This window comes from Nonomuraea sp. 3-1Str, from assembly GCF_031570565.1.
In the GTDB taxonomy this organism is placed as follows: Bacteria; Actinomycetota; Actinomycetes; order Streptosporangiales; family Streptosporangiaceae; genus Nonomuraea.
Genome location: NZ_JALHBK010000010.1, coordinates 1 through 56,616, shown reverse-complemented (window position 1 = coordinate 56,616; position 56,616 = coordinate 1). Strand labels below are relative to the sequence as shown.

51 protein-coding genes (1 of these 51 only partly in view) are annotated in these 56,616 nt (G+C 71.7%); 17 read left to right on the top strand and 34 right to left on the bottom strand.

Annotation, left to right across the window (positions count from 1 at the left end):
- Positions 1–544: the 5' portion of an ATP-binding cassette domain-containing protein gene (locus MTP10_RS17855; RefSeq protein ID WP_310710594.1), read on the bottom strand. The gene continues 371 nt to the left of window position 1, outside the view; 544 of the gene's 915 nt are visible here — the first part of the coding sequence; the start codon lies at positions 542–544; the stop codon falls past the left edge of the window.
- Between the two features lie 127 nt (positions 545–671).
- Here MTP10_RS17855 and MTP10_RS17850 point away from each other — a divergent pair, with 127 nt between their 5' ends.
- Positions 672–1,262 carry a cob(I)yrinic acid a,c-diamide adenosyltransferase gene (locus tag MTP10_RS17850; RefSeq protein ID WP_310710593.1) on the top strand — a complete coding sequence of 197 codons (591 nt, stop codon included), beginning with the start codon at positions 672–674 and terminating at the stop codon, positions 1,260–1,262.
- A gap of 154 nt (positions 1,263–1,416) precedes the next feature.
- Here MTP10_RS17850 and MTP10_RS17845 read toward each other — a convergent pair whose 3' ends face one another.
- From MTP10_RS17845 to rpmE, 19 genes are all read right to left on the bottom strand, one after another.
- Positions 1,417–1,794, bottom strand: coding sequence for a DUF2550 domain-containing protein (locus tag MTP10_RS17845; protein ID WP_310710592.1), 378 nt, complete (start codon positions 1,792–1,794; stop codon positions 1,417–1,419).
- A 27-nt stretch (positions 1,795–1,821) separates the two neighbouring features.
- A complete protein-coding gene (locus MTP10_RS17840; protein WP_310710591.1) occupies positions 1,822–2,220 on the bottom strand; it encodes a F0F1 ATP synthase subunit epsilon in 399 nt (132 codons plus the stop codon).
- Positions 2,221–2,316: 96 nt separating this feature from the next.
- Positions 2,317–3,762 carry a F0F1 ATP synthase subunit beta gene (gene atpD, locus MTP10_RS17835; protein WP_310710590.1) on the bottom strand — a complete coding sequence of 482 codons (1,446 nt, stop codon included), beginning with the start codon at positions 3,760–3,762 and terminating at the stop codon, positions 2,317–2,319.
- Position 3,763: 1 nt separating this feature from the next.
- The gene (locus MTP10_RS17830; RefSeq protein ID WP_310710589.1) at positions 3,764–4,666 is read right to left on the bottom strand and encodes a F0F1 ATP synthase subunit gamma; all 903 of its coding nucleotides are present in this window, start codon (positions 4,664–4,666) and stop codon (positions 3,764–3,766) included.
- A gap of 3 nt (positions 4,667–4,669) precedes the next feature.
- The gene (gene atpA / locus MTP10_RS17825; protein WP_310710588.1) at positions 4,670–6,319 is read right to left on the bottom strand and encodes a F0F1 ATP synthase subunit alpha; all 1,650 of its coding nucleotides are present in this window, start codon (positions 6,317–6,319) and stop codon (positions 4,670–4,672) included.
- A 23-nt stretch (positions 6,320–6,342) separates the two neighbouring features.
- Complete coding sequence (locus tag MTP10_RS17820; protein WP_310710587.1) at positions 6,343–7,152, bottom strand: F0F1 ATP synthase subunit delta; 810 nt, start codon at positions 7,150–7,152, stop codon at positions 6,343–6,345.
- The gene (locus MTP10_RS17815) at positions 7,152–7,703 is read right to left on the bottom strand and encodes a F0F1 ATP synthase subunit B (protein WP_310710586.1); all 552 of its coding nucleotides are present in this window, start codon (positions 7,701–7,703) and stop codon (positions 7,152–7,154) included. Before MTP10_RS17815 ends, MTP10_RS17820 begins: the two co-directional genes overlap by 1 nt.
- A 34-nt stretch (positions 7,704–7,737) precedes the next feature.
- Complete coding sequence (gene atpE, locus MTP10_RS17810) at positions 7,738–7,968, bottom strand: ATP synthase F0 subunit C (RefSeq protein WP_189126107.1); 231 nt, start codon at positions 7,966–7,968, stop codon at positions 7,738–7,740.
- A gap of 71 nt (positions 7,969–8,039) precedes the next feature.
- Positions 8,040–8,837 (bottom strand): F0F1 ATP synthase subunit A, encoded by a 798-nt coding sequence (gene atpB / locus MTP10_RS17805; RefSeq protein WP_310710585.1) that lies wholly within the window; start codon positions 8,835–8,837, stop codon positions 8,040–8,042.
- A 67-nt stretch (positions 8,838–8,904) separates the two neighbouring features.
- Positions 8,905–9,120 carry an AtpZ/AtpI family protein gene (locus MTP10_RS17800; protein WP_310710584.1) on the bottom strand — a complete coding sequence of 72 codons (216 nt, stop codon included), beginning with the start codon at positions 9,118–9,120 and terminating at the stop codon, positions 8,905–8,907.
- A gap of 67 nt (positions 9,121–9,187) precedes the next feature.
- On the bottom strand, positions 9,188–9,607 hold the full coding sequence (locus tag MTP10_RS17795; protein WP_310710583.1) for a hypothetical protein: 420 nt from the start codon (positions 9,605–9,607) through the stop codon (positions 9,188–9,190).
- Between the two features lie 132 nt (positions 9,608–9,739).
- Complete coding sequence (locus MTP10_RS17790) at positions 9,740–11,077, bottom strand: MraY family glycosyltransferase (RefSeq protein WP_310710582.1); 1,338 nt, start codon at positions 11,075–11,077, stop codon at positions 9,740–9,742.
- A gap of 57 nt (positions 11,078–11,134) precedes the next feature.
- The gene (gene glyA, locus MTP10_RS17785; RefSeq protein WP_310710581.1) at positions 11,135–12,400 is read right to left on the bottom strand and encodes a serine hydroxymethyltransferase; all 1,266 of its coding nucleotides are present in this window, start codon (positions 12,398–12,400) and stop codon (positions 11,135–11,137) included.
- A gap of 122 nt (positions 12,401–12,522) precedes the next feature.
- Complete coding sequence (locus MTP10_RS17780; RefSeq protein WP_310710580.1) at positions 12,523–12,906, bottom strand: hypothetical protein; 384 nt, start codon at positions 12,904–12,906, stop codon at positions 12,523–12,525.
- Entirely contained in the window at positions 12,903–14,786 is a 1,884-nt protein-coding gene (locus tag MTP10_RS17775; RefSeq protein WP_310710579.1) for a hypothetical protein, read from the bottom strand. The genes MTP10_RS17780 and MTP10_RS17775 overlap by 4 nt, the downstream gene beginning before the upstream one ends.
- 89 nt (positions 14,787–14,875) lie before the next feature.
- Positions 14,876–15,523 (bottom strand): L-threonylcarbamoyladenylate synthase, encoded by a 648-nt coding sequence (locus MTP10_RS17770; protein ID WP_310710578.1) that lies wholly within the window; start codon positions 15,521–15,523, stop codon positions 14,876–14,878.
- Between the two features lie 31 nt (positions 15,524–15,554).
- Positions 15,555–16,418 carry a peptide chain release factor N(5)-glutamine methyltransferase gene (gene prmC / locus MTP10_RS17765; protein ID WP_310710577.1) on the bottom strand — a complete coding sequence of 288 codons (864 nt, stop codon included), beginning with the start codon at positions 16,416–16,418 and terminating at the stop codon, positions 15,555–15,557.
- On the bottom strand, positions 16,415–17,467 hold the full coding sequence (prfA, locus tag MTP10_RS17760) for a peptide chain release factor 1 (protein ID WP_310710576.1): 1,053 nt from the start codon (positions 17,465–17,467) through the stop codon (positions 16,415–16,417). Before prfA ends, prmC begins: the two co-directional genes overlap by 4 nt.
- Before the next feature lie 89 nt (positions 17,468–17,556).
- Positions 17,557–17,775 (bottom strand): 50S ribosomal protein L31, encoded by a 219-nt coding sequence (rpmE, locus tag MTP10_RS17755; RefSeq protein WP_310710575.1) that lies wholly within the window; start codon positions 17,773–17,775, stop codon positions 17,557–17,559.
- A gap of 228 nt (positions 17,776–18,003) precedes the next feature.
- Between rpmE and MTP10_RS17750 the strand changes: the two genes are divergently transcribed.
- The gene (locus MTP10_RS17750; RefSeq protein WP_310710574.1) at positions 18,004–19,032 is read left to right on the top strand and encodes a hypothetical protein; all 1,029 of its coding nucleotides are present in this window, start codon (positions 18,004–18,006) and stop codon (positions 19,030–19,032) included.
- Between the two features lie 21 nt (positions 19,033–19,053).
- Here the strand turns inward: MTP10_RS17750 and MTP10_RS17745 are convergent, their stop codons facing one another.
- The 5 genes from MTP10_RS17745 to thrC form a co-directional block, all read right to left on the bottom strand.
- Entirely contained in the window at positions 19,054–19,689 is a 636-nt protein-coding gene (locus MTP10_RS17745) for a response regulator transcription factor (RefSeq protein WP_310710573.1), read from the bottom strand.
- A gap of 10 nt (positions 19,690–19,699) precedes the next feature.
- Positions 19,700–20,977, bottom strand: coding sequence for a sensor domain-containing protein (locus MTP10_RS17740; RefSeq protein ID WP_310710572.1), 1,278 nt, complete (start codon positions 20,975–20,977; stop codon positions 19,700–19,702).
- 141 nt (positions 20,978–21,118) lie between these two features.
- Positions 21,119–23,215: a transcription termination factor Rho gene (gene rho, locus MTP10_RS17735; protein WP_310710571.1), complete on the bottom strand. Its 2,097-nt coding sequence runs from the start codon at positions 23,213–23,215 to the stop codon at positions 21,119–21,121.
- Positions 23,216–23,672: 457 nt separating this feature from the next.
- Positions 23,673–24,671, bottom strand: coding sequence for a homoserine kinase (locus MTP10_RS17730; protein ID WP_397334473.1), 999 nt, complete (start codon positions 24,669–24,671; stop codon positions 23,673–23,675).
- Positions 24,672–24,702: 31 nt separating this feature from the next.
- Complete coding sequence (gene thrC / locus MTP10_RS17725) at positions 24,703–25,761, bottom strand: threonine synthase (protein ID WP_310710569.1); 1,059 nt, start codon at positions 25,759–25,761, stop codon at positions 24,703–24,705.
- 199 nt (positions 25,762–25,960) lie between these two features.
- Here thrC and MTP10_RS17720 point away from each other — a divergent pair, with 199 nt between their 5' ends.
- Entirely contained in the window at positions 25,961–27,451 is a 1,491-nt protein-coding gene (locus MTP10_RS17720; RefSeq protein ID WP_310710568.1) for a glycosyltransferase, read from the top strand.
- A gap of 34 nt (positions 27,452–27,485) precedes the next feature.
- Here the strand turns inward: MTP10_RS17720 and MTP10_RS17715 are convergent, their stop codons facing one another.
- Together MTP10_RS17715 and MTP10_RS17710 are read right to left on the bottom strand one after the other, a co-directional pair.
- Positions 27,486–29,105 carry a glycosyltransferase gene (locus tag MTP10_RS17715; RefSeq protein WP_310710567.1) on the bottom strand — a complete coding sequence of 540 codons (1,620 nt, stop codon included), beginning with the start codon at positions 29,103–29,105 and terminating at the stop codon, positions 27,486–27,488.
- Positions 29,102–30,259, bottom strand: coding sequence for a glycosyltransferase (locus tag MTP10_RS17710; RefSeq protein ID WP_310710566.1), 1,158 nt, complete (start codon positions 30,257–30,259; stop codon positions 29,102–29,104). Before MTP10_RS17710 ends, MTP10_RS17715 begins: the two co-directional genes overlap by 4 nt.
- A 260-nt stretch (positions 30,260–30,519) precedes the next feature.
- Between MTP10_RS17710 and MTP10_RS17705 the strand changes: the two genes are divergently transcribed.
- From MTP10_RS17705 to MTP10_RS17680, 6 genes are all read left to right on the top strand, one after another.
- Positions 30,520–30,957 (top strand): hypothetical protein, encoded by a 438-nt coding sequence (locus MTP10_RS17705; RefSeq protein WP_310710565.1) that lies wholly within the window; start codon positions 30,520–30,522, stop codon positions 30,955–30,957.
- Positions 30,954–32,462, top strand: coding sequence for a glycosyltransferase (locus tag MTP10_RS17700; protein ID WP_310710564.1), 1,509 nt, complete (start codon positions 30,954–30,956; stop codon positions 32,460–32,462). The genes MTP10_RS17705 and MTP10_RS17700 overlap by 4 nt, the downstream gene beginning before the upstream one ends.
- Entirely contained in the window at positions 32,459–34,420 is a 1,962-nt protein-coding gene (locus MTP10_RS17695) for a glycosyltransferase (protein ID WP_310710563.1), read from the top strand. Before MTP10_RS17700 ends, MTP10_RS17695 begins: the two co-directional genes overlap by 4 nt.
- Positions 34,421–34,451: 31 nt before the next feature.
- On the top strand, positions 34,452–36,269 hold the full coding sequence (locus tag MTP10_RS17690; protein WP_310710562.1) for a glycosyltransferase: 1,818 nt from the start codon (positions 34,452–34,454) through the stop codon (positions 36,267–36,269).
- Positions 36,270–36,342: 73 nt separating this feature from the next.
- A complete protein-coding gene (locus MTP10_RS17685; protein ID WP_310710561.1) occupies positions 36,343–37,182 on the top strand; it encodes a helix-turn-helix domain-containing protein in 840 nt (279 codons plus the stop codon).
- A 94-nt stretch (positions 37,183–37,276) separates the two neighbouring features.
- Positions 37,277–37,624: a VOC family protein gene (locus MTP10_RS17680; protein WP_310710560.1), complete on the top strand. Its 348-nt coding sequence runs from the start codon at positions 37,277–37,279 to the stop codon at positions 37,622–37,624.
- A gap of 67 nt (positions 37,625–37,691) precedes the next feature.
- Here MTP10_RS17680 and MTP10_RS17675 read toward each other — a convergent pair whose 3' ends face one another.
- The 4 genes from MTP10_RS17675 to MTP10_RS17660 form a co-directional block, all read right to left on the bottom strand.
- On the bottom strand, positions 37,692–38,981 hold the full coding sequence (locus tag MTP10_RS17675) for a homoserine dehydrogenase (protein WP_310710559.1): 1,290 nt from the start codon (positions 38,979–38,981) through the stop codon (positions 37,692–37,694).
- A complete protein-coding gene (gene lysA / locus MTP10_RS17670; protein WP_310710558.1) occupies positions 38,978–40,360 on the bottom strand; it encodes a diaminopimelate decarboxylase in 1,383 nt (460 codons plus the stop codon). Before lysA ends, MTP10_RS17675 begins: the two co-directional genes overlap by 4 nt.
- A 121-nt stretch (positions 40,361–40,481) precedes the next feature.
- A complete protein-coding gene (locus MTP10_RS17665; RefSeq protein WP_310710557.1) occupies positions 40,482–41,114 on the bottom strand; it encodes a DALR anticodon-binding domain-containing protein in 633 nt (210 codons plus the stop codon).
- Positions 41,115–41,147: 33 nt separating this feature from the next.
- Positions 41,148–42,995 carry a hypothetical protein gene (locus MTP10_RS17660; RefSeq protein ID WP_310710556.1) on the bottom strand — a complete coding sequence of 616 codons (1,848 nt, stop codon included), beginning with the start codon at positions 42,993–42,995 and terminating at the stop codon, positions 41,148–41,150.
- 68 nt (positions 42,996–43,063) lie between these two features.
- Between MTP10_RS17660 and MTP10_RS17655 the strand changes: the two genes are divergently transcribed.
- Together MTP10_RS17655 and treS are read left to right on the top strand one after the other, a co-directional pair.
- Entirely contained in the window at positions 43,064–44,704 is a 1,641-nt protein-coding gene (locus MTP10_RS17655) for an asparagine synthetase B family protein (RefSeq protein ID WP_310710555.1), read from the top strand.
- A 262-nt stretch (positions 44,705–44,966) separates the two neighbouring features.
- Complete coding sequence (treS, locus tag MTP10_RS17650) at positions 44,967–46,655, top strand: maltose alpha-D-glucosyltransferase (RefSeq protein WP_310710554.1); 1,689 nt, start codon at positions 44,967–44,969, stop codon at positions 46,653–46,655.
- A gap of 66 nt (positions 46,656–46,721) precedes the next feature.
- Here treS and MTP10_RS17645 read toward each other — a convergent pair whose 3' ends face one another.
- From MTP10_RS17645 to MTP10_RS17635, 3 genes are read right to left on the bottom strand one after another with little or no spacing between them, the layout of a single operon-like run.
- Positions 46,722–49,025, bottom strand: coding sequence for an FtsX-like permease family protein (locus MTP10_RS17645; protein WP_310710553.1), 2,304 nt, complete (start codon positions 49,023–49,025; stop codon positions 46,722–46,724).
- Positions 49,022–49,750 (bottom strand): ABC transporter ATP-binding protein, encoded by a 729-nt coding sequence (locus tag MTP10_RS17640; protein ID WP_310710552.1) that lies wholly within the window; start codon positions 49,748–49,750, stop codon positions 49,022–49,024. The genes MTP10_RS17645 and MTP10_RS17640 overlap by 4 nt, the downstream gene beginning before the upstream one ends.
- The gene (locus MTP10_RS17635; RefSeq protein WP_175594099.1) at positions 49,747–50,253 is read right to left on the bottom strand and encodes a PadR family transcriptional regulator; all 507 of its coding nucleotides are present in this window, start codon (positions 50,251–50,253) and stop codon (positions 49,747–49,749) included. Before MTP10_RS17635 ends, MTP10_RS17640 begins: the two co-directional genes overlap by 4 nt.
- A 130-nt stretch (positions 50,254–50,383) precedes the next feature.
- Between MTP10_RS17635 and MTP10_RS17630 the strand changes: the two genes are divergently transcribed.
- The 6 genes from MTP10_RS17630 (at position 50,384) to MTP10_RS17605 (ending at position 56,388) form a co-directional block, all read left to right on the top strand.
- Positions 50,384–51,631 (top strand): ABC transporter substrate-binding protein, encoded by a 1,248-nt coding sequence (locus MTP10_RS17630; protein ID WP_310710551.1) that lies wholly within the window; start codon positions 50,384–50,386, stop codon positions 51,629–51,631.
- An 8-nt stretch (positions 51,632–51,639) separates the two neighbouring features.
- A complete protein-coding gene (locus MTP10_RS17625) occupies positions 51,640–52,962 on the top strand; it encodes an ABC transporter substrate-binding protein (RefSeq protein WP_310710550.1) in 1,323 nt (440 codons plus the stop codon).
- A gap of 12 nt (positions 52,963–52,974) precedes the next feature.
- Positions 52,975–54,354: an ABC transporter permease subunit gene (locus MTP10_RS17620; protein WP_310710549.1), complete on the top strand. Its 1,380-nt coding sequence runs from the start codon at positions 52,975–52,977 to the stop codon at positions 54,352–54,354.
- Complete coding sequence (locus tag MTP10_RS17615; protein ID WP_310710548.1) at positions 54,351–55,253, top strand: carbohydrate ABC transporter permease; 903 nt, start codon at positions 54,351–54,353, stop codon at positions 55,251–55,253. Before MTP10_RS17620 ends, MTP10_RS17615 begins: the two co-directional genes overlap by 4 nt.
- A 123-nt stretch (positions 55,254–55,376) precedes the next feature.
- Complete coding sequence (locus MTP10_RS17610; protein ID WP_310710547.1) at positions 55,377–56,054, top strand: uracil-DNA glycosylase; 678 nt, start codon at positions 55,377–55,379, stop codon at positions 56,052–56,054.
- Between the two features lie 10 nt (positions 56,055–56,064).
- The gene (locus MTP10_RS17605; RefSeq protein WP_310710546.1) at positions 56,065–56,388 is read left to right on the top strand and encodes a hypothetical protein; all 324 of its coding nucleotides are present in this window, start codon (positions 56,065–56,067) and stop codon (positions 56,386–56,388) included.
- Positions 56,389–56,616: the final 228 nt, after the last annotated feature.

Here is a 56,616-nt window from a genome sequence, read left to right as displayed (position 1 = left end):
GCTCCTGCAGCGCCGTGGCCAGCGTGTCGACCGCCAGCGGGTCAAGCCCGGAGAACGGCTCGTCCAGGATCAGCACCTCGGGGTCGTGCACCAGCGCGACCGCGAGCTGCACGCGCTGCTGGTTGCCCAGAGACAGGCCCTCCACGGCGTCGTCGCGCCGCTCGCCCAGGCCCAGCCGCTCGATCAGCGCGGCCGTGGCCTCGGCGGCCCGCGCGCCGCTCAGGCCGTGCAGGCGGCCGAAGTACTCGATCTGCTCGGCCACGCGCATCTTCTGGTACAGCCCGCGCTCCTCCGGCATGTAGCCGAACCGGCGCCGGTCCTCGTACGCCAGCGGGCGGCCCTGCCAGCTCACCGAGCCGGCGTCGGCCTGGAGCACGCCCATGACGATCCGCATCGTCGTCGTCTTGCCGGCGCCGTTCGCGCCGACGAACCCGAACATCTCACCCGGCCGCACGGCGAAACCGATCCCGTCCAGCGCCAGCTTGCCCTCCGGCGAGCCGGGCCCGCCCGCGAAGCGCTTACGCAGCTCGCTGATCTCGAGCATCAGGTCCTCTCCTTCGTCATGAGGCAATAGTGCCGTCAGCGGCATTCGCCCTGGTAGTCGGAGAAATCATGGCTCCGACATGCGCCCCGCGTCCCTTCTCGATGACATTTGTCATTACGCTGACCCCATGACGCGCTCGGACAAGGACAAGCCGGTCGTCCTCTCCCGCATCTACACCCGCACCGGCGACGACGGGACCACGGCGCTCACCGACATGAGCCGCGTCCCCAAGACGGACTCGCGGCTGGCCGCCTACGCCGACGTCGAGGAGGCCAACGCCCACCTCGGAGTGGCGCTCTCCCACGGCACGCTCCCGGCCGAGGTGGCGGACGTGCTGTCACGCGTGCAGAACGAGCTGTTCGACCTGGGTGCCGACCTCGCCACGCCGGTCGTCGCCGAACCGGAGTTCCCGCCGCTGCGGGTCGAGCAGGCGTACGTGGACCGGCTGGAGGAGCTCTGCGACCACTTCAACGAGCCGCTGAAGGCGCTGCGCAGCTTCATCCTGCCCGGCGGCGACCCGGCGACGGCCGCGCTGCACGTGGCCCGCGTGACGGTACGCCGCGCCGAGCGCACCACCTGGGCCGCGCTGGAGGCGCACGACGACATGAACCCGCTCACGGCGGCCTACCTGAACCGCCTGTCGGACCTGCTGTTCATCCTCTGCCGCGTCGCCCACGGGGGCGAGGAGATCCTCTGGAAGCCGGGCGCCACCCGCTAGGCCACCTACGTGGTCAGGGGGCGAACCGCTCGGACGGGTGCGGCGGGCCGTGACGGCGGCCGGCCCCGTGCGGGTCAGAGGGCGTCCCCCTGGAGGCCCTCGGCCCCGTACGCGGGGTGGCGGTCAGCTCGGCCGTGCCGTGACAGAGAGAGATCTAAGCAACGTCGAGATAGGCGCTGGGCGGAGCGGACTCCAGCCAGGCGAGAAAGCCGGTCAGGGCATCGGCGCTCATCGCCAGTGAGATGTTCTTCGCGGAGCCGCCGCAGTCGATCGCGTACAGCCCGTTGTCCAGCTCGCGACGGGACGAAACGACGAGGCCGCGCCTCGCGATCGCGTGGCGCGGCCTCAGTCGCAGACCTATGAGCGGGATCCAGTGGAGCTCCCCGTCGGCGTAGCGGGCTACCCCGCCGCGCCAGCCGTGGCCGGCTGCCCGCAGCCGACAGGGGACGCTGCCGCGCGAGCGGGCCAGCGTGAAGCCGCGCAGGACCACCAGGGCGGCGACCAGTAGCACGCAGATGAATACCGTTGCCACCAATGCCGCCCCCTAGCTTGTTGTTCCTCAGACCTCTTCGCCTGCGGCGCGCAGCCGGGCCTTGGCACGCTGGGCCTCGACCGCCGCGTCGGCGTCCTCCTGGTTGGCCTCGATCGAGGCCTGCGCACGCTCCAGCGCGTCACGCGCGGCCGCGACGTCGACCTCGGAACCGAGCTCGGCCACCTCGGCGAGCACGGACACCTCGTCGTCGGCCACGGAGATGAACCCGCCGTGGACGGCCGCGACCAGCTCGCCTTCCGCACGCTTGACGCGCAGCACGCCGCCCTCGACGAGAACACCGAGCACGGGTGCGTGTTGCGGCATAATACCGATCTCGCCGTCCACGGTCTTGGCAATCACCATGTCGGCCTCGCCCGACCAGATCTCACGCTCGGGTGAGACAACCCCTACGCGTAGCTTGGCCACTTGTGCAGGTTCCTTTCCGATCAGGTGGTGGCGCGGCCTCGGCCGCACCACCACCGTATCTCCGGACGGGCCGCGCCCGCCCTATGGCCGGGGCGACTAGCGCTCGAGTTCCTTCGCCTTGGCGATGGCCTGGTCGATGCCACCGACCATGAAGAAGGCCTGCTCGGGCAGGTGGTCGTACTCGCCGGCGCACAGGCCCTTGAACGAGGCGATCGTCTCGTCCAGCGGCACGGTCTCGCCCGGCTGGCCGGTGAAGGCCTCGGCCGCGTACATCGGGTGCGACAGGAAGCGCTCGATGCGGCGGGCCCGCTGGACGGTGACCTTGTCCTCCTCGGAGAGCTCGTCGATACCGAGGATGGCGATGATGTCCTGCAGCTCGCGGTACTTCTGCAGGATCCGCTTGGTCTCCTGGGCCACCCGGTAGTGCTCCTCGCCCACGATCTGCGGGTCGAGGATCCGGGAGGAGGAGTCCAGCGGGTCCACCGCCGGGTAGATGCCCTTCTCCGAGATCGGCCGCGACAGCACGGTCTGCGCGTCGAGGTGCGCGAACGCGTTGTGCGGGGCCGGGTCGGTGATGTCGTCGGCGGGCACGTAGATCGCCTGCATGGAGGTGATCGAGTGACCGCGCGTCGAGGTGATGCGCTCCTGGAGGACACCCATCTCGTCGGCCAGCGTCGGCTGGTAACCCACGGCGGACGGCATACGGCCGAGCAGCGTGGAGACCTCGGAACCGGCCTGCGTGAAGCGGAAGATGTTGTCGATGAAGAGCAGCACGTCCTGCTTCTGGACGTCGCGGAAGTACTCGGCCATCGTCAGCGCCGTCAGGGCGACCCGCAGACGGGTGCCCGGCGGCTCGTCCATCTGGCCGAACACCAGCGCGGTGTCCTTGAGGACGTCGGCCTCCTCCATCTCCAGCCAGAGGTCGTTGCCCTCACGGGTGCGCTCGCCCACACCGGCGAAGCACGAGGTGCCACCGAAGTTACGGGCGACGCGGCGGATCATCTCCTGGATCAGAACGGTCTTGCCGACACCGGCGCCACCGAACAGACCGATCTTGCCACCCTGCACGTACGGGGTGAGCAGGTCGATGACCTTGATGCCGGTGACGAGCAGCTCGGTACGGGACTCGAGCTGGTCGAAGGCCGGCGACGGACGGTGGATGCCCCAACGCTCAGTGATCTTGAGCGAGGAGGTCGGCACGTCGAGCGTCTCGCCCAGCGCGTTCCACACGTGGCCCTTGACGACGTCGCCGACGGGCACCGAGATGGGCGCGCCGGTGTCGGTCACGGCGTGGCCGCGGACCAGACCGTCGGTGGGCTGCATGGAGATGGCCCGGACGACGTTGTCGCCCAGGTGCTGGGCGACCTCGAGGGTGAGGGTCTTGGTCTCGCCGCCGAGGGTCACCTCGACCTTGAGCGCGTTGTACATCTCGGGCATCGCCTCGACGGGGAACTCCACATCGACGACGGCGCCGGTGACACGGGCCACCCGGCCGGTGCCGCCCGCGGCACTCTCTACAGTCTCAACAGCCTCTGCAGTCATTTCACTCTTTCCCGGCTGCGGCGTCAGCCAGCGCGTTGGCGCCACCGACGATCTCGCTGATTTCCTGGGTGATCTCGGCCTGGCGAGCCTGGTTCATCTGCTGGGTCAGCACCCGCATCAGCTCGTTGGCGTTGTCGGTCGCGGACTTCATGGCGCGCCGCCGCGCGGCCTCCTCGGAGGCCGCCGACTGCAGCAGCGCCGTGAAGATACGGGACTCCACGTAGCGCGGCAGCAGCGACTCCAGCACGTCGCCCGCGGTCGGCTCGAACTCGAAGTACGGCGGGATCGTGGTGGACTCGGTCGCCTCGGTCTCCTCGACCTCCAGCGGCAGGACCCGCTTGACCACGACGTTCTGCGCCAGCATCGAGACGAACTCGGTCGACACGATGTGGATCTCGTCGATGCCGTTCTCGTCCTTGAACGAGTCGATCAGCATCTCGGCGATCTCCTTGGCGTCGGCGTAGGCCGGCTTACGGGAGAAGCCGACCCAGCTGCCGCCCATCTCCCGGTTGCGGAAGGTGTGCCAGGTGACACCCTTGCGCCCGGTGACGAACGGCGTCACGGTCAGCCCGCGGCTCTCCAACAGACCGCGCAGGGCCTCGGCCTCGCGCAGCACGTTGGCGTTGAAGCCGCCGCAGAACCCGCTGTCGCTGGTGACGATGAGGACGCCCGCCCTGGCGGGGTTCTCCTTCGCCACGGTCAGCGGATGGTCGACGCTCGCCGCGTTGCTGACGACGCCGGTGACGGCGCGAGTGATCTCACGCTCGTACGGGATCGCCGCCTGCATCCGCTGCTGCGCCCTCACGATCCGTGAAGAGGCGATGAGCTCCTGGGCGCGCGTGATCTTGGCGGTCGACTTGACCGACGTGATCCGCCGCCTCAGCAGCCTTAGCTGGGCACCCATGGCCTACTTCTTCTCCGCCGGGCGGACGACCTTCTGGATCTTCTCCTGGCCGACCTCGTGGGCGCCGAGCGGCGTCACCGGCTCGTCCTTGACCAGCAGCTCACCGGAGGAGGTGGTGAAGCCCTTCTTGAACTCCGTGATGGCGTCCTTCAGAGCGGTCACCGTGTCGTCCGACAGCTCCTTGGTCTCGCGGATGGCGTCGAAGACGCCCTTGCGCGAGCTCTGGAGGTAGTCCAGGAACTCGGCCTCGAAGCGGCGCACGTCCTCGGCCGGCACCTCGTCGAGCTCACCGGTGGTGCCGGACCACACCGACACGACCTGCTTCTCGACGGGGAACGGGGAGTACTGCGGCTGCTTGAGCAGCTCGACCAGCCGCTGACCGCGGTCCAGCTGGGCGCGGGAGGCGGCGTCGAGGTCGGAGGCGAACGCGGCGAACGCCTCCAGGTCGCGGTACTGCGACAGCGACAGCTTCAGCGTGCCCGCGACCTTCCGCATGGCCTTGATCTGCGCCGAGCCACCGACTCGGGAGACCGAGATGCCGACGTTGATGGCGGGGCGGACACCGGCGTTGAACAGGTCCGTCTCAAGGAAGCACTGACCGTCGGTGATGGAGATGACGTTGGTCGGGATGAACGCCGAGACGTCGTTGCCCTTCGTCTCGATGATCGGCAGACCGGTCATCGAGCCGCCGCCCATGTCGGCGGAGAGCTTGGCGCAGCGCTCCAGCAGACGGGAGTGGAGGTAGAACACGTCGCCCGGGAAGGCCTCACGGCCCGGCGGGCGGCGCAGCAGCAGGGAGACGGCGCGGTAGGCGTCGGCCTGCTTGGTCAGGTCGTCGAAGACGATCAGGACGTGCTTGCCCTGGTACATCCAGTGCTGGCCGATGGCCGAGCCGGTGTAGGGGGCGAGGTACTTGTAACCCGCCGGGTCGGAGGCCGGGGAGGCGACGATGGTGGTGTACTCCATCGCGCCCGCCTCCTCCAGGCGGGCCTTGACCTGCGCGATCGTCGAGCCCTTCTGGCCGACCGCGACGTAGACGCAGCGGACCTGCTTCGTCGGGTCGCCGGTCGCCCAGTTCTCGCGCTGGTTGAGGATGGTGTCCACGGCGATCGCGGTCTTGCCCGTGCCGCGGTCGCCGATGATGAGCTGGCGCTGGCCGCGGCCGATCGGCGTCATGGCGTCGATCGCCTTGATGCCGGTCTGCAGCGGCTCCTTCACCGGCTGCCGCTGGACGACGGACGGGGCCTGCAGCTCGAGGGCGCGAACGCCCTCGGCCTCGATGGCGCCCTTGCCGTCGAGCGGGTTGCCCAGCGGGTCGACCACGCGGCCGAGGAAGCCGTCGCCGACCGGCACGGACAGGACCTCGCCCGTCCGGCGGACCGTCTGGCCCTCCTCGATCTTGCTGAAGTCGCCCAGGATGACGACACCGATCTCACGGGTGTCGAGGTTCAGGGCCAGACCGCGCGTGCCGTCCTCGAACTCCAGCAGTTCGTTCGCCATCGCCGAGGGAAGGCCGGAGACATGGGCGATTCCGTCGCCACAGTCGACGACGGTCCCGATCTCCTCGCGCGCGGCGCCTTCCGGTTCGTACGCCTGGACGAAGCGCTCAAGCGCGTCCCGGATCTCGTCCGGCCGGATCGTAAGCTCCGCCATCTCTACTCTGTCTCCCTCTTCGCCTAGCCGGCCAACCGGCGGCGGACTTCTTCGATTCGTCCCACAATGGTGGTGTCGATGATCTCGTCGCCGATGCGGACCGAGAAGCCACCGAGCACTCGCGGATCCACCTCGACGTTCAGGTGCACGTCGCGGCCGTAGGAGGTGCGCAACCACGTCGCCAGGCGCTGCTTCTGCTCGTCGGTCAGCTCGACGGCGCTGCGCACCACCGCGACATAGCGCTGGCGCTGCTGCGCGACGAGCTGGCCGAACTCCTCCAAGCCTGCTTCCAGGCTACGTCCTCGCGGGTGAACTGCCACCTGCGTGATGAGGCGCCGGCTCGCCATCGCCGCCTTGCCGCCGAGCAGGTCGCTCAGCAGCTGCCGCTTGCCCTCCTCCGGGGCGTCGCCGGCGGCGAGCGCGCGGCGCAGTGCGGGGTTGGCGGCGACCACGCGGCCGAAGCGGAAGAGCTCGTCCTCCACCTCGTCGAGCGTCCCCTGGCTCTCGGCCTCCGCGGCGGCGGCGACGACGCCGAGCCGTTCGAGGACGTCGGCGAGGTCACTCGCGCGCGACCACCTGGCCGACACGGCGGCCTCGGTGGTGGCGAGCGCGGCCTCGCCGACCTTGCCCGCGAGCAGGGCCCGCACGGAGCCGGCCTTGATCTCCGCCGACCTGGAGGGGTCGGACAAGGCGCGGCGCAGGCCGTGCTCGCGGTCGAGCAGATCGGCGATCGCGAACAGCTCGTCGGAGAGCGCGCCGAGGTCGGCGCTGCCGGCGACCGCGTTGAAGCGCTCCTCGACCTCTGCCAGCGAGCTTCTGCTCAGGCCTCTCATTAGCGCACCGCCTGCGCGCTGGAGCTCTCGAGCTCGTCGAGGAACCGGTCGACGGTGCGACGCTGCCGGGCCTCGTCCTCGAGGGACTCGCCCACGATGCGGCCGGCCAGGTCGGTGGACAGGCGGCCGATCTCGGCGCGGAGCTGGGCGAACGCCTGCTGGCGGTCGGCCTCGATCTGCGCGTGCGCAGCCTCGATGAGGCGGCGGGCCTCGGCCTGCGCCTCCTCACGGAGCTCCGTCTTGATCTGGGCGGCCTGCTCGCGAGCCTCCTCGCGCAGCCGGGCCGCCTCCTGCCTGGCCTCGGCCAGCTGGTCGCGGTACTGCTGCTGCAGTGCCTGCGCCTCGGCCTGGGCCTCCTCCGCCTTCTTGATGCCGCCTTCGATCGCGTCGGTGCGCTCGGCCAGCGTCTTCTGAATACGCGGGACAAGCATCCGTCCGACGACGAAGAAGACGACGGCGAAGGAGAAGATACCGACGACGAGCTCATAGGGATGCGGGATGAGGGGGTTGCCGCCCTCCTCCGCCGCGAGGAGCGTAGCTGCGAGTGTCATGGATGCAGCCTTTCGTCAGGGATTCTTCTGGTCTTTAGATGTTCGCGAAGATGAACGGCGCGACCAGACCGATCAGGGCGAGGGCCTCGGTGAGGACGAAGCCAAGGAGCATGTTCTGGCGGATCAGGCCGTAAGCCTCGGGCTGGCGCGCGATGGCCTGCACGCCCTGACCGAAGATGATGCCGACGCCGATGCCGGGGCCGATGGCGGCGAGACCGTAACCGATGGCGGTGACGTTGCCGGAGACCTCAGCGAGAACGCTCATTGCTGTTTTCCTTTACTGGACGGCCGGTGAAGCGGAGTCTCACCGGTCATGGATATTCCGGTTGGTGGTTCTCAGTGCTCTGCGTGCAGCGCGCCGCCGATGTACATCGCGGCCAGCATGGCGAAGAGGAACGCCTGCAGGAACTGGATGAACATCTCGAAGCCGGTGAGGATGATCGTCATGACCACGCCGACGACACCGACCGGAGCGCCCAGGGGGGTCAGCTTCTCGAACAGGAACCAGAAGCCCACCATGCTGAAGAACGCCAGCAGCATGTGACCGGCGAACATGTTGGCGAACAGTCGCACCGCGTGCGTGAAGGGCGCGATGATCATGTTCGACAGGAACTCGATCGGGGCGAGCAGCACGTAGATCGGCTTGGGCAGACCCGGCGGGAACATCATGTTCTTGAAGTAGCCGATGCCGCCCTGGTGCTTCATGCCCAGGTAGACCTTGAGCACGTAGATCGAGATCGCGAGGACGGCCGGGAAGGCGATGTGCGAGGCGACCGGGAACTGGAGCACGGGGACGACGCCCATGAGGTTCCAGACCAGCACCAGGAAGAACACGCTGACCAGCAGGCCCATCCAGCGGTCGGCGTCCTTGCCCAGGAAGGGCCGCGCGACCTGGTCGCGGACGAACATGTAGCCGTACTCGGCGACGTTCTGGACGCCCCTCGGTACGATCTTGGGGCTGGCGAAGGCAGCCCAGCAGAAGCCGATCACAAGGATCGAGCTGAGGATGGCGAGCAGGACCGGCTTGGTGAACCAGTCGACCCCGGGAATGATGGGGGGCAGATCGAACAGCTCGCCAGGCGTAGGCGCTCCGAACTCGTCGCCCGGTGATGCCAGGACCGTCAGCGCACTCACGCGGCGTTCCCTTCAACGTCGTAATGGATCACAGGAGTTTCCTCGGCGAGTCGGTCGCCGTACAGAGTCAGCGACTGTGTCGCCGGTAGACCGCGTAGCCGGCGAGCACCAACCCAAGGACGATGCCTATGGGGAAGAACGCGGACATGCCGAGCCAGCGGTCCAGCAACCACCCGATGCCCCCGTAGATAGCCATCCCGGCGAGAAGATAGCTGGGGACCGCCCACATGGCGTCGGCGAAGTCGCGACCGTCTGACTCCGGCCGGCGTTCCTTTTCGCTCATCGCGCGCCCGACGATAGCAGGCGCAGAGAGGACTAGTCATATCGGACCCGCCCGGTTGCCGGCTCCATCAGTCGCCCTTCCCGGGGACCTTGGCCTCGGGGTCCACGTACAGCATCTTGGTCTTCATGAAGGCGCGCACCTCGAAACCCGTCCAGACGATCGTGCAGACCACCACGGACCAGGCGAACGCCTTGGGATTCCACGCGCCGGTGTCGCCGAAGGCGGAGAGCATCGCCATGACGGCGACCACCTTGACGAGATAGCTGACCATCGCGGCGATGGCCATGATCTGGGGGGAGACCTTTGCGGCATAGCTCACGGCTACCACGCTGATACTGAAGAAAACCCCGACCAGCAGAGCGCCGACGACCGCGCCGAACATCCCTTTGCCGCCGGCGACCACGAGGGCCACGACCGCGACGATCGCTCCCGCCCCGAGGGTGGGAAGCGCGGCGCTTTTGAGGACGCGCACGTCGTTGGCCTGCATCGGTGCTCCATAAGGCAAATTGTCAAGCGAGCGTTTGCTACCTCCAGAGCCTACGCAATGGAGGTTCCCTGCTCGTGAAAGATATCACAAGCTCACGGAAGACCGCTTTTACCTGCCGTTTCTAGTTCGCGATCATGAACTGCCCGGAACGGCGTGGATGACCGATTCGCCGACAGCCTGCGCGCGCCCGTGCGGAGGCTCCTCCATCGGCCGGACGGGCGGCGTGGCCTGGGTGTTCACCGGATTGTCGACCGGGTTGGCGGCCGGACGGCGCACCGGGCCCTGCACCGGCGGGACCGGCGGCATGGGGCCGGTGGGCGGGCCGTCGTCGTCGGAGGGCGCGCCGCCGCGGGTGCGCGCTCCGCCCCTGCCGCGCCAGCGCGGCGCCGCCATCAGCACCACCAGGAGGCCGACGGCGAGCAGGATCACGACGGGGAACATGAGGACCGGCACACCCCACTTCGACATCGCGACCAGGCCGAACGCGAACAGGAAGGCCCAGGCGTACATGATGAGGACCGAACGGCGGTGCGAGTGGCCGATGTCCATCAACCGGTGGTGCAGGTGGCCGCGGTCGGGCGCGAACGGCGACATGCCGTAGGACGTGCGGCGCACGACGGCGGTGATCAGGTCGATGAGCGGCAGGACCAGCACGGCCGCCGGCACCAGCAGCGGGAGCAGCACCCCGAACCGGTTGATGCCCTCGATGACCGACGGGTCGACCGGGGTCACGGTGACGATCGAGGAGGCGAGCACCAGGCCGATCAGCATGGCCCCGGTGTCGCCCATGAAGATCTTGGCCGGATGGAAGTTGTGCGGCAGGAAGCCGAGGCAGGTGCCGATGAGGATGGCCGCGATGCCGGCCGTGGTGGTGATGTTGTCGCCGCTGATGCTCTGCGACAGGAAGATCGAGTATGTCCAGGTGGCCATGGCGGCGATGCAGACGATGCCCGCGGCCAGGCCGTCGAGGCCGTCGACGAAGTTGACCGCGTTGATCGTGACGACCACCACCAGGATGGTGATGATGGTGCTCAACGTGTAGTCGAGGCTGGTGGAGCCGCCCCAGTCCTTGGGCAGCGGGATGTAGACCAGGCGCAGGTCGAAGAAGACGAGGACGCCCGCGGCGGCGATCTGGCCGGCCAGCTTGATGAAGGGGTCCATCCCCCACCAGTCGTCCAGGAAGCCGGTGACCGTGATGAGGCCGCCCGCGATGATCAGGGCCATCACCGGATTGCCGTCGGCCTCGCCGAGCGCCTCGCCGGTGTGGGCGAGCTGGCTGGCCACCAGCAGCCCCGCCACCAGGCCGCCGTACATCGCCAGGCCCCCGAGCCGGGGCGTCGGCGTGGTGTGCACGTCGCGCTCGCGGATCTCCGGAGCGGCCCCTATGCGGATGGCGAAGCGGCGCACCAGCGGGACGAGGAGGTACGTCACCGCAGCCGCTATGAGCGCCATGAACAGGTATTCGCGCACGGTCCTAGTTTCGCGGATGCGCCGGGCCCCTGTGACCGGAAATCGACACAGACCGGCTTAATATTCGCTGAGATATGGACGATGGATGGTCAGGAGCGCCGTCACCCGCTCGCGGACGTCCCCGGCGCCCCCGGGATTGCGCACCGCCTCGGCCACCAGCGTGCCGACCTCCTTCAGCTCCTCCGGCCCCATGCCCTGGGTCGTGACGCACGGCGTGCCGACGCGCAGGCCCGAGGTCACGGCCGGAGGCTCCGGATCATACGGGATGGCGTTGCGGTTCAGCGTGATCCCCGCCGCGGCGCACCGCCGCTCCGCCTCGGCCCCCGACACACCGAGGCCGCGCAGGTCGATGAGCGCGAGATGCGTGTCGGTGCCGCCGGACACCGGGCGCATGTCCGCCGCGGCCAGCGCGTCGCACAGCGCCCGCGCGTTGGCGACGACGCGCCTCGCGTACGCGGCGAACTCCGGCCGCAGCGCCTCACCGAACGCCACCGCCTTGGCCGCCACGGCGTGCATCAGCGGCCCGCCCTGCACGAACGGGAACACCGCCCGGTCCACGCGCGCCGCCAGCTCCTCCGTGCACAGGATGCCGCCGCCGCGCGGCCCGCGCAGCGTCTTGTGCGTGGTGAACGTCACGACGTCCGCGTACGGCACCGCCGACGGGACGACCCCGGCCGCCATCAACCCCGCCGGGTGCGCGATGTCGGCCATCAGCCACGCGCCCACCTCGTCGGCGATGCCGCGGAACACGGCGTAGTCGAGCAGCCGCGGGTACGACGTCGCCCCGCACACGATGACCTTCGGCTGGTGCCGCAGCGCCAGATCCCTGACCTCGTCGTAGTCGACCAGCTCCGTGTCGCGGCGCACGCCGTACGAGACCACGTCGAACCAGCGGCCCGAGAAGTTCACCTTGGACCCGTGTGTGAGGTGGCCGCCGTGCGACAGTGCCATCGCCAGCATCGTGTCGCCCGGCTGGAGCAGCGCCGCGTACGCGGCCAGGTTGGCCGAGGCGCCGGAGTGAGGCTGGACGTTGGCGTGGTCGGCGCCGAACAGCCGCCGTGCCCGCTCGGTCGCGATCCGCTCGGCCCGGTCCACGACCTCGCAGCCGCCGTAGTAGCGCCGGCCGGGGTAGCCCTCGGCGTACTTGTTGGTGAGGGTGGACCCGAGGGCGGCGAGGACCGCGGGCGAGGTGAAGTTCTCGCTGGCTATGAGCTGGAGGCCGCCGCGCAGCCGCTCCAGCTCGTCCAGCAGGACCTGGGCCAGCTCCGGGTCCTGTCTCCGGAGCAGGTCGAAGTCCGGGCCGTAGTAGGGCTGAGCACCCATTTTTCCACTGTACGGGCGGATGCTCGATTTTCTAAGAGGGTTCTGGTTCTGGTGTCCTGTGTCGGCGGGTGGCCGTCAGGCCGGCTCGTCGTCCGGGCCCGCCCGTTCAGGTGTTCGACGATTCAGGAGAACGCGTGCGGCGCGCCCGCCGAGCTGGGGATCCAGCGCGGCGTGTCGGCGGCCTCGTCGCTGATGGAGGTGAGCACCGCCTGGCGGTACAGGGCGAGCCTGGAACGCCACTCGGCGATGTCCTCGACGTACCGGGAGCCGACGGGCGCGTCCCACGTCTGCGGGCTCCTGGCGAGCGTGTAGGCCTTGTCAAGGGCCTTCGTGAGCTCCTCCAGGAGCGGCTGGACGGTCTGCCAGGCGGTCACCAGGCGCTGATACTCGGGATTGAACTCCCAGGCCCTCGGCTGGGAGTCGAGCGGGTTGGTGCCGCCGGTCATGGGCGGGGTCTCCCCCGGACGCATCGGCTGGGGGGCGGGCGGGTCGACGAGTGCCATCATGCGCTCCTGTATCGGGTGCCGGGGCCGCCGTCGTGGGGGTGCTCGGGGTGGTCGTGCGGGTCTTCGGGGGTGGGGGTGATGTGGTCGAGCGGGATGCCCGGCGGCTGAGCACCGCCGATCCGGTCGAGGAGGGAGCGCAACTCGTCGAGGTCGAGGGGGCCGGCCGGGGCGGATATGGCGTGAGGGGTGTCTTGGACGGTGGTGGCCTGGTCGGGGCTCGGTGGCGCCGCCGGCGTCACCGAGGCGGCCGCGGCCCCCGGGCCACCGGATGACGCGGGGGCCGTCGGGTCGATGACGACCGGGGCGCCCTGGCCGGGTGTGGTGTCACGACCGGGTGTGGTGTCACGGCCGGGTGTGGTGTCACGGACCACGCCGGTGTCGCGGCCAGACGTCGTGTCCTGGTCGGGAGAGGTGCGGTCGGGCGTCGTGTCGCGGTCGGGCGTCGTTTCGCGGTCGGGCGAGGTGCCGTCGATGTCGCGCGGCGTCGTGTCCGCGCATCCCGTGCCGGTTCCGTCCACCTGGCCGGGCGTGGTGCCGGTCGTCCGATCCGTCCCGGTGCCGTCCGCGTGACCGGGCGTGGTGTCGATCGGCTGGGCAGGATGGGCGCCGGTGCCGGGCGTGGTGTCGATCGGCTGAACGGGGTGGGCGCCACTGATCGGAGTGCCGTCCGCGGGCGCCGTGCCGATCGGATGGACCGGGTGGGCGCCACCGATCGGAGTGCCGTCCGCGGGCGCCGTGCCGATGGGGATGGTCGGTGTGGCGGGCTGGGCGTCGCCTGAGGGGGTGGGCATCTCGATCGGCTGGACCCTGTCCAGGTTGTCCAGGATGTCGCTGATCTGCGCTGCCGTGGGTGGGTCGATGGGTATCTGGAGGACCTTCACGCCGTCGACGATCACCACGTGTGGCTTCTGGGGGTCGAGATCGGCCGGGTGATTCTTGGCGGGGGTGTCCACGCGGTCGTCCGGAGAGGCGGGATCGGCAGGGGTTGCCGGGTCCGCCGGGGTGGCCGGATCTGCTGGCGTTGCCGGGGTCGCGGGATCGGCCGGAGTCGTGGGGTCGGCGCCGTCGCCTCTGGGGTCGGGGACGCCGATGGGGTCCGCGGGGGTGAGGTCGGACGCGTCCGCGCCCGACTCGGCGCCGCGGTCACGCCTGCTGCCCAGGTCGTCGTCCTTGGGCTCGTCGCGCGTGCCCGAGTCGTCACCGACGCCCGTGTCGTCGCGCGTGCCGGTGTCGTCACCTGTACGGGTGTCGTCACCTGTGCGCGTGTCACCGCCGGTCCGAGTGTCACCGCCGGTCCTCGTGTCGTCGCCCGTGCGGCTGTCGTCCTTGCACGACCTGCCATCGTCCCGCGTCGTGCCGTCGTCGCGACCCGTGTCGGCGTCGACCCTTCGGCCGTCGTCGTCCTTGGCGTCCGGCTTGGACGGCTTGGGGTCGTCGCCCTTCTTGGCGTCGTCCTTGGCTGGTTTGTGGTGCTCGCCGGTCTTGGGGTCGTCGTCCATGGCATCCGGTTTGGACGGCTTAGGGTCGTCGCCCTTCTTCGGCTCGTCCTCGCCCTTCCTGGGCCGGCCGTCGTCCGCCTTCGGCTCGTCCGACTTCTTGGGGGTCTCGTCCTTGGTGTCGGCGCCCACCGAGGGGCTGTGGTCGCGGGGCTCGTCGGCGCGTTTCTCCAGCAGCCCGAGCCGTACCCTGACGTCCTTGGCCATGGTGTCCGCGGCGTCCGCGATCTGGGCCGGACGGTGGGCGGCGCGCGTGGGCAGACCGGCGCGGGTCATGATCTGGGTGACCCGGCCCTCCGTCGCGCGCATCTGGGCGGCCGCGCGCTTGATCTCCGCCAGCAGGTCACGGACCACTTCGGGATCCATGCCGTCGAACTTGCCCATGGGCTGCTCCCGGACGTCGTGGCCGCTCCGGAACTCACCGTAGGCATGTCCGGACCGCGACCGCAGCCGGGATAAGCAGACGGTATACGTCAGTCGTCGGTGGCGACGTACCCGATGATGCCGCGCAGCTTCTCCACCGGGATCGCCCCGCGCCGCAGCAGCCGCGGCACCGCGGTGGTGAGGTCGAGGATGGTGGAGGGCGTGTTGTCGGTGGTCTTGCCGCCGTCGAGGTAGACGGCGACGGACTCGCCGAGCTGCTCCTCGGCCTCGCCGGCGGTGACGGCGGCGGGCGCGCCCGACCGGTTGGCGCTGGACACGGCCATCGGGCCGGTCTCCTTGAGCAGGTCGAGCGCCACCGGGTGGAGCGGCATGCGGATCGCGACCGTGCCCTTGGTGTCGCCCAGATCCCACGACAGGGCCCGGTTGGCCTTGCAGACGAGCGTGAGCGGCCCGGGCCAGAAGGCGTCGATGAGGTCCTGGCCGTACGGGCCGAGGTCCTCGACGAGCGCGCCGGCGGCGCGGACGGTGCCGACGAGGACAGGCGGCGGCATGTCGCGGCCCCTGCCCTTGGCCTCCAGCAGCGCGGTGACGGCCGCGGGTGTGAACGCGTCGGCGCCGATGCCGTAGACGGTGTCGGTCGGAAGCACCACCAGCTCGCCGCGGCGGACGGCGGCGGCGGCCTCGGTCAGGCCCTCGGCGCGTTGTTCGAGGTCCGTGCAGTCAAAGGTTCTGCCCACGCGTGCATCCTAGTCAGTCGGGCTGGTCAGGCTAGTCGGGCTCGTCTTGGCCGAGCCTCGCGGTGACGAAGCGGTCCCTGCGGGTCAGGTCCTGGTGCAGGCGCACGTCGCGCCATCCGCTGGCCTCGGGGAACGTCAGGTAGACGGCGTTGCCCTGCTCGTCGGCGTGCTCGACGGCCACCCAGCCGCCGGGGCGCAGCAGCCGCCGGGCCGTGCGCTCGACCGCGCGCACCTCGCCGAGGCCGTCGTCGCCGGTGCCGTAGAGCGCCCGCGAGGGGTCGTAGTCGCGCACCTCGGGGTCGCGCGGGATGGCGCCGGGCGGGATGTAGGGCGGGTTGGAGATGACCAGGTCGACCTTGCCGTTGAGCTCGGGCAGCGCCTCGGCGAGGTCCTCCGGGTGCAGGTGGACGCGGCCCTGGCCGTGCTCGGTGATGTTGCGCTTGGCCCAGCCGTACGCGTCGGGGTCGACCTCGACCGCGTGGACCTCGGCCAGCGCCACCTCCTGGGCGATGGACAGCGCGATGGCGCCGGAGCCGGTGCCGAGGTCGACGACCAGCGGCGCGGCGACGTCCATCGCGTGAAGGGTCTCGATGGCCCAGCCGGCCATGACCTCGGTCTCGGGCCGCGGCACGAACACCCCGGGCCCGACCTTGAGCTCCAGGTAGCGGAAGTAGGCGTGCCCGGTGATGTGCTGCAGCGGCTCACGGGCCTCGCGGCGGGCGACGCCCTCCCAGAACAGGGCGTCGAAGTCGGCGTCCCCGACCGTGTGCAGCTCGCTCCTGCGCACGCCGTGAACGAATGCCGCGATCTCCTCCGCGTCGGTGCGCGGCGAGGGCACACCTGCCTCGGCCAGCCGGGCGGTGGCGAGCGCGATCTCGTCCAGCAGAAATGTCATGAGTGTTGTGCGAGCTTCTCCGCCATCTCGGCGTCGATGAGTGCCTGGGTGACGGCGTTGAGCTCGCCGTCGAGGACCTGGTCGAGGTTATACGCCTTGAAGCCGACGCGGTGGTCGGAGATGCGGTTCTCGGGGAAGTTGTAGGTGCGGACGCGCTCGGAGCGGTCGACGGTGCGGACCTGCGACTTGCGCTCGGCCTGCGCGGCCGCGTCGGCCTGCTCCTGGGCGATGGCCAGCAGCCGGGCGCGCAGGATGCGCAGCGCCGACTCCTTGTTCTGGAGCTGGCTCTTCTCGTTCTGGCAGGAGACGACCACGCCGGTGGGCAGGTGGGTGATGCGGACCGCGGAGTCGGTGGTGTTGACGCTCTGTCCGCCGGGGCCGCTGGAGCGGTAGACGTCGATGCGCAGGTCGTTGGGGTCGACGTGGACGTCGACCTCCTCGGCCTCCGGGTAGACGAGCACGCCCGCGGCACTGGTGTGGATGCGGCCCTGCGACTCGGTGACGGGCACCCGCTGCACGCGGTGGACGCCGCCCTCGTACTTGAGCCGGGACCACACGCCCTCGTCGCCCTTGGCCTTGATGCCGACCGTGACGTCCTTGTAGCCGCCGAGGTCGGAGGGCTGGGTGTCGATGATCTCGGTCTTCCAGCCGAGCCGCTCGGCGTAGCGGAGGTACATGCGCAGCAGGTCGCCGGCGAACAGCGCGGACTCCTCGCCGCCCTCGCCCGCCTTGATCTCCATGATGATGTCCTTGTCATCGTTGGGATCGCGCGGGATCAGCAGGTGCTTGAGGCGCTCCTCCAGCTGGGGGATGCGCTCCTCCAGCTCCACCGCCTCTGCCGCGAACGCCTCGTCCTCGCCGCCCAGCTCCTTGGCGGCGGTCAGGTCGTCGCGGACCGACTCCAGCTCGCGGTAGGTGGTGACGATGGGCGTGAGCTGGGAGTAACGCCTGCCGAGAGTGCGGGCCTGGTGCTGGTCGGCGTGCACGGCGGGATCGGCGAGCCGCAGCTCCAGCTCGGAATACTCCTTGAGCAACTCGTCGAGGTTCACCGTGGGTCCTTCTGCTTGGTTTTCCGGCCGTTCACCAACAACGCCGACCCGGCGCACCCATGAGTGCGTCCGGGCCGGCGTCGGTGAAGCTACTTGCCCGAGGCCTTCTTGCCGAAGCGCTTCTCGAAGCGGGCCACCCGGCCGCCGGTGTCGAGGATCTTCTGCTTGCCCGTGTAGAACGGGTGGCAGGCGGAGCACACGTCGGCGTGGATGGCGCCGTTCTTCGCGGTGCTGCGCGTCGTGAAGGTGTTGCCGCAGGTGCAGGTCACCTGGGTGACGTTGTAGTCAGGGTGGATGTCGCGCTTCATTGCTGTCCTTTCGGGGTGCGGCCGCCGGGTCGCCTGTTCACGCGCCGAGCGCGTCGGCGGGAGCCGGAGCCGCTACGGGTCAGCTACCAGTGTGCCAGATGCTTCAACCCTCCCAGGCCACGCGGCATTCCCCCGGGCCGTATGGCGAACCTTATGACGCGGTCACCCGAGTCACACTAGGCTCCCGCGCACAAACCGTTACTTACCACCCATAAGGACTGCGATCAGATGATGAAGGGGATGCGGCTGCTCATCGCGGCCGCTACGGGGGCAACGCTTCTCGTCGGAGGTGTGCACGTCTCGGCCGCGAACGCGGCCACGGCCGGTCCGGACTTCTCCGGGGCGGCCTCGTCCGACGCGTTCATCCCCCTCGACAAGGACGTCGAGGTCAGCGTGACGCTGCAGCTGAGGGACCCGGGGACCGTCAGCGCCGTCAGCGGCGACATCACGCCACCCGGAGGCGCCGGGAGGCCCGTGGGCTTCGACTTCCGGCCGTCCGGCGCGGCGGAGACCGCGCTGACCGGCCGCTTCGCCATCGGCAAGGACGACCCCGCCGGCAGTTGGCGGATGAACGTCAAGGTCACCCGCGACGGCGCCACCCGCGACAACGTCTTCGAGCTCGGCGTGGCGGCCCGGCAGGGCATCACCGACGCGGTCGTGCGGCCGAACCCGGTGCAGCTCGTCAAGGGCAAGGACGTCAAGGTCTCGGTCCGAGCGGGCGTCACCGGGGCGGCATCCGTGTCGGCCCTGCTGGTCAACGACGAGACGGCCGAGACCTTCGATGTCGGCGACCTGGAGCGCGGCTCCGACGGCTACTACCGGGGGGTCACGTACTTCAGCGACGACACCGGGCCCGGCTCATGGACCCTCGAGGTCCACGCCACCCGGGGCGGCCAGACGCTCAAGGGCGTCGCATCGTTCACCGTGAAGGCCCCGGCACGGGGCTCGTCCGGGAAGACGAGGACCAGGGTGACGATCAGCGCCCCGGCCAAGGCGGCCAAGGGACGTCCGGTCAAGGTCCAGGGCAAGGTCTTCCGCGGCTCCGCGGCGTACCCGGGCAAGAAGCTGGAGGTCTACTTCAAGGCCAAGGGCACCAAGTCGTACAAGCTGCTGGGCTTCGCGCGGAGCAACTCCTCCGGCAGGTACGTCAGGACGTACACGGCCAGGAAGGACGGCTACTTCCGCGTCAAGGCGCCGGGCACGGCCAGGACCCGCAGCTCCCTGTCACCGCAGGAGTTCGTCGACGTCAGGCCCTGACGCGCCGGCTCCGGGGACGTTCTAACGGCCCAGGTAGGTGAGCACGGCGAGCACCCGCCGATGGTCCTCGGGCGCCGGCCCGAGGGCCAGCTTGGTGAAGATGCCGGAGATGTGCTTCTCCACCGCGCCCTCCGTGACCACCAGCCGCGAGGCGATCGCGGTGTTGGAACGGCCCTCGGCCATCAGCGCCAGCACCTCACGCTCACGCGGCGACAGCGAGTCGAGCGGGGCGCCCCGGCGCTGGCGGCTGAGGAGTTGCATGACCACCTCGGGGTCGATGACCGTGCCGCCCGCGGCCACCTGTCTCACCGCCGCCAGGAACTCGGCCACGTCGGCGATCCGCTCCTTCAGCAGGTAGCCGACCGCCGGGCCGATCAGCTCGCCGGCGTAGCGCTCCTCGACGTACTGCGACAGCACCAGGATCGGGAAGCCGGGCCGCGCCTCACGCACGCGCAGGGCGGCCCGCAGCCCCTCGTCGGTGTGCGTGGGCGGCATCCGGACGTCGACGATGGCGAGGTCGGGGTCGTGCCGCTCGACCGCCTCCACGAGGGCGTCGCCCTCGGACACGCTCTCCACCGTCTCCACGCCGCCGTCGGCCAGCAGGCGCGCGAGCCCCTCGCGCAGGAGCACGGAGTCCTCGGCGATCACCACGCGCATGACCTCATGACTACCACGCGCAGGGCAGCTCCGCGCGCACGATCGTCGGACCGCCGACGGGGCTGTGCAGCACCAGGACGCCGTCGATGGTGGCCGCCCGGTCGGCCAGGCCGGCCAGCCCGCCGCCGGGGTGGACGGCCGCTCCACCGATCCCGTCGTCCCACACGTCCACCGTCACTCCCCCGCCGTCCCTGGCCACCCGCACGCTCGCCTCGGTGGCCGCGGAGTGCTTGGCCAGGTTCGCCAGCGCCTCGGCCACGATGAAGTACGCGATGCTCTCCACCGCCGCCGGCGGCCGCTCCTCCACCTCGACCGACACGTCCACGCGGATCGGGGCGCGGGCGGCCAGCGCCGACAGGGCAGCGTCGAGCCCCCGGTCGCTGAGGATCGCCGGGTGGATGCCGCGGGCGAGGTCGCGCAGCTCCTGGATGGCGGCCTTGGTGCCCGCGTGCGCCTGCTCGATGAGCGCCCGCGCCTCCTCCGGGTCGGTGTCGAGCTTCGTCCGGGCGCGGCCCAGGTCGACCGCCACGGACAACAGCCGCTGCTGGGCGCCGTCGTGCAGGTCGCGCTCGATGCGGCGCCGCTCGGTCTCGGCCGCGTCGACGCCCCTCGCCCTGCTGGCCCGTAGCCGCTCCTCCTCGCTCCCGCCGAGCAGGACGACGGCCAGCGTGCCGTGCAGCCACGCCATGCCGCGCACGGCGTACGCGGTGACGACGAGCATGCCCAGCCCGGCGGCGGAGGCGAGCACGGCCTCCGGCCAGGAGTCGACCACGAGCCCGAGGGCGTAGGTCAGGGTCGCGTATTCCGTGAACAGGAGCGGGGCCGCCAGCATGTACAGCGTCGCCGACCACAGCGAGACGGAGATCACGCACTCGACCAGGCTGAGCGGGCACAGCAGCAGCAGGTATCCGAGGTCCCTCCAGGTCGCCGGGTCGCCGAGCAGCCAGCTCAGATGCGCGGCGATGCCCTTGCCGGGCCGGGACCGGTACGGCGGCACGATGCGCACGCCCAGCGCGACGCGTAACAGGCGCCGCTCCAGGGTGGCCGCGCCGCGCCAGATCCAGATGGTGGCCACCAGCAGCGGAATGCCGATCCACAGGAACACCAGGCCGAGCGACAGCGGCACCGCCAGCGTCAGCACCGCGAACCAGCCCAGCCCGGCCACGGGGCTCAGCAGGCAGTACGGCACGGCCCGCCACGTCGCCGGGTCGGTCAGCACGGCCCACGGGCCCCGAGGCTCGAACGGCACCCGCGTCCGTGTCGCCACGGCGGTCATGTCGGCTCCCATGGGGACAGCGTGCCTCGCGGGAGCGCGGGAGTGAATCCGGGGAGCTTCCGTCCAGAAGGTGGGGTTATCCCCCCTCGCCGTCAGCCACGGGACGCGAAAGGGGCGGCCGGAGGATCCGGCCGCCCCTTCGCTGTGCGCGCGTCAGTCGCGGTCGTTGCTCACCGTGGTCTTCTGGACCTGCAGGAGGAACTCGGCGTTGGACTTGGTCTCCTTCATCTTCTCCAGGAGAAGCTCCAGAGCCTGCTGCATGTCCAGGGCGTGCAGGACGCGGCGGAGCTTCCACACGATCTGGAGCTCGTCCTTGCCCATGAGGATCTCTTCCTTACGGGTGCCGGACGCGTCGACGTCCACCGCGGGGAAGATGCGCTTGTCCGCCAGGGAACGGTTGAGCTTGAGCTCGGCGTTGCCCGTGCCCTTGAACTCCTCGAAGATGACCTCGTCCATCTTGGACCCGGTCTCGACCAGGGCCGTGGCGAGGATCGTCAGCGAGCCGCCGTTCTCGATGTTGCGGGCGGCGCCGAAGAAGCGCTTGGGCGGGTAGAGCGCCGTGGAGTCGACACCACCCGACAGGATGCGACCGGATGCCGGGGCCGCCAGGTTGTAGGCGCGGCCGAGGCGGGTGATCGAGTCGAGCAGGACGACCACGTCGTGGCCCAGCTCCACCAGGCGCTTGGCCCGCTCGATGGCGAGCTCGGCGACCGTGGTGTGGTCCTCGGCGGGACGGTCGAAGGTCGAGTGGATGACCTCGCCCTTGACCGACCGCTGCATGTCGGTGACCTCTTCGGGCCGCTCGTCCACGAGCACGACCATGAGGTGGCACTCGGGGTTGTTGCGGGTGATCGCGTTGGCGATCGACTGCAGCACCATCGTCTTGCCGGCCTTGGGCGGCGAGACGATGAGGCCACGCTGGCCCTTGCCGATGGGCGCGACGAGGTCGATGATCCTCGTGGTGAGGATGTTCGGCTCGGTCTCCAGGCGCAGGCGCTCCTGCGGGTACAGCGGCGTCAGCTTGTTGAAGTCGGGCCGGTTGCGGGCCTGGTCCGGGTCCATGCCGTTGACGGTGTCGAGGCGGACCAGGGCGTTGAACTTCTCGCGGCGCTCGCCGTCGCGCGGCTGCCGGACGGCGCCGGTGATGACGTCGCCCTTGCGCAGGCCGTTGCGGCGGATCTGCGCGATCGAGACGTAGACGTCGTTGCTGCCCGGCAGGTAGCCGCTGGTGCGCACGAACGCGTAGTTGTCCAGGATGTCGAGGATGCCGGCGATCGGGATGAGGACGTCGTCCTCGCCGATCACGGGCTCGCTGCCCTCGAAGCGGTCACGGCCGCGGCCGCGGTTGCGCTCCCTGAACCGGCCCCGGCGACCGCGTCCGCCGCGGTCGTCGTCGTCGCCGCCACCGCGCTGGTCGTTGCGGTCGCCGCGCTGGTCACGACCGGCGTCGGCGACGCGCTGGTCGCGGCCGTCCCGGCCACCGTCACGGCCGCCGTCGCGACCGCCGTCACGGCCACCGTCGCGACCGCTGTCACGACCGCCGTCGCGGATGCTGTCACGACCGCCGTCACGGCCGCCGTCGCGGATGCTGTCACGACCGCCGTCACGACCGCCGTCGCGGATGCTGTCACGGCCGCTGTCGCGACCGCCCTCACCGCGGTCGCCGGACAGGCGGTCGTTGCCCCGGTCGTTGCCGGTACGCTCGCCACGCTCGCGGCGCTCGCCGCGGCTGCGCCGCTCGCGGCGGCTCTCGCCGCGCTCGCCACGCGGGTCGCCCTGCGTCACGTCACCGGGCTGCGCGGGCTGCTCGACGGCCGGCTCGGCCACGACGGCCGGGGCGGCAGCGGCGGCCACGGGCTCGGCGACGGGCTCGGCCTGAGGCGCGGGCGCGGGCTCGTCGGCGGGCTTGGCGCGGGAACGTTCCCTGCGGGCCCGGGTGGGGCGCTCCGCCACGGGAGCCGCGTCAGCCACGGCGGGGGCCTCGGCCACGGGAGCCGGCGCGCTCGCGCCGTCCGCGGAGCCGCCCTGCTTCTCCTGGATGGCCGCGATGAGCTGGCTCTTCCGCATGCGCCCGGTGCCGCTGATGCCCAGCTCGGCGGCCATCTTCTGCAGCTCGGGCAGCACCTTCGCGGACAGGCCGGTGCCGGAGCGACGCGCGCGAGGCTTCGCCGCACGGGAGGGGGTGTCGCCGGACGCGGGCTGCGCAGGCGAGCCCGTTGCGTCGGAGAGGAGTTCGGTGGTGTCGCTCAACTAAAAGGTCCTTCCCAGGGGTCGGGCGCCGGTTTCGTTCTGCCGGGCGTCCCGGAGGTGCTTGCGATCCGGCGCAACAGACCGGGTCGGGGTGCACTTTGCGATCTTCGGCCGCCGCTGGGGACGGTCGCCACTCATCGGGAGAGGCTCGTCCAGGCCGCCACAGGCCGGTGGCGCGTGGAAGACACCCCCCAGATTGCTGTCGCCAGCCAGATGTCGAGGTGATTCGAACGCGCGGACCCCCGTCAACGCCGCCTCGCGTCGGGCCAACCGGGTGTGGGCCAACCGGAGGCGACGGGTTCCGGGGAGACAGCCGCGCTGCTCACGCCTCGCGACGTGAAGCATGATGCAGCGATGTGTGGCTGACAAGCACGCACCCAACAAGGGGGCATCTGGTGCGGCTACCAGCCTAACATCACCAGCGCACACGGCTATTCCCTGGAGGTCTAAAGAGGCATCAGCGTGTCTCGGGAAACTGAACGTTCGCCCCGACGTGGTCGACGTCCATTTGCTGGATGTGCCAGTCAGTACCCACTTCGGGCGCGATCAAATCCTGCGAATCCGGTGTCGAAAACGCGAGGACCGTGGGACCCGCGCCCGACACGATCGCGGGCACGCCCACTGCACGCAGACGTTGTACCAGATCCGCGCTCCGCGGCATCGCAGGCGCGCGGTAGTGCTGGTGGAGCCGGTCTTCGGTCGCCGCCATGAGCAACCCCCGATCAGGCCGCTGGGTCAGCGCGGCGATCAGCAGCGCGGCCCGGCCGGCGTTGAAGGAGGCGTCCTTGTGGGGCACGTCCTTCGGCAGCAGCCCCCGTGCCCTCTCCGTGGCCAGTCGTGTCGCCGGAACGAACACGACGGGACGCACACGTGCGTCGGGGACCAGTTTCACCATACGCGGTGCGCCGGACTGCTCCATCCAGGCCACGGTCAGGCCCCCGGCCAGGCACGGAGCGACGTTGTCGGGGTGGCCCTCCATCTCGGTGGCCAGCGCGAACACCTCGTCGTCGCCGAACCCGCCGCCCTCGGGCGAACCGCCGTCGGACGAACCCTCCTCGGACGAACCGCCCTCGGACAAGCCGCCGTCGGACCCGTTCGGGAAGGCGAGCGCGCGGGCGGCGAGGATGCCCGCGCAGATGGCCGCCGACGACGAGCCGAGGCCGCGGGCGTGCGGGATGCGGTTGAGGCAGCTCACCCGGATGCCGGCCGGCTGCGCGACGCCCATGCGGTCGAACGCCCGGCGCATCGCCTTGACGACCAGATGGCCCTCGCCGAGGTCCAGCTCCCCCTCGCCCTCGCCGCGGACCGTCACCTGGACGCCGGGCTCGGCGGTCAGCTCCGCCTCCACCTCGTCGTACAGGCCGAGCGCCAGGCCGAGCGCGTCGAAGCCGGGGCCCAGGTTGGCCGACGTGGCGGGCACGCGGATCAGCACGGTGCCCCTCCGATCAGGGCTCATCCGATCAGGTCTTCCTCTCCGCGCGGCGGGGTCAGGCCAGGCCGAGGGCGGCGGCGGCCGCGTGGACGTCGATGGGCACCGTGACCGGCGCCGGGGCGCCCGAGATGGCCCAGTCGGGGTCCTTCAGCCCGTTGCCGGTGACCGTGCAGACGATCCGCTGCCCGGGCTCGATCAGCCCCTCCGCGTGCGCCTGGAGCAGGCCCGCGACGCTGGCCGCCGAGGCCAGCTCGACGAACACGCCCTCCTCCTGCGCCAGCAGCTTGTACGCGGCGGCGATCTGCCGGTCGGTGACCGACTGGATGGCGCCGCCGGACTCGTCGCGCGCGGCGGTGGCGAGCTGCCACGAGGCGGGGTTGCCGATGCGGATGGCGGTGGCGATCGTGTGCGGGTGCGCCACGGGCGCGCCGGTCACGATCGGGGCCGCGCCGCTCGCCTGGAAGCCGAACATCCGCGGCGCCTTCGACGACACCCCGTCGGACAGGTACTCCTGGTAGCCCATCCAGTACGCGGAGATGTTGCCGGCGTTGCCCACGGGGATGCAGTGGATGTCGGGCGCGTCACCGAGCGTGTCGACGATCTCGAACGCGGCCGTCTTCTGACCCTGGAGCCGGAACGGGTTGACCGAGTTGACCAGCGCGATGGGATAGCTGGAGGACAGCTTGCGGGTCATCTCCAGGCAGTCGTCGAACGACCCCTCGACCTGGAGCAGCGTGGCGCCGTGGACGAGCGCCTGGGCCAGCTTGCCCATGGCGATCTTGCCGCGGGGCACGAGCACGGCGCAGGTGAGGCCGGCGCGCACGGCGTAGGCGGCGGCCGAGGCCGAGGTGTTGCCGGTGGAGGCGCAGATGACCGCCTTGGCGCCCTCCTCGACGGCCTTGCTGATGGCCATGGTCATGCCACGGTCCTTGAAGCTGCCCGTCGGGTTGGCGCCCTCGACCTTGAGATAGACGTCGCAGCCGGTGAGGGCCGAGACGCGGTGCGCGGGCACCAGGGGCGTGCCGCCCTCCAGAAGCGTGACGACCGGCGTCCTCGTGGTGACCGGAAGGCGCTCTCGGTACTCCTCGATGAGGCCACGCCACGACCTGCTCATGATGACTCCCTGCCTGCGATGTTGCGCCCGAGTGTACGGGGTGCCGGGGCGAGCCGTGGACGCCGTCCAAGGGTCGGGAGACTTCCCATCGGGTGTGCCGCATTACAGGAAATTCTCAGCATCTCCCGATAAAGTTTCGGCCAGGGGGGTCACCGACATGAACGCGCGTCCTGCCATGACGCAGAACGACTTTTCTCCTTTGCAGCCACCGGAGCTCGGCGCCTGGACGCCCGCCCGGTCCGTGAGCGTGGTGATTCCCGCGCACGGCGGGCCGCACCTGGATCTGACGCTCGCCGCGCTCGCCGCGCAGACGTACCCCGGCCACCTCCTGGAGGTCCTGGTCGTGGACGACGGCAGCGAGCCGCCGATCCGGCTGCCGGAGATCCGCCCGGACAACACCCGCCTGGTGCCCGTGCGGACCGGCTGGGGCATCTCCAACGCGGTCAACACCGGGGCCAACGCCGCCGACGGCGAGATCATCCAGCGGCTCGACGCCGACATGGTGCCCTGCCGCGAGCACATCGAGGCGCTCGCCCGCTGGCACCACGTGACCGACTACCTGGTCACGATCGGGATGAAGCGGTTCGTGGAGGCGCCGCCGCTCACCGCGGGCGAGGTCTTCCGCGCCGGGGACCTGGGAGAGCTCTTCGACCTGGACAAGGCGGTGGCCAGCTCGACGGAGGCGACGATCGCCAAGACCGGCGGGCTGCGCAAGAGCCGCAACCCGTACCACGTGTGCACGGGGCCCACGGTGGCCCTGCCGCGCGAGGTCTTCCACGCCGTGGGCGGGCTCGACCCCACCGTGCTGCGCGGCGAGGACACCGAGTTCGCCTACCGGCTGGCCATGCACGGCGTGGTGTTCGTCCCGGACCTGGAGGCGCGGGCCGTCCATCTCGGGCTGCCCGCGCAGCACCTCGACCGCGAGCGCGCGGTGCGCGCCGTCGAGCCGTACCTGGCGCACCGCGTCCCGCTCCGCCGCGACCTGCGCAAGGACCGCGGGCGGCGGTGGCTGGTGCCGTACGTCGAGATCGTGCTGGACGTCACGGACACCTCCGAGGCCGTCGTACGGCAGGCGGTGGCCGCCGCGCTGGACGGCAAGCTGCAGGACGTGGCGGTGACCCTGGTCGGGCCGTGGTCGCTGCTGCGCGACGGGCGGCGCTCGGTGCTCGGCGACCCGTGCTTCGAGCTGCGGCTGATGCGCGACCTGTTCGCCCACGACGAGCGGATCAGGCTGATCGACGAGGCCGCGCCCACCCCCGCCCCGGCCCCGTTCCGCTACCGGGGGCCGGTCGACGTGCCGCTGCACCGCGCCACGCTGGAGCGCATGGTGGAGGACGCGCAGAAGGACCTCACCGGCGTGCTGGTCGTGGACCTGCCCGACGGGCGCGCGGCCCGGCTCGAACGCACCTCCGCCCTCGGCCGCGCGCTCCTGCTGGCGGAGCCGGGCGAGGACCTGGACGAGATCATCGCGACCACCCACGGCGTACGGCACGTGGCGCCGGACCGCTACTGGCCCCCGGCGCCCGCCGGCACGGCCGCTCCGGCCGCCTCCTCCGCGGGGCAGGCGCGGCCCACCATGGCCGCCCCGACGGCCGCTAAGGCCGCCCCGGTCACGGTGCCGGACACGGTCGGCCAGGAGGCCGAGCGGTCGCTGCTCGGACGCCTGAAGTCGGCCCTGCGCTCCAACTGACGCCCCTGCCCCGTGGCCTTGCCGGGGGCGGGCGTCAGGCTCGCGGACGCTTGCCCAGGGCGCGCTTGACCGTGGTGGACAGCAGCGCCCGCATGCTCTGCTGCGCGCGGTTGGCGGCGGCGAGCTGCCTGCGCAGGGCGCTGACGTCGCGGCGCAGCTCGACTGTGCTCTTGCGCCACTTGCCCGCCTCCTCACGCCACTTGCCGACCTGGCCGCGCAGCCGCTCGACCTCCTTGGCCAGCCGTGCCGCCTCCGCCTGGGCCTCGTCGCGGGCGCGCAGGACGCCGCGGCGGCCGGTGACGGCGGCGGGCTCGGTGGTGAAGGCGTACGTCTCCCCCTCGACCCAGGTGACGCCCGCCACCTCGTCCACGACGTCGTCGAGGTCCTCGCCGGGCCGCGCCAGGAGGCGGGCGCGGGCGAAGGCCGAGGTGCGTTCGAGCCGGGCGGCGACCACGCCGTGCGGTGACTCGTCCAGGAGCACGTTGACCAGGCCCAGCCCCTCGTCGCGGCACAGGTCGAGGAGCCGGGCGAGACTGTCCTCGCCCGGCGCCCACCCGCGCGGAAGGCGCAGCACGTACGGCACGGCGGGATCCACCACGGGGGTGTCGCGGAGCCGGACGCGCCCCTCGTGCAGGTAGTGGCCGTGGACGAGGACGAGGTCGAGGCCGGGGTCGGCCAACGGGGCGCGGCGCTCGCGCTGCAGCGACTCCCACGGGCCGGTGACGACGACGCTCAGGTCGGCCACGGTGCCGGCTAGCAGCGCGTCGACGGTCCCGCGCACGCTCTCGTAGCCCGCGGTGCCGTCGACCACGGCGGTGACGTACGGCACCTTCCACTGGCGGCCCGGATGGGAGCGCAGCCACCGGTAGGAAGGGATGCGGTCGGCCACGAACGCGTGGCTGACCCGGTCGATGCGCTCCTTGTCGCGCATGCGCATGGTGGGCCCGAGGTGGTAGGCGCGGGCCCGCGGCTCGGGCACGAACACCGCCCCGGCCTGGGCCAGCCGGTAGCCCATCTCGGTGTCCTGGCCCAGGACGAGGTCCTCGTCCATCGGGCCGGCCGCCTCGATCAGCCGGGCCGACACCGAGGTGGCGCCGCCGACGTGCAGGCTGAAGGGGCGCTGCGGGTTGTCCGTGAGGCCGTCGGTGCGCTCGACCAGCTCCACGATCCAGCCGTGGGGCTCGGCCGGCTCGAACGCCTGCTCCAGGTCGTCGGGCAACTCCGCCGGCACCGGCACGTCGGTGAACCTGATGTAGCCGGTCACGACGAGGTACGGCGCGACGTGGTGCCAGCGCATGTGGGCCTCGACGGCGCCGGGGGCCGGCAGTACGTCGGAGTCGAGCCAGTGGACGACGTCCCCGCCGGCCTCGGCCAGCCCGGCGTTGCGCGCGGCGGCCCGGCCCGGGCGGTCGCAGACGATCAGGCGGGTGCCGGGCGGCCGCGTGTCGGGCAGTCGCAGCGGGGGCGTGCTGCCGTTGTCGACGACCACGACCTCGGTCAGCTCCGCCGGGTAGGTCTGGCGGGCCAGCGCGGCCAGCGCGAGATCCAGCTTGTCCTGGCCGCCGTACGCGGGCACGATCACGCTGACGGTCAGCCGGGGCGTGAAGTCCTCGGCCGGTCGCAGGACCCGATAGTCGTTCCCCCGGACTCTCATGCCGCCTCCGCCCGCGAGCCGCCGTCCTCCATCAGCAGGCTCGGCCGGAAGCCGCGCCACTGGCTGGAGGCGAGCTTGAGGAAGTGGGCGAGCGGGAGCTGCCAGGTGTGGTCGCCGCTGAGCCCGCGCCTCAGGACGTAACCGAGGCCGTGTGTGCGGTAGATGCCGGCGCCCGACTCGGCGGCGGCTTTCAGGAAGTCACGATCGACCGCACGAGGCTGGGCGGGAAATCCCCCGATCTCCTGAAATTTCGTACGGGGAACCAGAATCGTGCCGCCGGCCACATGATCGGACCAGACCTCGCTCCGGTACGCCGCGCCGCTGGCGAACATGCTGCGCCGGATCGTCGCGCGCAGCGGCTCCAGGTAGAAGAACTCCCCCGAGGTGCCGGTCACGTCGGCGCCGGAGTAGGTCAGGGCCATGACGAGGTCGGCGAGGTGGTCCGGGCCGTACCAGTCGTCGTCGTCCCACTTGGCGAGGTACTCGCCGCCGGCCGGCGCCGCGGCCTCGTTGAGCACCGTGCCGAACGGCACCTCGGCGGGCACCTCGGTCCAGGCCACGGGCAGCGACAGCTCCTCGACGGCCCGGCGCACGCTCTCGTACGGCACTCCGTGCAGGCCCAGCAGCACCTCGACCTCGGCGCCGCGCTGGCGGGCGATCTGGGCGAGCGCGCCGGGGACCAGCTCCGGGCGCTTGGTGGCCATGACGACGCTGACGGACGGCGTGCCGGCCGGGCGGTGAGCGAGGCGGCGCAGCCGTACGCTGTGCTCCTCGCGTCGCAGGTCCGACAGGCAGCGGACGGTGCCGTCGGGCTCGTGGGCGAGCCAGGCGCGGTCGGTGATCACGGCGGCGAGGACGGCCGGCACCCAGGCGGGCGCGTGCGTCGCGGTGAGCGGCACGCCGGCGGCGGCCAGCCGTAAGAGACCGTCGAGCGGCACCGGCGCGGCCGGCCAGTCCACCTCCAGGCCGCGCAGCGGGCGCAGGGCGGCGATGTCGGCCGGCTGGGTGCGGGTCGAGGCGGGGGGCGGTGGGGAGGGCCGGGCGTCCTCGGGGGCCTCGGTGCCGTCGACCGTCCATCCGGCCTCGCTCCAGTGGAGGCGGGCCAGCCCCTGGTCCGGCGTGCGCGTGAAGCCACAGGGGGTGACGGCGGACATGCGTGCGGCGCTCCTCGACCGGCGTGGGACTCAGATCGGCGCCTACCTTACGCCGGTTTTACTGGCCCGTAGCCCAGTGCGTCATAGGTTGTCGCGCGATGCCGCAGGCCACAAGCGATCTTTCCCAGTTTGTCTCCAGGAACTTATGGCAACGTAGTGGCGAATGTTGATTAAGGTGTCAATAAATCCTTGACGCCGGATAAGTCCATGTATACGCAGTTCAAGACCACGAAGTCGATGTCTACGAAAGGTAAGCGCGGATGCTCTCGCCCCGCCGAACGGCAGCGGCCGCCGCGATCCTCGGAGTCCTGGCCGTCGCCGCCCTCGCGCTGCTCGTCCTGGGTGGCCTCGTGACCGTGGGGGCGGCGGCGGCGACGGGGGCGTTCCTGATCGCTCTGTCCGCCCTGGCCCTGCTCGTGCTCGTCGTACGCCGTCTCGACGGCAAGGCGCTGCGCATCGACCTGCGTGTGAAGAAGCACGAGGGCGAGCTGGCCAAGACCCTGACCGCGCTGCGGCGGATCGAGACGCGCCTCGACAAGCTGACGGCGGCCGTGGAGCAGTCCTCCGGCCGGCGCGGCGAGGACCTCTCCGCGATCCTGGCCTCCCTCGGCGAGGACCGCGTGAACGCCATGGTCCGCGCCCGAGAGGTGGAGGAGCTGCGCGCGGAGGTCCGCGCGCTGGCCGAGGGACCGGTATGAGCGGGACGGCACGCGTACCGCGCGTCAGGCACAACGACTACGGCTCGCTGGAGCCCCCGGAGCTGGGAGCGTGGCGACCGGAGCTGACCGTCTCCGTGGTGATCCCCGCCCGCGGCCGGCCGGCGGACCTGGAGCGGACCATGGCGTCCCTGGCCGCGCAGACCTACCCCGCCGAGCTGGTCGAGGTGGTCGTGGCGGACGACGGCAGCGAGCCGCCCCTCGACGTGCCCGGCGCGCGCGTGGTGCGGGTGACGGAGGGCTGGGGCCGCGGCGCCGCCCGGGAGGCCGGTCGGCTCGCCGCCACCGGCGACGTCGTCCACTGGCTCGACTCGGACATGATCCTGGCCGACGACCACGTCGAGGCGCACATGCGCTGGCACCACCTCATCGACCACGCCGTGGTGATCGGCGAGACCCGGTTCGTGGACGCGCCGGGCGAGGAGGGCGCCCCGTCGGCGTACACCACCAGGACCCTGGAGTCGACGCGGATGCTGAAGGACGCCGGCTCCAGCGCGTACCTGCTGCACACCGGCGCCTCCAGCTCGGTGCGCGCGGACCTGCTGCGCGCGGCGGGCGGCGTGGACACCCGCCTGAACATGGCGGAGGACACCGAGCTCGGCTACCGGCTCGCGCAGGCGGGCGCGGTGTTCATCCCCGAGCCGGCCGCCCGCGGCCGGCACGTCGGCCCGTCCACGGTCATGCGGCGCGAGCAGGACGTCCACCGGCACAACTGGTCCTACCTGGGCGACCTCGTGCCCGACCTGCGCTGGCTGCGCGGCCATCCGCACCGCCACTGGCTCGTGCCGTACGTGCGGGTGGTCGTGCCCGCGACCACGTACGAGGAGACGCGCGGCGCGGTGGACGCGATCCTGGCGAGCACGCTGACCGACGCGGCCGTCACGATCGTCGGCCCGTGGGGCGAGCTCACGGACGGGCGGCGCGCCTGCCTGGACGAGCCGCTGCTGGACGCCCGCCTCCTCACCCACCTCTACCGGCACGAGCCGCGCGTCTCCTTCGCCGGGGAGGAGCCGCTCTCCGCGGCTCCGGCGCCGTTCCTGCTGCGGCTGCCGGCCGGCTGGGCGCCGGGCGCCGACACGCTGTCCCGGCTCGTACGGCAGGCCGACGCGGACCTGCTCGGCCTGGTCTGCGTGGCCCTCGCCGAGTCGCCGGAGGGCGTGGTCGCGGCCCGCCTGGAGCGCACCGCCGCGTTCTCCCGGGCGGCCCGGCTGAACGGCGTGGCCGACGACCTGGTGGACGAGATGTTCGGGTCGCTGTGGGTGAGCGGGGGCGAGTACGGGCTCGTGCCGGTCGCCGAGGCGGAGTCGCCGGCCGGTGACGCGGCCAGATGGCGGGCCCTGGCGGGCGATCGGCTGGCGGAGGTGAAGAGGCTGCGGGGCGAGGTGGAGAGGCTGTCGGCCGAGGTCGAGCGGCTGTCGGCCGGGCCCGCCGCCGAAGAGGAGGGGCGGCTGACCTCGCTCATCAGGCATCTGAGGAGCGCCGGATGATCGGGGAGCTGCTGGCGGAGATGCCGGGGGCCCGGGTCTTCCTCGCCGGGATCGACGTCTGCGACCTCCCGGGTCCCGCCTCGCCGGCCGCCGCCCGCGCGGCGAACGCGCGGGACGCGGGGGATATCGTGGATCTCGACCGGGACCTGCTTGAGCCGCCGCCCGCCGCCGAGCAGGTGGCCGAGGTGCTGGTGATCGCCGGCACGCCCGCCGACCTGCGCCGGGCCGCCACCCTGCACAAGCTGCTGCCGGAGACGCGCCGCGTGGTCGTGGCCGTCCTGGACACCCCGCCCGCGCACCCCGCGCCGGTGCCCACGCCGACGCCCGCGCACCGCTGGCGCTCGCTGTCCGACCTGCGCGTCCACCGGCCCGAGGACCGGGTGTGGGTGGTGGACGCCCGCTTCTCCGCGCCGACGCCCGCCGGCCGTACCGTGACCGCGACCTCGCGCGCGTTCGCCGGGCACCGGCTCGACGTCATCGCCGCGCCCGCCGCCGCCCTCGCCGGGGTCGGCGCGGCCGACTGGCGGCCGGGCGACCCCAACGCCACGCCCGCCGAGGTGACCGGCCCGGTCCCCGATCGGGTCGGGGCGCCGGGCGGCGACATGGTCCTGCGCACCTCCGACTCCGGGCCCGCGGCGCCGCCCGAGGAGGGCCCCGGCGGCTGGACCGGCGACGAGCGGCCCATCGAGCGGCCCATGGCGCGCGCCGCCACCTGGGAGCGGCTCGGCCGGCCCGGCGGGGCCGCGCTGCCGCTCGCCGACCCCGACGTGCTCGCCGAGCCGTCCATGATCCCGCCCGTGGACGAGCGGCTGGTCAACCCGCAGGGCTTCGTCACCACCCCGTCGCGCGGCATGGCGTCGCTGGAGGAGCGCGAGGGCCGCTGGGCGGTCGTGCTCGACGGCAGGACGGTGACGACGTTCGCCGAGTCGGGCGGCGTCACGGACGCCGACGTGGCCCGCCTCCGGCAGATCCGCGGCGTCGAGGTGGACTGGCGGCACGCCCACAGCGGCCCCCCCGCCGCCGTGCGGGTGCTGGCCGGGCTCGCCGCGGCCGGTGTCCCGCTGGTCGCGGAGTCGGTGCCGCGCTGGGCGGGCGGGCTCGGCGACGACCTGGTCGAGCTGCTGACCGGCCGCCCCGACCTCACCGACGACCTGCGGCGCGAGGAGCACAGCGTCAGGCTGCGCCGGCGGGCCCTGCGCACCCACGGCGTCGCCGCCCGCTGGGAGCAGCTCGGCGCGCCCGCGCCCGCGCCGCCCCTCACGTCCGTCCTGCTCGCCACCCGGCGCGCCGACATGGTCGGCTTCGCGCTGCGGCAGGCGGCCCGGCAGCGCGGCGCGCAGCTTGAGGTCGTCCTCGCCCTGCACGGTGTGCCCGCCGGCCACCCCGACGTGGCCGCGGCGATCGCCGCCCACGACGGCCCCCTCACCGTGTACGAGGCCGACGGGCGGCAGATCTTCGGCGAGGTGCTCAACGACGCCGCCTCCCGGGCGTCCGGCTCGTTCCTGCTCAAGATGGACGACGACGACTGGTACGGCCCGGACTTCCTGTCGGACCTGCTGCTCGCCCACTCCTACTCGGGCGCGCAGGTGGTGGGGACCGTGCCGGAGTTCGTCTACCTGTCCTCGATCGACGTGACCGTGCACCGCAGCCAGGTCACCGAGCAGATCACCAGCTTCGTGGCGGGCGGGACGATCCTGGTGGAGCGGTCGGCGTTCCAGGCGGTGGGCGGGTTCCGGCCGCTGCGCCGCTCGGTGGACACGCAGTTCCAGGAGGCGCTGCAGGCGGCCGGCGGGCAGATCTACCGCACCCACGGCCTGGGCTACGTCCTGCGCCGCGGCCCCGCCGCCAACCACACCTGGCAGGAGCCGATCGGCACATTCCTGCAACGCAACAAGAAGCAGTGGCGGGGGTTCCGCCCCAGCGTCCTCATGGAGCTCGACCGGAGCGGCGCGTCATGACCCTCAAGGAGCTCGACCGGAGCAGCGCATCATGACTCTCATCCCCCGGATCCGGCGGCAGGACTTCGGCGTGCTCACCCCGCCGCCCCTCGGCGGCTGGACCCCCACGCTGACCGTGACGGTCGTCATCCCCGCCCACGACCGCCAGGCGACCCTCGACCTCACGCTCGCGGCGCTCTCGGCCCAGACGTACCCGGCCGAGCTGATGGACGTGGTCGTGGTCGACGACGGCAGCGCGGTCCCGCTGCGCCTGCCCGAGGTCGTGCCGGACGGCACCAAGCTCATCTCCAGCCCGTACGGCGGCTGGGGACGCGCCTGGGCGCTCCAGGCGGGCCTCGACGCCGCCGCCGGCGAGGTCGTCCTCGTGCTCGACGCGGACATGGTGCCCCACCGGACCCACGTCGAGGCCCAGCTCCGCTGGCACCACCTCGCCCCGTACCTGGTGGTGCTGGGCTGGATCGACTTCACCTCCGCCGACGGGCTGCCCGGGCCCGAGGACGTGGTCGCGGCCCTGCGGGCGGGCACGGAGCGCGAGCTGTTCCCGCTCTCGCCGGAGCGCCACGACTGGGCCGAGAAGATCATCGAGGACCACGACGAGCTGCGCACCGCGCCCAGCTCGCTGGCCACGAGGATCCACGTGGGCGCGACGGCCTCGTACCCGGCCTGGCTGCTGCGCTCGATCGGCGGGCTCGACACCTCGCTGGTGCTGGCGGAGGACACCGAGCTGGGGTACCGGCTCACCCAGGCGGGCGCGGTCTTCGTCCCGGACGCCGAGGCGCGGGCCTGGCACGTCGGCCTGCCCACGGCCATGCGGGACTTCGCCGCCCTCAAGCGGTACAACGACCCGTACGTCGCCGACCGCGTGCCGTACCGTCGCTACCTGCGCACGGACCCGGGCCGCCAGTGGCTCGTGCCGTACGTGGACGCGTACGTCCCGGCCGGGGCCTACGAGGACGTACGGGCCAGTGTGGACGCGTTGCTGGGCGCGAGCCTGCCGGACGTCCGGGTCACCGTCGAGGGCCCGTGGACGTCCCTCGGCTCCGGCCGCCGCTCCCCGCTCCGCGACCCCGACCTGGACCTGCGGCTGATCCAGGCCACGTTCGCGCACGACCCGCGGGTCCGCCTCGCCCCGCACCCCGCCTGGCCCGCACCGGCCGGCCCTCCCGCGGACGCCGGAGCGCCGGACGGCGACGACCGGCCGGCCGGCGCTGGAGTCGCCGTCACCGGAGGTGCCGGTGTTCTCGCGGGTGCCGGTCAGGAGCCGCCGCCGGTCGTGCCGCCGTTCCGGTTGCTCGTGCCGCCCGGCTGGGTGCCGGCCCCCGACGCCGTCGAGCGTCTCGTCCAGCGGCTGGAGGAGGCAGACGGCGGCGCCCTGTGCCTGGCGCTGGAGGAGACCGGGGACGGCGTGGTGACCGCCCGCCTGGAGCGGACGGCGGCCCTGTCGCGCGCCGCCCTGGTCGCCCGGCCCGGGGAGCACCTGGACGACGTCCTGGACGAGGTGTTCGGCGTGGAGTGGCTGGACGGCGCGTCGTGGGGCTTCGCCCGGCGCCCGGAGATCTACCCGCCCCGCAGGCGTCCCGTCCCGGAGCACGTCGCCCGGCTGGCCGAGCGTGACAAGGAGATCCTCCTCCTGCGCAAGCGCACGGACGCGCTCCGCACCGAGCTGGCCGAGCAGCGCAGGCAGGCCGGCAAGGCGGCCAGGGACGCGGCGCGCTGGCGGGAGAAGGCCGAGGAGTGGCGCCGCAAGGCCGTGTCCCTCTCCCGGACCCGCGACCGCACCGTCCTCAACCGCACGGTCCTGAGGCGGGCCGTGCGCCGGGTACGCGGTCTCACCTCTCCGGAAGCCTGAGCCCGACGAGCCTCCGGACCGGCTCCAGCGTGGGCCACGGCGGCGGCGATCCGCGCTGTCCTAGTCTGGACACATGCCGGAGTATGTGCGCAGGCGGGCGGCGCCCCGACTGCGCGGGCTGGTGTCCGGCTACTCGGGGTATCGCTGGTCCGGTGCGCCGGGGCTGCATCATGGGCTGCCGTCCACGCATCTGACGCTCGTCGTCTGCCTGTCCGGCACGCTCGACTTCGTGGGACGTCGGCCCGCGTCCTTCGTGTCCGTGGCCGGCGGGCTGCACGACGGTCCGGTCGTGATGTCGCACCATGGCCTGCACTACGGCCTGCAACTGGATGTGCCCTGGCGAGGCGCCCGGGCCTTGCTGGGGGTGCCGGCCGGCGAGTTGGCCGGCGGCGTGATCGGCCTGCCGGACCTGCTCGGCGATCGGGCCGATGAGCTGGTCGAACGGCTGGCCGCCGCGCCGACGTGGCGGCACCGGTTCCGGCTGCTGGACACCACGCTGTCCGGGCTGGCCGACCACGGCCGCGGCGAGCCGCCGGCCGAGGTGGCGCAGGCGTGGCGGCGGCTGACCGAGACCGCCGGGAGCCTGCGCATCGGCGCGCTCGCCCGGGAGGTGGGCTGGAGCCGCCGGCACCTCACCAGCCGGTTCCAGCGTGAGATCGGCCTGCCGCCGAAGGCGGCGGCCCGGGTGATCCGGTTCGAGCGCGCCCGGCGCCTGCTGCGCTCCCGGTCCCGGCCGTCGCTGGCCGAGACCGCGGTCGAGTGCGGCTACGCCGATCAGGCCCATCTGGCGCGGGACTTCCGCGCCCTGGGTGGCCTGACCGCGACGCAATGGCTCGCGGAGTTCCCATCCGTACAAGACCTGGACGCGACCCTGGGCGACGATGGGCCGCATGCCGCGGAGCGACAGCGCTGACCGTCCCTGGGTGTGGCCGGGGCGGCGGAGTCATGATCGCCGCGGCCGCGGACAGGGAGTCCGGAGACATGTTCATACTCGCTTGGAGTCGTCCATGATCGTTAACCGTGTCGTGCCCAACATCCGGTCGGAGGCTGTGCGGGAGAGCCGGGAGTTCTATGGGCTGCTGGGGTTCGAGGAGGCCATGAACCTCGGCTGGATCACGACGCTCGCCTCCCCGTCCAGCCCGGCAGCGCAGATCAGCTTCATGACCGGCGACAGGACCGCACCGGTCATCCCCGACCTGAGCGTCGAGGTGGACGATGTGGACACGGCCTATGCGGTCATGCGGAAGAGCGGCGCGGAGATCGTGCACCCCTTGCAGGACGAGGAGTGGGGCGTCCGCCGGTTCTTCGTCCGCGACCCCAACGGCCGCGTGGTCAACGTACTGAGCCACCGCTGAACGATCGTGGGGGAGCCCGGCTCCCCCACTGTCACAACCCGCCTGAAGCCCGTGCCCACCGACCGCGCTACTCGTCGCCCTCCACGCGCATCACGCTGGCCACCGCGCGGACGATGTCCAGGTCGCGCAGCCCCTCCATGGTCGCCGTCAGCGCGGCGTCCGTGGCGCGGTGGGTGACGATGACAAGCTGGGCGTCGTCGCCGTGGCCCTCCTGGCGTACGGTCTGGATCGAGACGTCGTGCGCCGAGAACAGCTCCGCGACGCGCGCCAGCACGCCCGGCTTGTCGGCGACGTCCAGCGCCACGTGGCAGCGCGTGACCGTCTCGCCCATCGGGTGGACGCTCAGCGAGGCGTACGTGGACTCCTCGGGGCCCCGGGTGCCGGCCAGGCGGTTGCGGGCCACGGCGACCAGGTCGCCGAGCACGGCAGAGGCCGTCGGGGCGCCGCCCGCGCCCTTGCCGTAGAACATGAGCTGTCCCGCCGACTCGGCCTCCACGAACACCGCGTTGTACGCCTCACGCACCCCGGCCAGCGGGTGGGACCTCGGGATCATGGCCGGGTGGACCCGCACGCCGACGGAGCGGCCGTCGTCGGAGCGGGCGCAGATGGCCAGCAGCTTGATGACGTAGCCCATGGCCTTGGCCGAGGCCACGTCCGTGGCGGTGATCTCGGTGATGCCCTCGCGGTGGACGTCGGCGGCCGTCACCCGGCTGTGGAAGGCGAGCCCGGCGAGGATGGCCGCCTTGGCGGCGGCGTCGAAGCCCTCGACGTCGGCCGTGGGGTCGGCCTCGGCGTAGCCGAGCGTCTGGGCCTCCTCCAGGGCGTCGGTGAAGGACGCGCCGGTGGAGTCCATCTTGTCGAGGATGTAGTTGGTCGTGCCGTTGACGATGCCGAGCACGCGCCGCACCCGGTCGCCGGCCAGCGACTCGCGCAGCGGGCGCAGCAGCGGGATGGCCCCGGCGACGCTGGCCTCGAAGTACAGGTCGCCGTTGCCGGCGCGGGCGGCCTCGTGCAGGGTGGCGCCGTCCTCGGCGAGCAGCGCCTTGTTGGCGGTGACGACGGACTTGCCCCGGCTCAGCGCCGCCACGATGAGCGAGCGGGCCGGCTCGATGCCGCCGATGACCTCGACCACGATGTCGATGTCGTCGCGGGTGACGAGCGCCTCGGCGTCGGTGGTGAGCAGCTCCGGGGCGACCTCGACGTCGCGCTTGCGGCCCAGGCGGCGCACGGCCACCCCGGCCAGCTCCAGCGGGGCGCCGACGCGGGCGGTCAGGTCGCCGTCCTGCTCGTGCAGGAGCCGGATGACCTGCGAGCCGACGACGCCGCAGCCCAGCAACGCGACCTTCAGCGGTTTCACAGCTGCCCCCTCAACAGGTCGTCCTCGGTCTCGCCCCGCACGATCACGCGGGCCTCGCCGTCGGCGACGGCGACCACGGCGGGCCTGGGCAGGTAGTTGTAGTTGCTCGCCAGCGAGCGGCAGTAGGCGCCGGTCGCGCCGACGGCCAGCAGGTCGCCGGGGGCGAGGTCGGACGGCAGGAAGCAGTCGCGGACGATGATGTCGCCGCTCTCGCAGTGCTTGCCGACGACGCGGCTGAGCATGGGCTCGGCCGTGCTGTCCCGGCTGGCGAGCGTGACCGCGTAGTCGGCGCCGTACAGGGCGGTGCGGATGTTGTCGCTCATGCCGCCGTCGATGCTCACGTACGTGCGCAGGCCCTCGACGTCCTTGACGGTGCCGACCTCGTAGAGGGTGACGCCGCCGGGGCCGACGATCGCGCGGCCGGGCTCCACGGTGAGGCGGGGCACCGGCAGCCCGGCGCCCGTGCACTCCTTGGCGACGATCTCGCGCAGCCCGTCGGCGATCTCCTTGACGTCGGGGGCCTCGTCCTCGTCGACGTACGCGATGCCGTAGCCGCCGCCGAGGTCGAGCTCGGGCAGGACCACGCCGTGCTCGTCCTTGATCTGCACGAGCAGCCCGGCCAGGCGGCGGGCGGCCACCTCGAAGCCGGCCGTGTCGACGATCTGCGAGCCGATGTGCGAGTGGAGGCCGACGAGCTCCAGGGACGGCAGCGCGAGGATGCGGCGCACGGCCTCGGCGGCGGCGCCGGCGCTGAGCGACAGGCCGAACTTCTGGTCGTCGTGGGCCGTGGCGATGAACTCGTGGGTGTGCGCCTCGACGCCGGTGGTGACGCGGATCATCACCTTGGGCCGCTTGCCGTGCTCGGCGGCGAGGTGGCCGAGCCTGGCGATCTCCTCGAAGGAGTCGACCACGATGCGGCCGACGCCTACCTCCAGGGCGCGGGTCAGCTCGGCGACGGACTTGTTGTTGCCGTGCATGGTGATGCGCTCGGGCGGGAAGCCGACGCTGAGCGCCACGGCCAGCTCGCCGCCGCTGGCGACGTCGAGGCCGAGGCCCTCGTCGTCGAGCCAGCGGACGATCTCCTTGCAGAGGAACGCCTTGCCGGCGTAGTGGACGTCGGAGCCGGCGAAGGCGGTGACGTAGTCGCGCATGCGCGAGCGGACGTCGTGCTCGTCGAGGACGAACAGCGGCGTGCCGTGCTCGCGGGCGAGGTCGCGGACGTCGACGTGACCGATCGTGAGCGCGCCATCGGTCCGGCCCGACGTTCGGGGCCAGATCGCGGGGTTGATCCGGTTGAGGTCGGCGGGCGGGAGCGGCGGGCGCTCGTGCGGCAGCATCTCGGCGTGCCGGTCCCCTGCGGGATGGGCGAATCGACTCACCCGATCGAGGCTATCGGAACAGTCCAACCACCAGGACCCGTTGACCACGTATCGAGACGCGATCAACCCTCCGAAGGGATATTTTTACGACTTTTCGCCTTTTGGCCGGATATTTTCTGGATCATAGGCGGTCGGGTCCCGGCAGGACGTCCTCCACGGCCCGCGCCAGCCGCACCCGGGCCGTGTGCAGCGGCGACGGCGCCTCGTCCCCCACCGGAACGGCCGGGGCCAGCTCGTGCGCGTCGTGGTACGCCGTCGCCAGCCGCACCGCGTAGGACGCCCAGAAGGACGCGGCCCGCGCGGGCCTGGCCAGCCGGCCCGGCAGCTCCGCGAGCACCCGCAGCACCGCCCGGTCGCGCGGGTCGTCGAGCAGCTCCGGCCGAAACCCCTCCTCCGGTACGCCGAGGTCACGTGCCCAGCGCCGCACCGCCGCGGCCCGCGCGTGGGCGTAGCGCACGGCGAAGCCGGGGTTGTCCCAGGTACGCGGGAAGTCGGGCCACGGGTCCGGCAGGGACAGCGGCCGGACGGTCTCGACCAGCGCCCCGGGGACCTCGACGGTGATCCGCAGGAACCCGTTCGGGCGCTCTTCCACCGCGGCCACCCCGGCGACGGCCCGCACCCGCGCGGCCAGCCCGGCGGCGGGCACACCGAGCCGCCGGGCGGCGGCCGACAGGTAGGCGGCCTCGCGGTCCCACGTCCCCTCGGGGGCCGGCGCCTCCCCCAGCACCTCGGCGACCCGCTGCTCGGGCGTCATGCCACCGACCCTACGGCCCCCGAAGGACACCGCTCAGATGAGCGCGTGCGGCTCGGCGGAGCCGTACTCCACCAGGTGGGCCGCGCCCAGCAGCCAGCGGTCCTCGTCGCGCACGCGGACGTAACCGAACCGGTCGGCGGAGAACACCTTGACCCCGTCGGCCCGGCACTGGCGCATGAGGACGTCGTCCCAGCCTTCCGTGAGGTCGGCGAAACCGAGCTGGCGCAGGGTGTTGCGGCGGGCCAGCAGTGTGGCCCCGGCCACCTCCGGCAGGTAGGAGTACTCGGCCTCGGGCCGCTTGAGCAGCGTGGCCTGAGGCTTGCGCAGGTGGGCGTAGTAGGCGGCCTTGCCGACGATGTCGGCGGTGCTGAACAGGAAGGCGCGGCGCAGGTCGGCCAGGTAGTGGATGCCGTAGACGTCGCGCGGGTCCATGACGCCCACCAGGTCGGCCTCGCACAGGTCGAGGCCGCGGCCGAGCATGGCCCCGGCGGACAGCGACGGGTCGAGGTGGCGGAAGAGCACCTCGGTGCCGGACATGACGTCGCGGGCCCGCTGCTCGGCCTCGGGCGGCCCGAACACGATGAGCTGGGCGGGCCGTACCGACTGCCGGGCGACCTGGGCGAGCGCGTGCTCCAGCAGGAAGCGGTCGAGGACCGGCAGCAGCAGCGACACCTCCAGCGTCGCGCGGGCGCTGGGCAGGCCGATCGCCTCCAGCAGGTCGTCGATCCGCTCGGTCATCGTGCCGCCGTCGTAGGCGCGGCGCAGGGCGGCGTGCGCCCGCCGCGAGTCGGGCTGGTCGCCGATCGGCGTGCCGCAGGCGGCGAGCTCCGCGAGCCGCCACGGCGGGGTGCCGGGCGGGCAGTCGACGGCCGCGGGCCAGCGGTAGGAGGTGAGCACGTCGGGGTAGGTGAGGTGGCCCGGAAGGAGCTGGTCCAGGGTGAGCACCCGGTCGATGCGCCCGCCGGAGAGCGGGATGGGGTTGTGCACGCGTGGCTGGACGCCGAAGGACAGGCGCGGCCACCCGGTGGCGGGGTCGGTGCTGAAGCGGTGCTCGAACAGCCCGGCCGCGGCGCGGTAGGGGGCCACGTCGCCGCCCGTGTGCCAGAACACCGTGCGGATGCCCCGCTCGGCGCACCAGGCGAGCAGCGCGCGCAGCCCGTCGCCGGGCTCGCCGGTGATCTCCTCGGCCCACGGCCCGCTCCTGACGGACTCCACGACGAGCAGGTGCGGGACCTCCTGCGGCAGGACCCTGGCGAAGTCGCGCGGGGTGAAGCCGGTCGTCTGCCGCCACTCGTAGCGCAGCAGCGCCTCGGCGTGCGGGTCGGCGACGACCGCCGCCGTGAGGTGGGGGCGCGTGTTGGGGCCGGTGGGGATCCGGTACGGCTTGAGCTTGAAGGAGTGGCCGCCCAGCGTCCGCGTGGAGGTGGTGGCCTGATAGGCGGCGCCCGGCCGCTCGTCCTTGGCCCGCTGGACGGCGACGGGCCGGCGCTTGGGCGCGCTGGGCCGCTTGACCGGCTTGGCGGCGCCCTTGAGCCCCTTGGCCAGCAGCACGGGGTTGCTCTTGCCGCTCCGGATGGCGTCACCGAGGCGGTTCCAGCGGGCGACCTTGATGGAGGACAGCTTCCAGTTGGCGACCTCGGCCTGGTAGCGCTGCTCGGCCAGGTCCTTGCGGAGCTTCTCGGCGGCGGCGCGCTCGTCCTCCAGCCGCTCCTCGGCCTCGGCCAGCCGCTCGGCGAGCGCCTTGGCCTCCTCGGTGCTCCGCTCGGCCTCGGCCAGGCGCGCCTGGGCGGCGTCGAGCAGCCGGGCCAGCTCGGCCGCGTGCTCCGCCTGCGCGATCGCGTCACGCAGCGCGCGCCTCGTGCTCTCCAGCTCCGTGCTCACCAGACCTCCGTTCGCCAGCCCGGCAAAGGATACTCTTCTGCGGAAGCGTCTCGAAGGGATGAGATCCGGTGCAGTTCAACGTGCGGCCCTACGTCTGCGGCGCTCTCGGCCGGATCGATCCCGTCGTGCTGGGCAAGCTCACGGGCGCCGGGCCGCGGGTGCGCCCCGCCCTGCAGATGCCCGGCGCCGCGCTGTTCAGCTCGGCCCCGCTGCCGCCGTACCACCGGGCGGAGGGCTCGTTCGCGTTCGCCTGGGGCGAGCGCAGGCCGTCCGGCTCGCCGGCGGGCGGCTGGATGACGGTGGCGGAGACGTACGAGACGCCGGGGCTGATCGGCGAGGGCGAGCGGGTCACCCTGCACGCCGGCGCGCTGGGCCTGGTCGACGTCTACTACGTGCGGCTGGGCGAGGCCGTCTACTTCTCGTCGCTGATCCAGCCGTTGCTGGCGCTGGTGCCGGTGGAGATCGACTGGGCGGCGTGGGCGTCGATCCTCCAGGTGACGTTCCCCCTGGGCGAGGCGACGCCGTTCGCCGGGGTCAGGCGGCTGCCGGGCTCGGGCGCGCTGGTCGCCGACCAGGACCGGCTGGCCACCGAGCGGCGGCTGCCGCGCTGGCTGCGCGGCGAGCCGTACGAGACGTGGATCAGCGCCGGCGAGCTGCTGGAGATCCTGCACGAGGTCTACAAGGACTACGAGGGGCGCAGGCTGCTCGTGCCGGTCAGCGGCGGCTACGACTCGCGGCTGCTGTGCGCGGTGGCCGTGGCGCGGGGCGCCGACGTGGAGTCGTGGACGACGAGCCCCGACGACGGCACCGACACCGACATCGCGTTCGCGCGGGCCATCACGCGGGAGCTGCGCGTCCCGCACCGGGTGATCACGCAGGACGCCGCCGCGTACCCGGGCGACGCCCGTGAGGTGGCGCGCCGGCTGGAGTACCTGACGCCGCACCACGCCTGGTACGCGCCGTTCGCCAAGGAGGTCCACGGAGCCGGCCGGGTGCTGGTCGACGGCCTGGCGGGCGGCCCGCTGCTGAAGAACTTCATGGTCAGCGGCGCCGCGCTGGAGGCCACGTCGCAGGCCGAGCGGTCGGCGGCGGTGCTGCGGTCGCTGAGCCTGGGCGAGCCGTCGCAGCCGTTCCTGTCGCCGGGGGCGCGCGAGTGGATCGAGGAGGCGGTCGGGGAGCAGTTCGCCGCGGCCACCTCGATGTTCCACGGGCACCGGGCGGAGCTGCCCCTGTCGGTGCTGCACACGCGGACCGTGCGGGGCATCGCGCGTTCCGCGGTCAACCTGGTGGGGCCGGAGGCGTCGTTCGCGGCCCCGTTCGTCCACCCGGACTTCTTCGACGCGGCGCTGTCGGTGGGCGTGGCCCGCAAGGACAAGGGCCGTTTCTACCGCGAGCTGCTGCACGCGGCCGACCCGCGCGTGGCCGCGCTGCCGTCCACGAACGTGGTCAAGCAGCCGCTGCGGCGGGTTCCGCTGCGCTCCACCGCCGCGCCCGCGCGCGTGTACGCGCACGGCATGCTGCAGACGGTCGCCGAGCGGGTTCCGGCCCTGTTGTCGGAGCAGATGCACGAGGTCGTGTGGGGCGGCCCGGACGCGCTCACGCGCTTCGGCGGCTGGAACGACAGGTTCTGGGTGCGCGGGCTGGTGCTGCTCGGCCTGTGGTTGAACGACTTCGAGAACGATCTCGGCGAGCTCGCCCCGCCCTTCTAGATGAACTCATGGTAACAGGACGATTACATATGGATCTCCTGGGTACGACGAGATCACGGCACAACCGGGGTTCCGGAAAGCCCTCGGGCTGGTAGTGTTCGGCCCGTAAGCGCCGCATCAAGCGGGCACCGGATCACAAATCCGGTCCCGTCAAGGGCATGAGGTTCGCAGGGATGACGACCTCAGGCGGCGCGGTCACCAGATAACAACGCCGGGGAACCGGTGACTCCGTCCTGCCCACATCTCCTTCTGTGAGCGACACATGATCAACGCATCCCCATCACCGGAGCCAGTTTCCGAGACCTTCGTCTCGGAGGATCCCTCCTGGTACAAGCGGGCGGTGTTCTACGAGGTTCTCGTCCGGGGGTTCAAGGACTCCAACGGCGACGGCACCGGAGACCTTCGCGGTCTCATCGAGAAGCTGGAATATCTCGAATGGCTCGGCGTCGACTGCCTGTGGCTGTTGCCGCTGTACGAGTCACCGCTGCGTGACGGCGGGTACGACATCTCCGACTACATGAAGATCCTGCCCGACTTCGGGGATCTCGGGGACTTCGTCCAGCTCATCGAGTCGGCCCACGAGCGTGGCCTGCGCATCATCACCGACCTCGTGATGAACCACACGAGCGATCGGCATCCGTGGTTCCAGGCATCCCGGCACGACCCCGAAGGCCCCTACGGCGACTTCTACGTCTGGGCCGACGAGCCGACCGGCTACCCGGACGCGCCGATCATCTTCATCGGGGCCGAGGAGTCCAACTGGACCTACGACCCCGTGCGCAAGCAGTACTACTGGCACCGCTTCTTCCACCACCAGCCGGACCTCAACTACGACAACCCGGCCGTGCAGGAAGCCATGATCGAGGTCCTGAGGTTCTGGCTGGACCTCGGCATCGACGGCTTCCGCCTGGACGCCGTGCCGTACCTGTTCGAGCGGGAGGGCACCGCGTGCTCCGGCCTGCCGGAGACGCACGCGTACCTGAAGAAGATCCGCGCCGAGGTGGACCGCCTCTACCCCGACCGGGTGCTGCTGGCCGAGGCCAACGGCTGGCCCGAGGACGTCGTCGAGTACTTCGGCGACCCCACCACGGGCGGCGACGAGTGCCACATGGCCTTCCACTTCCCGCTGATGCCGCGCATCTACATGTCGGTCAAGAAGGAGACGCGCGAGCCGATCTCCGAGATCATGTCGCGCACGCCGAAGCTGCCGGACAAGGCGCAGTGGGGCATCTTCCTCCGCAACCACGACGAGCTGACGCTCGAGACGGTGTCGGAGGAGGAGCGTGACTACATGCACGCGGAGTACGCCAAGGACCCGCGCATGCGGGCCTACCTCGGCATCCGCCGCCGGCTCGCGCCGCTGCTCGACAACGACCGCGATCGCATCGAGCTGTTCACGGCGCTGCTGCTGAGCCTGCCCGGCTCGCCCGTCATGTACTACGGGGACGAGATCGGCATGGGCGACAACATCTGGCTGGAGGACCGTGACGCGGTCCGCACGCCGATGCAGTGGAGTCCCGACCGCAACGCCGGGTTCTCCTCGGCCGACCCCGGGCGCCTCTACCTGCCGGCCGTCATGGACCCGATCTACGGCTACCAGGCGGTCAACGTCGAGGCGCAGCTGCGCAACCCCGGCTCGCTGCTCCACTTCACGCAGCGCATGCTGGAGATCCGGCGCGAGCACCCCGTGTTCGGCACCGGCGCGTACACCGAGATGTGGTCCTCCAACACGTGCGTCCTGACGTTCGTGCGTGAGGAGGGCGACGACGTGATGCTGTGCGTGAACAACCTGTCGAAGTTCCCGCAGCCGGTGGAGCTGGACCTGCGCCGCTTCGCCGGGAAGACGCCGGTCGAGGCGCGGGGCGGGGTGTCGTTCCCGCTGATCGGCGAGTCGTCGTACACCCTGACCCTGCCGGGTCACGGTTTCTACTGGTTCGCCCTGAAGGGCTGACCTACCCGTTTCGCCCTGAAAGGCCGCCAGCGGCGCTCAGGGACGCGAGGAGGGGACAGGTGCCGGTCACCGCGTGGCGACCGGCACCTGCGCGCGTGCGGCCCGCCTGGCCGGGATGAGCGCCACCGCGAGCGACGCCCCCACGGCCACGAGCACGGCCAGCGTCATCGTCAGCGGCGACGGCGAGCGGCCGATGCCGGCCCCCACCCCGCTCGTGTGCCCCTGCAGATCGATCAGGCCCGTCACCACCGACATCCCGGCCGCCGCGCCGACCGCCACGCCCACCACGACGAGCAGGCCCGTGCCGGTGACGAGCGTGGCCATCACCTGCCGTGGCGTCAGCCCCATGGCCTTGAGCACGGCCAGGTCGAAGGCGTGGTCGCGCAGCCCGAGCGCGCTGGCGGTGAGCAGGTTGGCCAGGCCGATCAGCGCCAGGACGGCGATCAGAGCCACGATCACCACCCGGATGACCGAGAGCCGGTCGGCGGGGTTGACCACCCGCTGCACGTCCAGGCTCTCCCCCGACTCGGCCAGCAGCCTGGCCCGCACCTCGGCCGGGTCGGCGCCGGGACGCAGCGCCAGCGCGTAGTACTCCGGCGGCACCGAGTCCTTGGCCGCCAGGGTGTCGATCCCCACGGACAGCACCTCGCCGTCGAGGTCCGGCTCCAGGGCGCGGCCCACGATGCGCACGATGAGCGGCGAGCCGCCCACGGTCAGCCGCACGCGGTCGCCGATCCGGACGCCCAGCAGGTCGAGCAGCCCCTGCCCGGCCACGGCCTCGCCCGGCTGGGTGAACGTGCGGCCCTCGACCACCGGGAACGGGTACGGCTCGGCGGTGGTGCCGAGGGCCCGCACCCGCACGGAGCGGGCCTCGCCGGGGGCCAGGGCGTTGACGTCGGTGCCCGGGTAGAGGGCGCTCACGCCGGGGTCGCCGGCCGCGAGGCGCTGCGCCTCGGCCGCCTCCAGCTTGCCGGGGCGCACATACAGGGAGGCGTGCTGGCCGACCTGCTCGGGATGGCTGAGGAAGTTGTCGAGGGTGGACCAGACGCCCAGCCCGATCGTGATCATCATCATCGGCACGGCCAGCCCGAACGCGGTCAGGAACGCGGGCAGCCGCCGGGTGAAGGCGTCGCGGGTGCCGAGGATCAGGGCGGGCGGCAGCCGTACGAGCAGGGCCAGGCGGGCCAGGCGCGACAGGTGGCCGCGCGGCGGGGCCGCCGGGACGTCGGGGATGGGCGGGGTGCGTCCGCCGCGCCAGGCGGGCAGCCCGACGGCGGCCAGCACCCCGAGCGCGGTGCAGCCGACGATGGTGAGCACCGGCACAGGCGCGACGGAGGTGGTGCCCAGCGCGGCCACGGTGCCCGCCCAGCCGGCCAGGGCGCCGACCCCGATGCCCAGCAGGCCGAGCGCTCCGTGCTCGGCCAGCAGCAGCAGCGTCACCTGGCCGCCGGTGAACCCCATGGACTTGAGCGTGGCCAGGTCGCGGAGCTGGCCGAGCACCCGGCCGCCGGCCGCGTTGGCCAGGGCGAGCGCGGCGGCGACCATGCCGACCACCCCGAACAGCGCGAGCAGCGTGCCGAGCAGCCGGTTGTCGAGCTCCATGGCCGCCCGCACCTCGCGCCAGGTGTAGACGCGCTGAAGCTGGTCCTCCAGCATGACGACGACGCGCTGCGAGACGATCTGGGCGGCCTCCGGGTCGGACAGGCGCAGCCCGGTCACCCACTCGCTGCGGCCCAGCATCGGCTCGATCCGGTCCAGCATGGACGGCAGCACCCAGGCCAGGCCGGGGGTCCACTCGGGGTAGAAGCCCTGCTCGGCCGAGTCGGCGATGCCGCGCACGTACAGGGTGTGGCGCTCGCCGCTGAGCGCGATGACCGTGAGCGGCGAGCCGGTCTTCAGGCGCAGCGCGGTGGCGAAGGACCGCTCGACCACGACGCCGTCGACCTGCGACTGGTCGAGCCACCGGCCCTCGGTGACGACGGGATGGGCGACCTGCGCGCCAGCCGAGGGCAGCGCGCGCAGCGCCGCCGGCTCCTTCTTGCCGTCGCGGGCGACGGTGACGGGCGCCGACCGGTACGGCCCGGCGACGCGGGTGACGCCGTCGATGGCCCCGACCCCGTCCGGCGGGCTGTCCTTGGTGTAGAGCCACACGTGGGCACCGTTGGTCTGGGCGAACAGGCTGCGCCACGGGTTGGTGCCGTCCTCCAGCAGGGTGACGGCGGCGATGAGGGCGGCCACGATGCCGGCCACGAGGAGCACGGTCAGCGCCGCCTGGCCCTTCCTGGCCCGCAGGTCGGCGGCGATCCACCGGCTCCCGGCCCGCACGGTGCTCATCCCGGTGCTCATCCCGCTGGTCGTCTCGGTGCTCATCGCAGGTCGATGACCTCGCGGGCCGTTCCGGTGCGCCGGCGCGCGATGCGGCCGTCGTCGACGATCTGCCCGTCGAACAGCGACACCAGGCGGTCGGCCAGGCTCGCCACGCGGGCGTCGTGGGTGACCATGACGATGGTCTGGCCCTGCTTGTGGACCTCGCCGAGCAGGCGGAGCACATCACGGGTGTTGCGGCTGTCGAGGTTGCCCGTGGGCTCGTCGGCCAGCAGCACGCTGGGCTTGTTGGCCAGCGCGCGGGCGAGCGCCACCCGCTGCTGCTCCCCGCCGGAGAGCTGCGCGGGCGCGGCGTCGGCCCGGTCGCCGAGGTTGAGCGCGTCGAGCAGGCTCTCGCGGCGCTCGCGGGCCTCCTTGGGGGAGACGCCGGCCAGCAGGGCGGGCAGCTCGACGTTGTCGGCCACGGTCATGTTGGCCACGAGGTTGAAGAACTGGAAGACGAAGCCGACCTTCTTGCGGCGCAGCATCGCCCAGGCGCTCTCCGAGAGGGTGTCCACCCGCCGGCCGTCGAGCCAGATCTCGCCGCTGGTACGGGTGTCGAGGCCGCCGAGCATGTGGACGAGCGTCGACTTGCCGGAGCCGGACGGCCCCATGATCGCGACGAACTCGCCCGGCTCGACCTCCAGGTCCACGCCCCGCACGGCCGGCACCGGCACCGCGCCACCGGAGTAGATCTTGACCAGGTTGACCGACTTCAGCACGGGGCTCATGCCAGATCCTCCTGGCAGCGCTCCAGCCAGTCGAGGTCGGCCTGGAGGTGCAGCATGGCGCCCTCGATGAGCAGTCCGGCCACCCGGTCCCGGGGGTCGGTGCGCGAGAGCAGGTCGTTGAGATCCGCCATGAGGGAAAGATAGTGCCGCCGCTGACGACTGATGAGCGCCATGCGGTCGGCGATGCCGGTGAGCGGGGCGAGGACGAGCTTCATGAAGAACTCGTCGCGCACCCGCGGACCCTCGGTGGGCTCCTCGACCCAGGCGGTCAGGGATTCGCGGCCCTTGGCTGTCAGATAGTAAACCTTCTTGTTCGGCCGGTTGGACTGCTCGACGTCCACCGCCCTGACCAGGCCGTCCTTCTCCAGCCTGCCGAGCGTCACGTATATCTGGCCGATGTTGGGGGAAGGGTAGGCGGACCCGAAGGTCTGCTCCAGAGCCTGCTTCAGCTCGTATCCGTGCGCCGGCTCCTTGGCCAGCAGGGCGAGCAGATGAGGCCGCACGCCTCACCCCCTTCCCTTGCGTTACGTGAGCGTTACTAGGCGATCCGTTGACCGACACATTACCTGTGTGCATAACATGAATGCATCTACCTAACACGTATGTAATCCCGAGAAACGTGGAGGTAACAGGGTGCTTCGCTCTGTTCCGCTTGTCCTGGCCGTCCTACTGGCGGCCGGATGTGCCGGGACGGGCGACGAGGGCGGTGGCGAGACCGGGACCGGCGGTACAGGCCCCATCACGTTCGCCACCGGACGCGACACCACGGCGTACCTGCAACCCCTGCTGGATCGCTGGAACGAGGCCCACCCGGCCGAGAAGGTGACGCTCCTCGAACTGCCCGAGGCCGCCGACGAGCAGCGCGCGCAGATGGTGGCCAACCTCCAGGCCCGCAGCAGCCGGTACGACGTGCTCGGACTGGATGTTGTGTGGACCGCGGAGTTCGCGGACAACGGCTGGATCATCCCCCTGGAGCGCGGGCTCTTCCCGCTCGACAGGTTCCTGCCGACGGCCGTGGAGACCGCGGTCTACAAGGACAAGCTCTGGGCCGTGCCGTACACGACCAACGCGGGGCTGCTCTACTACCGCACCGACCTCGTGAAGAGGCCGCCGAGAACCTGGGCGGAGCTTCGCGAGCACGCACAAGAGGTCAGAAAAAAGCTCGACATAGAGGGTTACGCCGGCCAGTTCCTCGCCTATGAGGGGCTGACCGTCAACTTCATCGAGGCCCTCCAGTCGGCCGGCGGGCAGATCGTCAGCCCGGACGGCACGAAGGTGGCCCTGGACCCGGCCAAGGCGAGCACCACGCTGAAGTTCCTTCAGCGGGGGCTGCGCGAGGGCTGGATCCCCAAGGAGTCACTGACCTACAAGGAGGAGGAGACGCGGCTGGCCTTCCAGGACGGCCGGCTCGCCTTCGCCCGCAACTGGCCGCACGCCTACGGGCCGGCCAGGGCGAAGCTCGGCTCCAAGGTCGGCGTCACGCGCCTGCCTGGTCTGGACGGGCCGGGCTCCAGCACGCTCGGCGGCACCAACCTGGCCGTCAGCGCCTCGTCCAAGCACCAGCAGACCGCACAGGAGTTCATCCGCTACTTCACGGGCCTGGACAACGAGCGCCGGGTCCTCACCGAGGGGTCCTTCCCGCCGGTGTGGACCGAGCTGTACGACGATCCGGAGCTGATCAGGCGCTACCCGTACCTGCCCGTGCTCAAGGAGAGCATCCTCGCCGCCAAGCTCCGGCCGGCGAGCGCCACCTACAACCAGCTGAGCCTGGTGATCGCCAGTTCGGTCGCCAAAGCGCTCAGTCCTCCTTACGACGAGTCCGCCGACGACGTCGCGGACTCGATGAGATCCGAACTCGAAGAGATCATCAGAACCCAGTGAGGGAAGTCATGGCAAAAGCCAGAGCAGCAGTCATCCTGGCAGGGCTCGCCGTAGCCGTCGCCGCCTGCGGCAACGCGCCGACGGCGTCGGAGCCCACGGCGTCGAGTTCGGCGAGCGCCGCCGGCGGCGCGAAGACCCTCGAAGGGGTCAAGCTGGAGGTCGCCGCCAAGTGGACCGGTGACGAGCAGAAGAACTTCGAGCAGGTGCTCAAGGCCTTCTCCGCCAAGACCGGCGCCAAGGTGACCTACGCCTCCACCGGCGAGGACACCGGCGCCTACCTCGGCCCGCGCATCCAGGGCGGCAGCCCGCCCGACGTGGCCATCCTGCCGCAGCCCGGCCTGGTGCAGCAGTACGCCAAGCAGGGCGCGCTCAAGCCGCTGACGGACGCGGTCTCCAAGGAGATCGACGCCAACTACACGCCGTACTGGAAGGAGCTGGGCTCCGCCGACGGCAAGGTGTACGGCGTGCTGATCAAGGCGGCTCACAAGTCGCTGGTGTGGTACCGCACGCAGGCGTTCGACGACGCCGGCGTCCAGCCGCCCACCACCTGGGACGAGCTGATGAAGGCCGCTCAGACGATCGCCGACTCCGGCACCGCGCCGTTCTCCCTCTGCGGCGCGTCGGCCTGGACCCTGACCGACCTGTTCGAGAACGTCTACCTGTCGACGGCCGGCCCCGAGAAGTACGACCAGCTCTCCAAGCACGAGATCCCGTGGACCGACCCGAGCGTGGCCACCGCGCTGGAGAAGATCGCGCAGATCGCCGGCAAGCAGGAGTACATGGTCGACGGAACGTCCGGCACCCTGCAGACGGACTTCCCGACCTGCGCCAACAAGGTCTTCGCCACCAAGAAGTCCGCCATGGTGATCGAGGCCGACTTCGTGGCCACCTCCGTCGTCCAGGCCAAGGCCAAGGTGGGCGAGGACGCCAAGGCCATCCCGTTCCCGAAGGTCGGTGACACCGCCCCCGTCATTCTCGGCGGCGACGTCGCGGTCGCGATGAAGGACTCCCCCGGCGCCATGGCGCTGCTCGAGTTCCTCGCCTCCAAGGAGGGCGGCGAGATCTGGGCCAAGCTGCCCGGCTACCTGTCGCCGAACAAGAACGTCTCCCCCGACAACTACCCCGACCCGCTGACCAAGCAGCTCGGCCAGACGATCGTCTCGGCCGGCGACACGGTTCGCTACGACATGTCGGACCTCGCGCCGAGCGCCTTCGGCGGCACGGACGGCAAGGGCGAGTGGAAGATCCTTCAGGACTTCCTGCGCAAGCCCACCGACGTGAAGGGCGCGCAGAGCGCCCTCGAGGCTGAGGCCAAGAAGGCCTGGAAGTAAAGAGGTATGGCCGTGACCGAACGGTTGGACGGCCCGGCAGCACCGCGCGAGGAGAAGTCCTCGCGCGGCAGCGCACCCGGACCGGCTGATACCCCCCGCACCTCACTACGCCTCGGCCCCTCGCCGGCGGTCGCCATCGCCTTCCTTCTCCCGGCAGCGGTGCTGCTGGGCGTCTGGGTGGTCTATCCCATCGTCTACTCGCTGTTCCGCAGCCTCTTCGACGCCTCGGGCACGGGGTTCGTGGGCCTGGGGAACTACGCCACCATCTTCAGCGACCAGGGGATGCTCACGACGATCAGGAACAACCTGATCTGGGTCGTCGTGGCGCCGATCGTCGTCACCACCCTGGGCCTGATCTTCGCGGTGCTCACCGAGCGGATCAGATGGTCGACGGCGTTCAAGCTGATCGTGTTCATGCCGATGGCCGTCTCGCTGATGGCCGCCGGCGTGATCTTCCGCCTCGTGTACGACGAGGACCCGGGCAAGGGCGTGGCCAACGCCATCCTCACCACCGTGCACGACACGTTCTCCTCCTCGCAGGGCTACCCGGAGGCGCGGGCCCGCGAGGGCGGCGAGTCGCCGGTGGCCACGAAGGACGGCGCGGTCGTCACCACGCAGCCCGTTCAGGCGGGACAGCCGGTGCTGATCCCGATCGTGGGCGTCAAGCCGGCGGTCATGCCGGAGAACGCCCTGGTCGCCAAGGCGCCCACGGGTGGCAGCGGCCTGACCGGCACCGTGTGGTTCGACTTCACCCCCGGAGGGGGCGGCGCCCCCAACCAGGTGGACTCGGGCGAGAAGGGCCTGCCCGGCATGACCGTGGAGGCGGTCAAGGACGGCAAGGTGGCCGGAACCGCCACGACGGCCGAGGACGGCTCGTTCCGCTTCGACGGCCTGCCCGCCGGCTCCTACGTCGTACGGCTGCCACAGGACAACTTCAAGGCCGCCTACAACGGCCTGACCTGGCTCGGCCCGACGCTCATCACGCCGGCGATCATCGGCGCGTTCGTCTGGGTGTGGGCCGGGTTCGCGATGGTGCTGATCGCGGCGGGCCTGGCGGCCATCCCGCGTGACGCGCTGGAGGCGGCCCGCATCGACGGGGCGACGGAGTGGCAGGTGTTCCGCCGGATCACGGTGCCGCTGCTCTCGCCGGTGCTGCTGGTCGTCTTCGTCACCATGATCATCAATACCCTGAAGGTCTTCGACCTCGTCTTCATCATCGCGCCGTCCTCGGTACAGCCACAGGCGAACGTGGTCGCACTGGAGATGTGGCGGGTGGCCTTCGGCGGCGGCAACAACCAGGGGCTCGGCAGCGCGCTGGCGATCTTCCTGCTCATTCTGGTCCTGCCGTTCATGATCATGAATGTCCGCAGGTTCAAGAGGGAGAACGCATGACGACCGCGACAGCCACGGCCGCTCCCGCCGGACTGGAGGCCGGCGCTCCCCGCAGGGGCCTCGCCAGCCGCATCGTCGACCGCCTCGGCAGCGGCGCGGTGCAGGTCATCATGGTGCTGCTCGGCCTGTTCTGGCTGGTACCCACGCTCGGCCTGTTCGTCGTCTCGCTGCGCACGGTGGACGTCAACAACGCCGAGGGCTGGTGGACGATCTTCACCAAGCCCGCCGAGCTGACCTTCAAGAGCTACAGCAGCCTGCTGGCCAGCGGCTTCACCACCTCGTTCTGGAACACCGTGGCGATCACGGTGCCGACCACGATCCTCGTGATCGGCATCGCCGCCATGGCCGCCTACGCCTTCGCGTGGATGGAGTTCAAGGGCCGCGACACGCTGTTCCTCGTCGTGGTGGGCCTGCTCATCGTGCCGATCCAGATCGCGCTGATCCCGGTCGCCGCCATGTACGGCGGCATGGGGATCTTCGGCACGATCCCCGGCGTGGTCCTGTTCCACACGGCGTTCGGCCTGCCGTTCGCCATCTTCCTGCTGCGCAACTTCTTCGTCGGCATCCCGGCCTCGCTGCTGGAGGCCGCGCGGATGGACGGCGCGCCGGAGTGGAAGATCTTCGTCTCGGTGGTGTTCCCGCTGGGCAAGCCGGCGATCGCCTCGCTGGGCATCTTCCAGTTCCTGTGGGTGTGGAACGACATGCTCATCGCGCTGGTCTTCGCCAACACCGAAAGCCAGCCGATGACCAAGGCACTCCAGTCGCAGATGCGGCAGTTCGGGTCGAACGTGGACATCCTCTCCTCGGGCGCGTTCCTCTCGCTGATCATCCCGCTGGTGCTGTTCTTCTCCTTCCAGCGGTACTTCGTCCAGGGCATGATGGCCGGCTCCGTCAAGTAGCCGCCACCGGGCGCCCGCTCCCCCACGCCGGGGGGGCGGGCGCCGCTCTGTGATCATTCCGGTACGGCCGGAGCACCCGAATCGGGCACGGGGCCGTCCCGGACCTCGATAGGCTGATCGGCCATGGCCGGTCGTCCCCTGAACGAAGTCGTCGAAGCCGGATGGGCCCAGGCACTGGAGCCCGTTTCCGAGCGGATCGCCCACATGGGCGAGTTCCTGCGCAACGAGATCGCCGAAGGCAGGCAGTACCTCCCCGCCGGGGCCCACGTACTGCGCGCCTTCAGCCAGCCCTTCGACGAGGTCAAGGTGCTGATCGTCGGGCAGGACCCCTACCCCACGCCCGGGCACCCCATCGGGCTGTCCTTCTCCGTCGCCGCCGACGTGCGGCCCATCCCCGGCAGTCTCCTCAACATCTACAAGGAGATGGAGTCCGACCTCGGGCTCCCGCGCCCCGCCAACGGTGACCTGACCCCGTGGGCGGACCAGGGCGTGCTGCTGCTCAACAGGGTGCTCACCGTGATGCCGGGCAAGCCCGCCTCCCACCGCGGCAAGGGCTGGGAGGAGGTCACCGAGCAGGCCATCCGCGCGCTCGTGGCCCGCGACAAGCCGCTCGTCGCCATCCTGTGGGGCCGCGACGCCCGCAACCTCGCGCCCATGCTCGGCGGGGTGCCGCGCATCGAGTCCGCCCACCCCTCGCCGCTGTCGGCACGCAACGGCTTCTTCGGGTCGCGGCCGTTCAGCCGGGCCAATGAGCTGCTCATCCAGCAAGGCGCGACCCCGGTCGAGTGGAAGCTGCCCTAGCATCGTCGCCATGAGCGATAACGAGAAATTCCTGCGCCTGACGGTCGAGCTGACCGTCGAGGTGCTCGACGTCAACGCGTTGCAGGCCGCCGCGCTTGCCGAGATCCGGCATCCCGACGCCGACCTGTCCGACGAGGAGCGGGCCGAGCAGGCCGAGCTGGTCTCCTCCGACGAGACCGGCGCCTCGGCGTTGCAGTGGCTCATCGAGCCCGACCACGTGCTCCAGCTCGTGGACCACATCGACGAGATCGAGCCGCGCGAGGCCATGCTGGGCGTCGAGCCGTCGGAGGCGCCCGATGACGAAGAGGGCGACGAGGAGCATGCGCACGCCTGACGTGCGGCGGGGGCCCCCGCGCCGGCCCCCCCCGCCCCCCCCCCCCCCCCCCCCCCCCCCCCCCCCCGCCGGGGGGCGGCCGGGGGGGGGGCGGGCGCCCCCCCCCCCCCGGGCGCGGGGGGGGGGGCGGCGGGGCCGGGGGCCCCGCCCGCCCGCGGGGGGCGGGGGGCGGGGGAGGCCCCCCCCCCGGGGGCACCGCGCCCACCGGCCGGGGGGCGGGGGGCGGGG

What these genes read in the sequence shown, in the direction of transcription:
- MTP10_RS17850 (WP_310710593.1), top strand. Translation starts at nt 672, where the DNA reads ATGACGCGCTCGGACAAGGACAAGCCGGTCGTCCTCTCCCGCATCTAC.
- atpD (WP_310710590.1), bottom strand. Translation starts at nt 3,762, where the DNA reads ATGACTGCAGAGGCTGTTGAGACTGTAGAGAGTGCCGCGGGCGGCACC.
- MTP10_RS17830 (WP_310710589.1), bottom strand. Translation starts at nt 4,666, where the DNA reads ATGGGTGCCCAGCTAAGGCTGCTGAGGCGGCGGATCACGTCGGTCAAG.
- atpA (WP_310710588.1), bottom strand. Translation starts at nt 6,319, where the DNA reads ATGGCGGAGCTTACGATCCGGCCGGACGAGATCCGGGACGCGCTTGAG.
- MTP10_RS17820 (WP_310710587.1), bottom strand. Translation starts at nt 7,152, where the DNA reads ATGAGAGGCCTGAGCAGAAGCTCGCTGGCAGAGGTCGAGGAGCGCTTC.
- MTP10_RS17815 (WP_310710586.1), bottom strand. Translation starts at nt 7,703, where the DNA reads ATGACACTCGCAGCTACGCTCCTCGCGGCGGAGGAGGGCGGCAACCCC.
- atpE (WP_189126107.1), bottom strand. Translation starts at nt 7,968, where the DNA reads ATGAGCGTTCTCGCTGAGGTCTCCGGCAACGTCACCGCCATCGGTTAC.
- MTP10_RS17800 (WP_310710584.1), bottom strand. Translation starts at nt 9,120, where the DNA reads ATGAGCGAAAAGGAACGCCGGCCGGAGTCAGACGGTCGCGACTTCGCC.
- MTP10_RS17795 (WP_310710583.1), bottom strand. Translation starts at nt 9,607, where the DNA reads ATGCAGGCCAACGACGTGCGCGTCCTCAAAAGCGCCGCGCTTCCCACC.
- glyA (WP_310710581.1), bottom strand. Translation starts at nt 12,400, where the DNA reads ATGGGTGCTCAGCCCTACTACGGCCCGGACTTCGACCTGCTCCGGAGA.
- MTP10_RS17780 (WP_310710580.1), bottom strand. Translation starts at nt 12,906, where the DNA reads ATGATGGCACTCGTCGACCCGCCCGCCCCCCAGCCGATGCGTCCGGGG.
- MTP10_RS17775 (WP_310710579.1), bottom strand. Translation starts at nt 14,786, where the DNA reads ATGGGCAAGTTCGACGGCATGGATCCCGAAGTGGTCCGTGACCTGCTG.
- prmC (WP_310710577.1), bottom strand. Translation starts at nt 16,418, where the DNA reads ATGACATTTCTGCTGGACGAGATCGCGCTCGCCACCGCCCGGCTGGCC.
- rpmE (WP_310710575.1), bottom strand. Translation starts at nt 17,775, where the DNA reads ATGAAGCGCGACATCCACCCTGACTACAACGTCACCCAGGTGACCTGC.
- MTP10_RS17750 (WP_310710574.1), top strand. Translation starts at nt 18,004, where the DNA reads ATGATGAAGGGGATGCGGCTGCTCATCGCGGCCGCTACGGGGGCAACG.
- MTP10_RS17745 (WP_310710573.1), bottom strand. Translation starts at nt 19,689, where the DNA reads ATGCGCGTGGTGATCGCCGAGGACTCCGTGCTCCTGCGCGAGGGGCTC.
- MTP10_RS17740 (WP_310710572.1), bottom strand. Translation starts at nt 20,977, where the DNA reads ATGGGAGCCGACATGACCGCCGTGGCGACACGGACGCGGGTGCCGTTC.
- MTP10_RS17730 (WP_397334473.1), bottom strand. Translation starts at nt 24,671, where the DNA reads ATGAGCCCTGATCGGAGGGGCACCGTGCTGATCCGCGTGCCCGCCACG.
- thrC (WP_310710569.1), bottom strand. Translation starts at nt 25,761, where the DNA reads ATGAGCAGGTCGTGGCGTGGCCTCATCGAGGAGTACCGAGAGCGCCTT.
- MTP10_RS17715 (WP_310710567.1), bottom strand. Translation starts at nt 29,105, where the DNA reads ATGAGAGTCCGGGGGAACGACTATCGGGTCCTGCGACCGGCCGAGGAC.
- MTP10_RS17710 (WP_310710566.1), bottom strand. Translation starts at nt 30,259, where the DNA reads ATGTCCGCCGTCACCCCCTGTGGCTTCACGCGCACGCCGGACCAGGGG.
- MTP10_RS17705 (WP_310710565.1), top strand. Translation starts at nt 30,520, where the DNA reads ATGCTCTCGCCCCGCCGAACGGCAGCGGCCGCCGCGATCCTCGGAGTC.
- MTP10_RS17700 (WP_310710564.1), top strand. Translation starts at nt 30,954, where the DNA reads ATGAGCGGGACGGCACGCGTACCGCGCGTCAGGCACAACGACTACGGC.
- MTP10_RS17695 (WP_310710563.1), top strand. Translation starts at nt 32,459, where the DNA reads ATGATCGGGGAGCTGCTGGCGGAGATGCCGGGGGCCCGGGTCTTCCTC.
- MTP10_RS17690 (WP_310710562.1), top strand. Translation starts at nt 34,452, where the DNA reads ATGACTCTCATCCCCCGGATCCGGCGGCAGGACTTCGGCGTGCTCACC.
- MTP10_RS17685 (WP_310710561.1), top strand. Translation starts at nt 36,343, where the DNA reads ATGCCGGAGTATGTGCGCAGGCGGGCGGCGCCCCGACTGCGCGGGCTG.
- MTP10_RS17680 (WP_310710560.1), top strand. Translation starts at nt 37,277, where the DNA reads ATGATCGTTAACCGTGTCGTGCCCAACATCCGGTCGGAGGCTGTGCGG.
- MTP10_RS17665 (WP_310710557.1), bottom strand. Translation starts at nt 41,114, where the DNA reads ATGACGCCCGAGCAGCGGGTCGCCGAGGTGCTGGGGGAGGCGCCGGCC.
- treS (WP_310710554.1), top strand. Translation starts at nt 44,967, where the DNA reads ATGATCAACGCATCCCCATCACCGGAGCCAGTTTCCGAGACCTTCGTC.
- MTP10_RS17645 (WP_310710553.1), bottom strand. Translation starts at nt 49,025, where the DNA reads ATGAGCACCGAGACGACCAGCGGGATGAGCACCGGGATGAGCACCGTG.
- MTP10_RS17640 (WP_310710552.1), bottom strand. Translation starts at nt 49,750, where the DNA reads ATGAGCCCCGTGCTGAAGTCGGTCAACCTGGTCAAGATCTACTCCGGT.
- MTP10_RS17625 (WP_310710550.1), top strand. Translation starts at nt 51,640, where the DNA reads ATGGCAAAAGCCAGAGCAGCAGTCATCCTGGCAGGGCTCGCCGTAGCC.
- MTP10_RS17615 (WP_310710548.1), top strand. Translation starts at nt 54,351, where the DNA reads ATGACGACCGCGACAGCCACGGCCGCTCCCGCCGGACTGGAGGCCGGC.
- MTP10_RS17610 (WP_310710547.1), top strand. Translation starts at nt 55,377, where the DNA reads ATGGCCGGTCGTCCCCTGAACGAAGTCGTCGAAGCCGGATGGGCCCAG.
- MTP10_RS17605 (WP_310710546.1), top strand. Translation starts at nt 56,065, where the DNA reads ATGAGCGATAACGAGAAATTCCTGCGCCTGACGGTCGAGCTGACCGTC.